Here is a 56,498-nt window from a genome sequence, read left to right as displayed (position 1 = left end):
TGTTCGGCGGCCGCGCTTCGATCCTTGGCACCATGATCGGGGCGCTGATCATGGGCGTGCTGCAGAACGGGCTGACGCTGCTTGCGGTGCAATCTTACTACCAGCAGATGGCGATCGGCGCCGTGTTGATCCTGGCGGTGTTCATCGACCAGTACCAGGTGCGCAAGGAGTCACGCGTATGACCCTTCTCACCCTGCACGGCATCCGCAAGAGCTTTGGCGCCGTCGACGTGCTGCATGGCGTCGACCTGTCGGTCGAGGCGGGCGAAGTGGTCGGCCTCGTCGGTGACAATGGCGCCGGCAAATCGACACTGATGAAGACCATCACCGGCATCTACCGGGCTGACGCCGGCTCGATCGAACTCGACGGCAAGGATATTCTGCCGCTCGATCCCGGCCAGCGGCGCGAGCTTGGCATCGAGATGATCTACCAGGACCTGTCGCTGGCCAAGCAACAGGACGTCGCCGCCAACATCTTTCTTGGCCGCGAGCCGACGAAGAAATTGTTCGGACTGATCCCGGGTATTGTCGACAAGGCCGAGATGGACCGCCAGGCGGCGAAGATGATCGAACGGCTAGGGGCGCATCTGCCGTCGATAAACCGGTCGGTCGGTTCGTTCTCCGGTGGCCAGCAGCAGACGGTGGCGATCGCGCGGGCGCTGACCTTCAACCCCAAGCTGGTGATCATGGACGAGCCGACGGCGGCGCTTGCTGTGCGCGAGGTGCAGAGCGTGCTCGATCTGATCCGGCGGCTGAAGTCGGAAGGCATTGCCGTCATCCTGATCTCGCACAGATTGAACGACGTGCTGTCGGTCACCGACCGCATTGTCGTGCTGCGCCACGGCCGGGCCGAGGCGAACCTGATCACCGCCCGGACCAACATGAACGAAGTCGTCAGCCGCATCGTCGGCGGCGGCGATATCAGTGCCGCCGCGGCGCATGAACAACGAGGCTGACCGATGAATACATTTGGACTGCACACTTTCGCTATTGCCCCGGTGTGGGATCTTGACCTGATCGAACCGCAGATGGAGCGGCTGAAGGCTCTGGGCATTGGCCTGCTCGAGATCCCGCTGCTGCGGCCCGAGGAGATCGACACCAGGCGCACGCGCGCCTTCGCCGAACGCCAGGGCGTCGAGCTGATCCCGTCGCTCGGCCTGCCGCGCGCGCTCGATGTTGTCGAGCGGCCGGACGAGGCGCTGGCCTTCCTCGAACCGGCCTTCGAGGTGTGCGAAGCGGTGGGTAGCACGGCACTCGGCGGCGTCACTTATGGCACGATCGGCAAGACGTCAGGCCGCGCGCCGACGGCCGGTGAAATCGACGGCATGTGCCGCTTCCTCGCACGCGCCGCCAAGGCGGCAAAAGTGCATGGGCTGGAGCTCGGCATTGAACCTTGCAACCGCTACGAGACGCATCTGATCAATCGCGGCATCGATGCTGCCAGGATTATCGAGCGCGTCGGCGCCGACAACATCTTCATCCATCTCGACACCTACCACATGCATATCGAGGAGGAGAGCTTTGCCGCCGGCTTCGCAGCGGCGGCGCCTTATCTCGGCTATGTCCACGTCTCGGAGGCCAATCGCGGCGTGCCGGGACGTGGCATGCTCAACTGGGCGGCTTGCATGCAGGCGATCGCCGCCATCGGCTACACCGGCGCGATTACGCTCGAAAGCATGAACCACGTCGATGTCGACATTGCCGGCGGGCTCGCCGTCTGGCGGCCGGTGGCCGACAATCCGACCGATGTCATCGAGGTCGGGCTGCCATTCCTGCGTGGGGAAGCGAGGAGGGCTGGGCTGACGCTTGGATGACGGACTATCCGTTGGAGGCTGGGGTCAGCGGCTGCCTGCTTCGCCAAGGGTCGGCCTCAGCGTATAAGCGCCATCGCCGATCAGCGCCACGCCGACCAGGCCAATGATCCAGAGTGCCGGAAATTCCCAGCCGCCATTGGCGTTGGTGAAAAAGAACCCGGCAGGACCATGCACGGTGAATATTGCACCGAGCAGAATGGGAATAAGGGTGATGGCGATGGCGCGTGGCCAGATGCCGAGGACGAGGGCCAGTCCCCCCAACACTTCCCAGGCGATGACGAGATAGGCGAGCCAGCCCGGCAAACCGAGGGATGCAAAGAAGCCGGCCGTTCCTTCGGGCGTGAAGACGAAGATCTTTAGGCCTGCATGGGCGAGGAACAGCAGGCCGAGCGTGAGCCGCAGCAGCAAGGCGGCATAAGGCGCAGTACGGGTATCAATCATTGCGATTGTCCTTTGAGAGAGGTTTGATTGCTGTGACGAGCTTCGGCCCAACAGGCCACGGCGTTCAGAACGGATAGTGCTGGTGCGGATCCTCGATGGTCATCCAGCGCAAATCGGTGAATTCTGCGATCGACGCCTTGCCACCAAACCGGCCATAGCCGGAACCCTTGACGCCGCCGAACGGCATCTGCGCCTCGTCGCCGACGGTCGGGCCGTTGATGTGGCAGATGCCGGCCTCGATGCGCGCGGCAACTGACATGGCACGCTTGATATCGCGGCTGAAGACGGCGGAGGAGAGACCGTATTCGGTGTTGTTGGCGACGCGCACCGCCTCGTCCTCGCCTTTCACCCGGATCACCGGCTTGACCGGTCCGAAGGATTCCTCGGCGTAGACCCGCATCGACGGCGTGACATGGTCGAGCAAGGTCGCCTCGACAACCGTGCCCGTGCGCTTGCCGCCGGCGACGAGCTTGGCGCCCTTGGTGACGGCATCGGCGACGAGTTCCTCCATCTTGTCGGCGGCCTGGCTGCTGATCAGCGAGCCGAGCACGACATGGCCGCGCGGGTCCCCCGCCGGCAGCTTTGATGCGCGGGCCGCGAGTTTTGTCACGAACTCGTCGGCGATTTTCTCATCGACGATGAGGCGCTCGGTCGACATGCAGATCTGGCCCTGATGCATGAAGGCGCCGAAGGTTGCGGCATTCACCGCCGCATCGATATCGGCATCGTCGAGCACCAGCAGCGGCGCCTTGCCGCCGAGTTCGAGCAGCGCCGGCTTGAGATGCCGTCCGGCGAGTTCGGCGATGATCCTGCCGACCTTGGTCGAGCCGGTGAAGTTGACGCGCTTGACGGCAGGGTGCGCGACCAGCGCCTCGACGATGCCGGCGGCGTCCTTCGGATCGTTGGTGACGACATTGATGACGCCCTTGGGCAGGCCAGCTTCGACCAGAACCTGGCCGATCAGCCGATGCGTGCCGGGGCACATTTCCGAGGCCTTCAGCACCACCGTGTTGCCGCAGGCGAGCGGCATCGCCACGGCGCGGGTGCCGAGAATGACCGGCGCGTTCCATGGCGCGATGCCGAGGCATACGCCGGCCGGCTGGCGGATCGCCATGGCCAACGTGCCCGGCTTGTCCGACGGGATGATCTCACCCGAGATCTGCGTCGTCATGGCGGCTGCCTCGCGCAGCATGTTGGCGGCCAGCATCACGTTGAAGCCGGCCCAGGGGCCGGTCGCACCGGTCTCTTCCATCATCAGTTTGGTGAATTCGCCGACCTTCGAGGCCATCACGTCCGCTGCCTTGGAGAGCAGCGCGCGGCGCTCGCCGGGCCCGGTCTTCGACCATGTTGGAAAGGCAGCCGCAGCCGCTTCGACAGCGGCGTTGGCGTCGGCCACGTTCGCCGCGGCGGCACGCGTCGCCAGTTTGCCGGTGAACGGGTCCATGCGCTCGTAGGCCGCCGAGCCGGACGCATCCCTTTTGTCGCCGTCGATCAGAAGTCCGATATCCATTATTTTTTCTCCCTCGCTCCACTGGAGCATTTTCTTAGAAGCCGAGCACTTCGGCATTGATTGAAGCTTCGAGGCCGCCATCGACCGGCACATTGGCGCCGTTCACCCAGCGCGCGCCGTCCGAGCACAGGAACAGCACCACCGGCGCGATGTCGCCGGATGTGCCGGCGCGGCCGACCCGGGCGATGTCGCTGTCGACGCGGGCGTCGCCGAGCACGGTGCGGAACTGTTTGAGGATCGGCGTTTCCACTGGACCCGGGCTGACCGCATTGACGCGAATGCCACGGCTCTTGAACAGATCCTGGTGCGCGGCGCGGAAGGTCCACAAGAGCAGCAGTTCTTTGGAAACGGGATAGCCTTCCTCGTTCTTCACGGCGTGGTCGGCGACCATCTTGGCGACATCGGGGAAGCCTTCGATGCCGACCATCGAGGCGGCGCGGTTGAGATTGGCGCGCCAGCCGAAACCGGCGATCGAGGCGACGTTGACGATGGCGCCGCCCTCGCGGATTTTTGGCGCGAGGTCTTCCGAAAGTGCCCGTAGTCCGAAGAAGTTGACGGCGAGAGTCGACACCGCGCCGGTGTTGCCGGAGAGGCCGGCGACATTGCAGAGCGCATCGATGCGCTGCGGCAGCTGCGCAACCAGATCATCGACGCCGGCCTTCGACGAAATGTCGGCCTTGACGAAAGTGCCGACCTGTCCCGTGGGCTCACGGACATCGACGCCGATCACCTCGGCGCCGAGCTGTCCCGCCAGTTCCGCGGTGCGGGCGCCGATGCCGGAGGCGACGCCGGTGATGAGGATGGTCTTGCCGAACAGCATGCTCATGCCTTCTCCCGCTGTGATGTGGTTTGCTGTGGCGAAGGCTCGGTGTCGGCTGCACCTGCGATTGCCGGAAGCCTGACGCGATAGCCGACCGGCAGCAGGCGCAGGCCGAAACGCTCCTCGATCGTCCCCCACAGGCCGCGCGGCAACAGCAGCGAAAACAGCACGGCCGTGGCGCCGAGGCCGACCAGGTACCAGACGCCGGTGCCGCCGAACCATGTCTCGATCAGGAAGAACACCAGCGCGCCCAAAATGGCGCCTTCGAACGTGCCGATGCCGCCGACCAGCACCATGAAGATCATGTAGGCTGTCCACTGGACGCTGAAATAGGTTTTTGGCTGGAAGGTGATGGAGGTTGCCAGCCACAGCGCGCCGGCAATGCCGATGCCGAAGGCGGCCAGCACGAACAGCAGCCGCTTGGTGCCGGTGACGCGCACGCCGACCGATGCGGCGGCATCCTCATTGTCGCGGATGGCGCGGATCGCGGCACCCGTGCTGCCGCGCAGCAGGCCAAACAGGATGGCGAGCAGTGCCGTCATCGACGCCAGCGCCAGCCAGTAGATCGTCGCCCGTCTGGTGCCGGAATCATAGACGTTGAGCGAGATCAGCGATGTCCCGGTTTCGCCCTGCACCAGCCGGTCGAGATTGACCAGCAGATGCGTCAGCGCCGCGATCACCCACATGCCGATGGCGAATTCGCCGTTCTTCAGCCGCAGCATGAACAGCGAGAGCGGGATGGACACCGCGCCGACGACAATCCCCGATGCAAAAAGTGCGACGAACGGATTGAGGCCGGCATCGGCCAGGCGGATGGCGAAATAGGCACCGAGCCCGAAGAACACCTGCTGCCCCACAGAGACCAGGCCGCCAAAACCGGCCAGCGCGTTCCACATCGCGGCCAGGATCACATAGATGAAAAGCGCGGTTAGCCGATCCACCGCGCCTGCCGACAGGAATTGCGGTGCGATCGCAAGCAGGGCGATGATGATGGCGACAGCAATCGCGGCGATGCGCGAGGTCGCGGTACCGCGCTCGATGACTGGCATGGTGGCAGGAGCGCTCATGCTGCGCTCCGCAAGCGCAACAGGCCACGCAGGCCAAGGCCCGAAGTAGAGAGCCGAATGAACAGGACGATCAGGAATGCGACATGGCCGCCGATCAGAAAACCTTGCGGATGCACCTGCGCACCGAGCGTCTGGGCGAGCGCGAGCACGATACCGCCGACTAGCGTTCCCCACAGCGAGCCGGCGCCACCAATGACCGCCGCTTCGAAGGCGAACAGCAATTGCGGCGCACCGGCATAGGGGTCGAAGGTGGCGCGCATGCCAAGAAAGGCGCCGGCAAGGCCGACCGTGACCATGGCGATGGCAGCCGCAATGGCGTTGGCGCGGCGTGCATCGACGCCGACCAGGCCAGCGGTATCAGGGTCTTCCGACGTCGCGCGGATCGAGCGGCCGAGCCCGGTGCGGGTCAGGAACAGCTGCAGCCCGCCAAGCAGGACCACGGCGGTGGCGAAGGTGATGACGGCGAGCTTGCCGACATAGATGCTGCCTGGCCATTCCCAGGAATCGTAGGACAGGCTGCCGATATAGGGCGCCAGCGAGCGCGTATCGGCGCCGAACTGTTCGAACAAAAGATTGTCGATGACGATGGCCAGGCCGAAAGTGGTGAGGATCGGCAACAGCGCGCCGCCGCGTGCACTGCGCTCCAACAGGAAGCGCTGCAGTGCCCAGCCGATCGCCGCCATCGCAGGCAGGACGATGAGCAGGCCGACCAGCGGTGCGATGTGGAACTGCGAGGCGAGCCACCACAGCACGTAGGCTGAAAACACGGCAAGGCTGCCATGGGCGAGGTTGATGATACGCATCACCGAAAACATGAAGGACAGGCCACAGGCGATGATCGCGTAGTAGCCCCCGAGCAGGATACCCTGGATGATCTGGTTGCTCATGCCGGCACGCTCCCGGCGCTCGCCTTGTGCAGACCGAAATAGGCCTTGGTCACCTCGTCGCGCGACATGCCTTTGCTCGGGCCTTCGAGCGCGACCCGCCCCTCGAGCATGCAGATGACCTTGTCCGATACCGAGAGCGCGCGGTTGAGGTCCTGTTCGACGAGGATGATCGTCGTGCCCGAATTGATCAGCCCCTGCAGCGAGGCGTAGACGCGATCGACGATCAGCGGCGACAGGCCGAGCGAAACCTCGTCGAGCAGCAACAAATCAGGGTTGCTCATCAGCGCCCGGCCGATTGCCGTCGCTTGCTGTTCGCCACCTGAGAGATGACCTGTTTTGGCATGGCGGCGGGCCTTCAGATTGGGAAAGGTGTCGAGCACCCTGTCGACGCTCCAGTCGCCAGGCCGGCCGGCGGTCTTGCCGAGCAGCAGATTCTCCTCGACGGTCATCTGCACGAACAGTTTTCGCCCCTCCGGCACCAGCGCGATGCCCGTGCTGACCCGCCTGTGCGACGGCACGCCGGACAGGTCTGCGCCGTCAAACAACACCCGGCCAGCCGACGCTGGATGGGCGCCGGCGATTGCCCTCAGCAGCGTCGTCTTGCCGGCGCCGTTGGCGCCGACCAGGGCCAGCGTCTGGCCACGCTCGACGCTGAAGCTGACACCGCGCACCGCTTGCAGCAGGCCGTGTCGCACGACGAGATTTTCCACCACCAGCAGGCTCATTTTGGGCCTCCGCCGAGATAGGCGCTGATCACCTGGGGATCGGCCATAACCGCTTGCGGGTTGCCGTCGGCGATGATCTTGCCGGCATCCATGCAGATCAGGCGCTCGGCCACTTGCAGAAGAATATGAACGATGTGCTCGATCCAGACGATGCCGATCTTGCGGCGGCGCAGTTCCTTGATCGTGTCGACGAGTTCGCCGGCTTCGCCATCGGTCAGTCCACCGCCGATTTCGTCCAGCAAAAGCAAGGTCGGCCTCGCTGCCAGTGCCCGCGCCAGCTCCAGCCGTTTGCGGTCGAGCAGGCCGAGCGTTTCGGCGCGCCGGTTGGCGACGCCAAGCATACCGCACAGCTCAAGTGAGCCAAGCGCTTCCGCATAGGCCTCGTCACGGCCAAGGCCGGCGCCGTGCGACGCCGCGACGAAGACATTCTCGAAGGTGGTCATGCCGCCGAACGGTTTTGGCACCTGATGCGTGCGCACCAGCCCGAGCCGGCAGCGCTGGGTCGCCGGCAGCGGCGTCACGTCGCCGCCCTTGAAGCTGACCGTGCCTGAACTTGGTGGAAAAGCGCCTGAGAGCACGCTGAGCAAAGTGGTCTTGCCGGCGCCGTTCGGGCCGACAATGCCGACCGCCTCATTGGCGGCCATGGCGAAGTCGATGTTGTCCAGCACCACAAGCGCGCCAAAGCGCTTGTGGATGCCGGCGGCATTGAGGATCGCCTGTTGTTGCGGATGGGTCACCAGGCGATCCTCGTCAGCGGTCCATCAGCCGTTGTAAGGCAGCAGCTTGGCCTCGACCGGCACTTTCGGGTCGGTGGCGTTGTCGGTCACCACATAGTCGAGCGGGAACTTGCTGCCTTCCTTGGCGGCCACCCATTGCGTGCCGATGATCGGGCCGGGCGACACATTGGCCACCGGGCCGCTGGTGAAGTCGACCTTGCCGATCATGGTCTCGGTCTTCAGCGTGCTCAGCGCCTTGGCCACCGCTGCCTTGTCCTTGGCGTCGGTGCTCGCCTTCAGCGCCTCGAAGCCGGCGTCGAGCAGCGACATCGAAGCGCCAAGCTGCTGCGTCCACTGCTTGCCGCTCGCGGCCTCATAGCCGTCGGCAAGCTCGGGTCCCGAAACGCCGGTCAGCGGCGACTTGTAGGGGAAGGCCTTGTGCCAGTAGGCGGCGCTCGAAATCTTCATGCCGAGATCGCCGAGCGCCTCGATGTCGGAGGGGAACAGTCCGGTCTTGGCAACCTGGGCGATCTTGATCTGCTTGGTCAGGCCCTGTTGTGCAGCTTGGCGCCAGAAGGCGGCGAAATCCGGCGGGATCGGGAAGGAGTTGAAGATCTCGACGCCTTCCTGCTTGAACATGGCGATCTGCGACGAATAGTCGGTGGTGCCGGTCTCGTAGGCGCCCGGATCGACGATGGTAAAACCTTCCTTGGCCAGCAGCGGCGCCAGATGGGCGCGGATGGCATTGCCGTCGGCGTCGTTCGGATACATGACGCCGACCTTCTTGTTGGTCTCGATCAGGTTCCATTGCGAGATGTAGGTCTTGAAGAACTCGCCGACGCCAAAACCGAAATGATAGGTCCATTTGAACGGTGACGGCTCGCCGGGCTTTGCGCCACGGCCGAAATACCAGGCTTCCCAGGGCATGACCGTGGACAGGCAAGGCACGCCGGCGGCTTCGCACGCGTCGGCCACCGGATTGATGACCTCCGGGGTGGAAACGGCCAGCATCAGGTCGATGGCCTGGTTGTTGATCAGGTCCTTGGCCAACTGGCCGGCGCGAGACGGATCCGATTGCGTATCCTGGTCGAGGATCTCGACGCTGTATTTCTTGCCGCCGAGTTCGATGCCGCCGGCTAGCGCCTTGCGGGCAAGGTCGAGCACGTAGCCGTCGGTCTGGCCGAAGCCGGCGAGCGGCCCGGTGCGCGGGCTGACGAAGCCGACCTTGAGCGTGTCGCCCGCCGCGAAGGCTTTGCTGCCACCGAAAGCGAGTGCCGCGCCGCCGGCAATCGATGTGGCGATGAACTGGCGTCGCGAGACGCCGCGAATGACGGATTTGCCTGGAGTCATGTGGATGGTCCTCCCTTTTTCTGGCGGCGCCGTGAGGCGAACCGCCGGTTCGCTCAAAGCTTCTGCTGCCCGTTGAATTCATCCATCGCAGCATTGCCGTTCGCCCGAATCCGGCGACGGTGCAGCGGTACCCCGCCGATGCTGACGAATGGCACGATTTCGATCCTCCGACATCACAGTGCACTAGGCGTTTGGTTCGGTAAAATGATATTTTGCGGTGTTTTACTAACTCGGGGGTTATGAATTCTTCGAGGCAAGGTCGCCCTGTTTCCGTCGACGCCCGAGTGTCTCAGGCGTTTTGGCTGGCGGCTTCGCGGATGGTCTGCAGCATGATGGAGAAGGCCGGCGAGGGGGCGGTGTCGGTGCGCATCGTCAGCCCGACCGGCCCCTTGGTTTCCTCCGTGTTGACGCGCAAGGCGACGAACGCGCCACTGCTGATTTCATTGGCCACGACGCCGGCCGAGATGATCCAGACGGCGTCGCTTTGGCGCATGAAGGCGCGGCCGAAGGAATCCGAGACGGTTTCGATCTCCGTTGCCGGCGCCGTCATGCCGTTGGTGATGAACAGGCGGTCGACGAAGGGACGGATGACCGATTCCCGTGTCGGCATCAGCACCGGGAACTCGTCGAGCCTGGCGAACACATCCGCGCCCGGCTGCAGCAGCGGATGGCCGGCGCGCACCACGAACAGCACCTGTTCGGAGTAGAGATGCTCGAAGAAGAAGCCGGTCATTTTTTCCGGCGCCGCCAGCCGCCCGACGACGAGGTCGAGCGCGCCGACACGCAACTGTTCGAGCAACACTGCGTTCTCGCCGGTGACGATCTTGATCGCAGCCCCGGTATTCTCCTTAAGGAACAGGCTCATGGCGAGCGGCATCACCCGTGCCGACACCGTCGGCAGCGCGCCGATGCGGATCGGGTGGCGGTTGATTGCCCCGTCCTGCCGCACGGAATCGACGCCGCGCTTCAGCGCGGTGATTGCTGTGCCGGCGTGGCCAAGGAAGATTTCGCCGAGCCGCGTCACCCGGATGCCGCGGCCGTCGCGTTCGACGACGGCGACACCGAGCGCCTCTTCCAGTTCCCGCAAGGTTTTGGTCACCGCCGGCGCGCTGACATGTAGAAAGTCGGCAGCCCTCGCCACGCTCCGCTGCCGCGCTACTTCGAGGAATGCCTGCAGATGGCGGAACCGGATGCGGCTTTCGACCATGGTTTTTCATAACCCCTGAGTTAGTGAAACGGCGCAAAATATCATTTTACCGAACCAAACACCTAGTGCAATGTGAAGATGGAGGATCGAAATCGTGCCATTCGTCAACATTGGCGGCATCACGCTGCACCATCGCCATAGCAAGGCGAACCGCAGCGCGCGCCCGATCGTGTTCATCAATTCGCTCGGCACCGACTTCCGCATCTGGGATGAGGTGTCCTCTGAATTGAGCGGGGAAATGCCCATGCTGGTCTACGACAAGCGTGGCCATGGGCTCTCCGATATCGGCGGCATCCGCTCGATCGACGATCATGTCGACGATCTCTCCGGCCTCATCGATCATTTCGGGCTGACGAATGTGGTGCTTTGCGGCCTGTCGGTCGGCGGTCTGGTCGCGCAAGGCTTTTGTGCCAGGCGCCCAGAGATCGTCGATGGCCTTATCCTGTGCGACACGGCCCACAAGATCGGCACAGCCGACAGCTGGAACACACGCATTGCAACAGTCGAAAGCAAAGGCATCCAGGCCATCGCCGATGCTGTTCTGAAGACGTGGTTCACTCCAGCCTTTCACTCAACGCGCGTGGCCGAACTTGACGGCTATTGGAACATGCTGACCAGGCAGGCGCTTGCCGGCTATGTCGGAACATGTGCCGCGGTTCGCGACGCGGATTTCACCGAAATTGCGCAGCGCATCAGCGTGCCGACGCTGTGCGTCGTCGGCGATCAGGATGGCTCGACGGGTCCCGATCTCGTCCGCTGGCTGGCCGACCTTATCCCCGGCGCGCGATTCGAAATCATTCGCGATGCCGGACACATTCCCTGCGTCGAGCAGCCGAAGGCGCTGACCGCCTTGATCCGCGATTTCGTCGCATCGCTTCCCGATCGAAAGCAAACTCATGGATGACATGTCCGAGACCACAACCACATACCGGACGGGACTGGCGGTCAGGCGCTCCGTGCTTGGCGACCCGCATGTCGACCGGGCCGAGGATGCCGCCACCGATTTCGACCGGCCGTTCCAGAACCTGATCACCGAAGCGGCCTGGGGAACCGTGTGGGCGCGACCTGGTCTGTCCAAACGCGAGCGCTCGATCGTGACGCTGGCGCTGCTGGCGGCCCTCGGTCATGATGAAGAGGTCGCCATGCATGTACGCGCCACCGCCAATACCGGCGCCTCGCGCGACGATATCTGCGAAGCGTTCCTGCATGTCGCGATCTATGCCGGCGTGCCGGCGGCAAACCGGGCCTTCAAGATCGCCAAGGAGGTCTTTTCGGAGATGGACGAAAGCCAGAATGTCCATGCCCGCTAAGTCCGGTTCGAACCGGACGCCGGAGACCGGCGCCTTCTTCCAGCGCGACCGCACATGGCATCCGCCGGCCCTGACTCCGGGCTACAAGAGTTCGGTGCTGCGCTCGCCGCAGAAGGCGCTGCTGTCGTTCGACAACACGCTGTCGGAGATATCAGGTCCCGTGTTCGGCCACGCCATGCTCGGCGAACTGGACGCCGATCTGATCCACAATTTTGCCAAGCCCGGCGAGAGTGCCGTCGGCGAGCGCATCATTGTCTACGGACGCGTGCTCGACGAGCGCGGGATGGGCGTTCCCGGTGTGCTGCTCGAATTCTGGCAGGCCAATGCCGGCGGCCGCTACCGCCACAAGAAGGACGGCTATCTGGCAGCGCTCGATCCGAATTTCGGCGGCTGCGGCCGCACCATCACCGGCGAAGACGGCAGCTATGCCTTTCGCACGGTCAAGCCCGGTCCCTATCCCTGGCCGAATGGCCCCAATGACTGGCGCCCCGCCCACATCCATTTTTCGGTGTTTGGACATGGCTTCGCGCAGCGGCTGATCACCCAGATGTACTTTGAGGGCGACCCTCTGATCTGGAGATGCCCGATCGTGCGCGGCATTGCCGACAGAGCGGCGATCGAAGCGCTGACCGCCATGCTCGACATGCAGGCGACGATCCCGATGGACGCGCTCGCCTACAAGTTCGACATCGTGCTGCGCGGCCGGCGCTCGTCGCTGTTCGAGAACCGGCCGGAGGGCAATTGATGGCACAGTCGCTCGGTCGGCTCAAGGAAAGTCCTTCGCAGACTGCCGGACCGTACGTGCATATCGGGCTGACGCCGAATTTCTGCGGCATCGGCGGCGTCTATGCCAGCGATCTCGGCGCTGCGATGGTCAACGAGAAGACCAAAGGCGAGCGGATCGGCCTGCGCATCCGGGTGTTCGACGGCACCGGCACGCCGCTCAAGGATGCGCTGATCGAAATCTGGCAAGCCGATGCCGACGGGCTCTACAATTCGCCGGCCGAAATGCGCGGCGCCGCCGATCCAAACTTTTTCGGCTGGGGCCGCTGCCCGACCGACATGGAAACCGGCCTGTGCGTGTTCGAAACGATCAAGCCCGGTCGTGTGCCGTACCGGGGCGGGCGCCTGATGGCGCCGCATATCAGCCTGTGGATCGTTGCCCGCGGCATCAACGTCGGCTTGCAGACGCGGCTGTATTTTTCCGACGAGGCGCAGGCCAATGCACAAGATCCGATCCTGGCGCGCATCGAGCACCGCGTTCGCGTGCCGACGCTGATCGCCGAGCGCCAGGGCAATATCTACGTCTTTGATGTCCACCTCCAGGGCGACAAGGAGACGGTCTTCTTCGACAGTTGACCTGACCACATGACCGTATCGCCTTTCGATCATCCGCTGCTCTCCAGCCTTCTCGGCGACGAGGAGACCGCCAGGCATTTTTCCGTCGAGGCGGAAATCGCCGCGATGCTAGCGTTCGAGCGCGCGCTGGCGCAAGCGGAAGCGGAAAACGGCGTTGTCGGCAGGGACGCCGCCGCAGCGATCGTCGCGGCACTTTCGTCGTTCAGGCCGGACACAGGCTTGCTGCGTGCGGGCGTGGCGAAGGATGGCGTCATGGTTCCGGAACTGGTGCGCCAGATCCGGATGGCGGTCGGCGAAGCGCATGGCGCCTCGGTTCATTTCGGCGCCACCAGCCAGGATGTCATCGATACGGCGCTGGTGTTGCGGCTGAAGTCTGTGGTCGAGCATCTCAGTCTGCTTCTGACCGAAAACATCGTACGCCTTTCGGGGCTCGATGAGCGTTTCGGGGGCAGGGCGCTGACCGGGATGACGCGCATGCAGCCGGCGATCCCTATTCGAGTGTCGGATCGCGTCAAGGCATGGCTGGCGCCGCTGCAGCGACACCAGCAAAGATTGTCAGACCAGTCCGGGATCCTGCTCGTCGTGCAGTTCGGCGGTGCCGCAGGCACGCTGGAAAAGCTTGGTGACAGGGGGCCAGCCGTGCGCGCGGCTCTCGCTGCCAGGCTCGGCCTTGGCGATGCGCCGCAATGGCAAAGCCAGCGCGACACGCTGGCAGACTTCGCCAACTGGCTGTCGCTGGTGACCGGCAGCCTCGGCAAGTTCGGGCAGGACATTGCGCTGATGGCGCAAGGCGGCGCGGAGATCGCGCTTTCCGGCGGCGGCGGCTCGTCGGCCATGCCGCACAAGCAGAACCCGGTGAAGGCCGAGGCGCTGGTGGCGCTTGCCCGCTTCAACGCTACGCAGCTGTCCGGCATGCATCAGGCGCTGGTGCATGAGCAGGAGCGGTCGGGCACGGCCTGGACGCTCGAATGGCTGCTGCTGCCGCAAATGGTCGTGGCGACGGCCGCCGCGCTGCGGCTCGCCGCTGAACTGGCCGCGCAGATCGAAAACCTGAGACACTGATGCGTACACAAGTTGTCATCGTCGGTTCGGGACCGTCCGGCCTGCTGCTCGGGCAGTTGTTGGCCGGCATCGGTGTCGAGACCATCATCCTCGAGCGTTCAAGCCGCGAGCATGTGCTTTCCCGCGTGCGCGCCGGTGTGCTCGAACAAGGCACTGTCGAGTTGCTCGAGCAGGCAGAAGCGGCCGCCAGGCTGCATGCCGAGGGGCTTCCGCATGCCGGCATCTCGCTCGCTTTCGACGGTCGCCTGCACCGCATCGACCTGACGGCGTTGACCGGCGGCAAGCACGTCACCGTCTATGGCCAGACCGAAGTAACGCATGATCTGATGGACAAGCGCGATGCGGCTGGGCTGACCACCGTCTACGAGGCGGCAAACGTCGCACTGCACGGTTTCGATGGTGATGCGCCGTTCGCAACTTACGACAAGGACGGCGTCACCCATCGCATTGACTGCGACTTCATTGCCGGCTGTGACGGCTATCACGGCGTCAGCCGCAAATCGGTACCTGAGGGCGCGCTGAAGACTTTCGAGCGGCAGTATCCATTCGGCTGGCTCGGCGTGCTGGCCGAAGTGCCGCCGGCCGATCATGAGTTGGTCTATGCCAACCACGAGCGCGGCTTTGCGCTGTGCTCGATGCGGTCGACGCACCGCAGCCGCTACTATGTGCAATGTCCGCTCGACGACCGTGTCGAGGCGTGGTCCGACGACCGCTTCTGGGATGAATTGCGCCGCCGCCTGCCGCGGCAGACGGCGGAAGCAGTCGTCACCGGGCCGTCCTTCGAGAAATCGATCGCGCCGTTGCGCTCCTTCGTCGCCGAGCCGCTGCGCTTCGGCCGGCTTTTCCTGGTCGGCGACGCCGCCCACATCGTGCCGCCGACCGGAGCCAAAGGCCTCAACCTCGCCGCCAGCGACGTACGCTATCTCTTTGCCGGGCTTCGCGAATTCTATCTGGAGAAATCACGCGCTGGTATCGAGGCCTATTCCGGCAAGGCGCTGGCGCGGGTGTGGAAGGCGGTGCGCTTTTCCTGGTGGATGACGACCATTCTGCACCGCTTCCCCGACACCGGCGACTTCGGCCAGCGCATCCAGGAAGCCGAGCTCGACTATCTCGTGCATTCGCAAGCTGCATCGACAGCACTTGCCGAGAATTATGTCGGCCTTCCTTACTGAGAAGTTCTCACACTCTTTCGAGCGCGATCGCAATGCCCTGGCCGACGCCGATGCACATGGTGGCCAGCGCGTATCTGGCGCTGCGTTCGCGCAGCTCCAACGCCGCCGTGCCTGATATGCGCGCGCCCGACATGCCGAGCGGATGGCCGAGCGCGATGGCGCCGCCATTCGGGTTGACGTGCTCGGCGTCCTCGGCGATGCCGAGCTGGCGCAGCACGGCGATGCCCTGGGAGGCAAAAGCTTCGTTGAGCTCGATGACATCGAACTGGTTTGGCGTCAGGCCGAGCCGCGCGCAGAGTTTCTGCGTCGCCGGCGCCGGGCCGATGCCCATGATGCGCGGTGCCACACCAGCGGCGGCACCACCGAGGATGCGGGCGATCGGTGTCAGGCCGTATTTCTTCACGGCTGCTTCCGAAGCGACGATCAGCGCCGCTGCGCCGTCATTGACCCCAGAGGCATTGCCGGCGGTGACGGTGCCTCCTTGCCGGAACGGCGTCGGCAGCTTGGCCAGCGACTCGACTGTCGTACCCGCGCGGGGATGCTCGTCCTTGCCGACGATCACCGGATCGCCCTTGCGCTGCGGGATCGTCACCGGCGTGATCTCTTTCGCCAGCCGGCCATTGGCTTGCGCGGCGACCGCCTTGTCCTGGCTGCGCACGGCGAAGGCATCCTGGTCGGCGCGCGACACGGAAAAATCCTCGGCGACATTCTCGCCGGTTTCCGGCATCGAATCGACGCCATACTGTTTCTTCATCAGCGGGTTGACGAAACGCCAGCCGATCGTGGTGTCGTAAATCTCGGCATTGCGCGAAAACGCCGTGTCGGCCTTCGGCATGACGAAAGGCGCGCGGCTCATCGACTCGACGCCGCCTGCTATCATCAGCTCGGCTTCGCCGGATTTGATGGCGCGCGCGGCGATGATGATGGCATCCATGCCGGAGCCGCACAGGCGGTTGACGGTCGAGCCGGAGATGTCCTGGGGCAGGCCGGCGAGCAACAGGGACATGCGCGCCACGTTGCGGTTGTCCTCGCCGGCCTGGTTGGCGCAGCCATAGACGATGTCGTCGACCGCCTGCCAGTCAATGCCTGAATTGCGCTCGACCAGTGCCCTCAGGGGTATCGCGCCGAGGTCGTCGGCGCGGACCGATGACAAGGATCCGCCGAAGCGGCCGATCGGTGTGCGGATATAGTCGCAGATATAGGCCTCGGCCATGTCATGCAGCCTTTGCTTTTCCGGTCCCCTCATGCGCCGCCTTGGTGCGGGCCTGCAGGTCGCGCAATGTCTTCAGTTCGAGTTCGCTTGGCGCCGGTGTTTCGTCAAGCGCCTCGGCGAACTTTACGACCCAGCCACAGGTCTCCTGCACCTCAAGGCGCGACACGCCGGGATGCAGCGACACCACCGTGAATTCCTTGGTCACAGGGTCCGGTTTCCAGATGGCGAGGTCGGTGATCAGCAGCGTCGGTCCAGCCGTATCGATGCCGAGACGTTTTCGATGATCGCCGCCCTCGCCATGGCCGAAGGAGGTGAAGAAGTCGATCTTCTCGACCATGCCGCGTTTGGTCTGCGCCATGGTGATGTAGACCTCCTTCGACGATGTCGCGATCTCTGGCGCGCCGCCGCCGCCGGGAAGCCGGGTCTTGGGGTGAAAGTAATCGCCGATGACCGTGGTGTTGATGTTGCCGAACTTGTCGAGCTGGGCGGCACCGAGAAAACCGATCGAGATACGGCCGCCTTGCAGCCAGTAGCGGAACATTTCCGGGACCGCGACGGTGGTGACGGCGGTCTCGCAGAGTTCGCCGTCGCCGATCGACAGCGGCAGCACGTCGGGCGCGGTGCCGATGGTGCCGCTTTCATAGATCAGCGTGATGTCGGGCGCGTGTGTCAGCCGCGCCACATTGCAGGCCGCGGACGGGGCGCCGATGCCGACGAAACAGACATCGTCATTCCCAAGCGCCCGACTGGCGGCGATCGTCATCATCTCGTTGGGGGTGAAACTCTGATTGTCGCTCATGCCGCTTTCCTCAGATGTTCGACGCGGGCCGCGAAATCGTCGGCGCTCTTCTCGATGACGTTCGCCTGCATCCACGCCTGGAATTTTTCACGGTCGGCGGCGATCTCGTCCCATTCCAGATACGCGGCATTGTCGCGCGCATAATAGCCATGGGCGTAGGATGGGTGCGAGCCGCCGGGCACGACGGAAATCGCAGCGATCGTCCAGCGCGGCAGCACAGTCAGGTTGGGGTGCAGATCGTCGAAATTGTCGACCACTTCCTCCACCGTGACCACCGCGCGCCTGGCCGCCAGCACGGCTTCCTTCTGGATGCCGATGATACCCTCGACCAGCACATTGCCTTTCTTGTCGGCCTTCTGGGCGTGGATGAAGGTGACATCGGGACGGATCGAAGGGACAGCCGCCAGCACCTCGCCGGTGAACGGGCAAGTGACCGACTTGATGTTCGGATTGACCGCCGCCAGGCCGGCGCCACGATAGCCGCGGAACATGGCGCAGGGCAGGCCGGCCGCACCCGCCTCATAGGCATTGGCCATGCCGGCATGGCTGTGCTCCTCGATCTCGATGGTGCGCGGAAAACCGTTCTCGATGGCGTCGCGGGCGCGCCGCAACAGGCCGACGCCGGGATTGCCGACATAGGAGAAGATGATCTTCTTCGCCATGCCCATGCCGATCATCTGGTCGTAGATCAGGTCCGGGGTCATGCGGATCAATGTCAGGTCGCGAAAACCCTGGCGGATGGCTTCATGCGCGGCTGCCGTCGGGATCAGATGGGTAAAGCCCTCGAAGGCAACCGCATCGCCATCATGCAGGTTTTCGGCCACGGCCTGGCTGAGCGGCAGGAATTTGACCATCGCAGGAACTCCAACGTCCCAAAAGTTCGTATTGCGAACAAATGTTTTGTATGAGATACTTTTACGACGAGCATTGATGTCGAGTCAATCCTGGGATTTCGGAGGCTGCATGGACGATGAGGGCGCTTCGCGTGATCATGTCGGTTCACTCGAGCGCGGGCTTGCGGTCATGGAGATACTGGCCAGGCATCCCGCCGGCATGACGCTGACCGAAATGGCGGAGGAGGCGGGACTGACCCGCGCCGGGGCGCGCCGGTTCCTGCTGACGCTGGTGGCCACCGGCTATGCGACACAGTCCGGCCGGCTGTTTTCGCTGTCGCCGCGCCTGCTGACTGTCGCGCGCACCTGGCTCGGCGGTGCTTCGCTGTGGACATTCGCGGCACCCATCCTGCGCGCGGTGGCTGGGCAATTCGACGAGGCCTGCAACGCCGCGGTGCTGTCGGGTGAAGACGTCGTCTATGTCGCGCGTGTTCCGGGCCGGCGCATCCTCAGCGTATCGCTTGATGTCGGCACCAGGCTGCCGGCGCATTGCACCTCGATGGGGCGGATCCTGCTTGCCGGTCTCGCGCCCAACGAACTGCAAACATTCGTCGCCCAGGCAAAGATCGACAGACGCACACCGAAGACGATCACCGACAGGCGGTCGCTCGCCGAAGCCATTGCCAAGGCGAGGGCGGATGGTTTCGCCATCGTCGATGAAGAGCTGGAACTCGGCCTGCGCTCGATCGCCGTGCCGATCACCGACCGCACCGGGCGAACCGTGGCAGCGATCAATGTTTCGACCCAGTCGGCGCGGTTTTCCGTGAAGGAGATGGAGAAAGAGATCCTGCCGGCACTGCTCGTTGCAAAACAGCGCATCGAGGAGTTTTTCTTCGTGTGACGAAGCGAGATCAGTTGGCCATCAATCCCGCTGCACCACGTCGCCAATAGGCGGCAGCCAGTGTTTCGTCGCGACTGAGCGCCAGCGTGCCGCGCCAATGTTCGCGAACGATTTTTGCTGCTGCCGCTTCCGCCGCAAACCAGCCGAAGGCCGAACCGGTGTGCGGCCATGCCACCGACTGAACAGCGCGCGCCAGTCTCTCATCGGTGCCGGCCGGCACGCCGTTTCTCGCCAGCCAGTGCAATTCGATGCCGGTGGCGTTTTCGATCTCCTGTCGTTCGCCATCATCGGCGACCTCGACGAAGGCAACGCCTTTGGTCTCGGCGGGCAGCGTCTCCAGCAGTCGCGCCAGCGCCGGCAGGCCGGTTTCGTCGGCGCCCATCAGATACCATGAGGCCTGCCGCACCGGACGGCCGACCGGACCCATAATGCCGATTTTCATGCCGGGTGCTGCTTGTGCGGCCCAGGCCGAGCCGACGCAGTCGCCGGGATAGATGAGGAAGTCGACATCGACAACGCCCTTGTCCACGTCCAGCCTGCGGATGGTGTAGACGCGCGCCACCGGGCGCCTGTCGTCTGATGGCCAGACCGGCAAGCCATTGCCGCCGAGCACCGGCCAGAGCGGATCGGGCACCTGCCTGGTCGGGAACAGCATACGGATGTGCATGCCGCCGAACTTGGCGAAACGGGAGAGATCCTCGCCGGCAAGGCGGATGCGGCGCATATGCAGGGTGAGGTCGGTGACATCGGTCACCACCATCTCGCGAAACTGGGCGAGGCGGGTCTCGCCGGCGAGATCGCCAGTCCAGACGATCTCCGGATTTTCGTCTTTGGCATAGACCTCGACGGCGGTGGCGAGCAGATCCTTGATGCGGGCGAGGCCATCGCGGTCGGCGGCACTGGCTCGCATCACCAGCCGGTCCATGTCGAAGGAGGCGTCGCCGAAGGCGAAGCGGAAATCGAGCCGCTGGCCGTCCTGCGTCGCATCGGCCTCGAAGCTTTGCAGCCTGTCGCTGATGCGGTCGATGTAATGCGGCAGGTGACGCAGGTTCAGGCGCGCCTCGCAGGTCAGTCCGCTTGCCGATGCTTCCGTCACGCTCTGCCTCCGAGCCTGTCTGCCAGTGCCAAATCGAGCCTGATGCGCCAGCTGGCGAACCAGTTCGAAGCCGTCACATATTAAAACATGATGGTTATAGTCAACTTTAATGTATGAGCCACGCCCAGATCGAAGAAGCATCTCGCACGGATGCGATCCGCGACCTCACCCATGCGCTCGATCCGGAGTGGAAAGCGGCCGACGCCAACCAAAAAGGACCACCTATCTTTTCGCGGCGACACGCAATTGACGTCGCCGTTCACATCAGCTATTGAACAGGACTGAACAGGTATATTGAACAGGTATCAATATGAAACGTCGCGCGGCTCTGTTGTCTCCCGGAACGGGCAAGCCCGAACAGATCGCGACCGTTCTCGAGCAGGAGATACGCTCCGGCGTGCTCGGCTTCGGCGACCGCCTGCAGAGCGAGAACGAACTCGTCCAGCGCTTTTCCGTCAGCCGCAACACCGTCCGCAAAGGCCTTGAGGAACTGTCGAGCCGCGGGCTGATCACCACCAAGGTCGGCATCGGCTCCTTCGTCACTTTCGACGGCATGCCGGTCGATGACAGCATCGGCTGGTCGCGCGCACTGGCCAATGCCGGCGCCAATGCCCAGACCCGCACCTTGCGGCTCGAGGTCATCGAGGATGTCGATCTCGCCGCGCGGCTCGGCATCGAAAACCCGTTCTTCATCGCCGTCGATCGTGTCCGCACCAACGCCGATGACGGCCATGCCATCTCCATCGAGCGCAGCCGTCTGCCGCTGTCATCCGAACTGGAAGATGTGCCGCTGCGCGGTCTGCGCGAAGGGTCTCTGCACCAGACGCTGCGCGACGCCGGTCTGGTGCCCGATCATGGCGAGGAATGGGTCGATATCGAAATGCTGAATGCCGAGGACGCCGCCATCCTGTCCTGCCCGCTGGGCACGCCTTTCCTGCGCGGCCGCCGGCTGACGCGCGCCGCCGACGGGCGGCCGATCGAATATGTCACCAGCCTGCTCAACCCGGCGCATTTCGCGCTGCATATGGAATTTTGAGGCGATGCCGGACACCGCTTCCGCCACGATGATCGACCGGGCGATGGGCGCGCTCATCGGCGGCGCGATCGGCGATGCGCTCGGCATGCCGACGCAGCTTCTGTCGCCGGCCCGCATCGCCGAACTCTATGGCCATGTCGAGGATTTCGTAGCACCCGTCGCCGACCATCCGGTGTCGAAGGGCATGGCATCGGGAACCATCACCGACGATACCGAACAGGCGCTGCTGCTCGGCCGCATACTTGTCGATTCTGGCGATCAATTCGACCACAGGCGCTGGGTCAACGCGCTGCTCGACTGGGAGCGCGATGTCAAGGCGCGCGGCAGCTACGACCTTTTGGGACCCTCGACCAAGCGCGCCATCGACGCCATCAATGATGGTGTGCTGCCCGAGGAGGCGGGGCGCAGCGGCGACACCAATGGTGCGGCCATGCGCATCGCGCCGGTCGGCATCATGATGCCACTGGCGCCGCTCGACGAGCTGGTCGCCAAGGCGGCGGAAACCTGCCGTGCCACGCACAACACTTCGATCGCCATTGCTTCGGCGGCTGCGGTTGCGGCCGTCGTCAGCTGCGGCGTTGCCGGCGGCGACTGGCACTCGGCTTCGGATCAGGCCGTTCTGGCGGCGACGCGCGGCGCGGCGCTCGGCCACTGGACCACCGGCGGCGATATCGCCGCGCGCATTGCGTGGGCCAGAGACCTGGTCCGCGGCAAATCCGTTTCTGATGGCATCCGGCTGATCGTCGATCTCGTCGGCACCGGCGTCGCCAGTCAGGAATCGGTCCCCGCCGCCTTTGCGGTGCTGGAGATATCGGGTGGCGATCCGTGGCAAGCGGCGGTCATCAGCGCCAATCTCGGCGGCGACACAGACACGATCGGCGCCATCGCAGCCGGCATGGCCGGCGCCTGCACAGGCTTCTCCAAGCTGCCGCAACAGCACATCGCCAAGCTCAGGGGCATCGACCTCTCGGAGGTCCGCGTGCTTGCCGGCGACCTGATAGCGGCGCGGCTGGCGAAAACCGGCAAGGATGCGGCGGCATGAGCGGGCGTCTGGTCCATATCGGCAGTGCGGTGGTCGACTATGTCTACCGCATCGACGCTCTGCCGGCGCCGGGCATGGAGAAGACGGCATCGAGCTTTGCCCAGGTCGCCGGCGGCGGCTTCAACATGATGGTTGCGGCCAGCCGCACCGGCATGACGGTCGTCTTCGGCGGCCAGTTGGGCAGCGGGCCGAACGGCGACTTTTTGCGCGCCGCCTTTGCTGCTGAAGGCATCGAGACACTGACGCCGCCATCGCCGCTGATGGACAGCGGCAATTGCGTGGCCATGATCTCGAGCGATGCCGAGCGCACCTTCGTGTCGTGGCCAGGTGCGGAGAGCGTGCTCAGCCTCGACATGATGGAACCGGTGTCGGCCGCGCCAGGGGACTGGGTGTTCACCTCCGGCTATACGCTGAGCTATTCCGGAAGCCGCGAGGCGCTGACCGACTGGATCGAGGCGCTGCCGGGAAACATTCCTTTCGTCTTCGATCCGACGCCGGTCATTTCAGATATTCCGCGTCCGATCCTGTCGCGGGTGCTTGGCCGCACGACATGGCTGAGCTGCAACACCGCGGAAGCGGCCGAGATCGCCGGTGCGGGCGATGTCGAGATGCTGGCGGCAAGGCTGCTGGCCGACCACTGCCCCAGGGCAGCGGGCGTCGTCATCCGCGCCGGCGCCAAGGGCTGCTTCGTGCGGCTGGCTGATGGCGGCACACAAATCATTCCCGGCTTCAAGGTCGCCGCCGTCGACACCAATGGTGCCGGCGACACCCATATCGGCGCTTTCGTCAGCGCGCTGTCGCGCGGCATGCCGCCCTTCGAGGCGGCGCGCTACGCCAATGCGGCGGCGGCCCTTTCGGTCACCCGCCATGGCGGCTCGTCAGCGCCGAGCGACCAAGAGATCCAGACATTCCTGAGCCAGGCCGCGGAGCATGGCCAGAACCAGAAGGCCAATGCCTAAAAAGCCCGGAACCGGGCAAACAAAGAGAGGAACAAAACCATGCGCATGCCTGAACTGACTGCTCTCTTGACGGCGACCGCCGTCTTCACCTCGGCACTGGCGTTTGCCGCCAGGGCCGACGAAGTGCACGTGCTCAACTGGAAGGGTTACGGCACCGACGAGCCGTGGGCCGTCGCGGCTTTCGAAAAGGCGACCGGCAACAAGGTCGTCAACGACTTCTTCAATTCCGAACAGGAAATGTTGACCAAGATACGGACCAATCCGGGCCTCTACGACGTCGTCATGATCAACGCCGCCTTCAACGACCAGGCGATGGCGGAAAAGCTGATCCAGCCGATCGACGTGTCGAAGCTGCCGAACTATGCCGATATCAGCTCGGACAAATCCGGTTCGCCGATGCTCGACCATGACGGCAAGGTCTATGGCGTGCCGTGGGTCTGGGGTCTGACTGCGCTTGCCATCAACGAAAAGTCCTTCGACAAGCCGCCGACCTCGATTGCCGAGATGTGGGATCCCGCCCACAAGGGCCGTGTCGTCATCCGTGACGACGCCGTCGAGGCGGTGCAGTTCGGGGCGATCGCCACCGGCCAGAACATCAACGACATCAAGGATATGGATGCGGTCAAGACCAAGCTGACCTCGCTGATGCCGCAGATCAAGACGTTCTGGAGCTCGGAGAACGACTGGAACCAGATGGTCGCCTCCAACCAGATCGACATCGGCACCTATTGGAGCGGCTCGGCCGACCGCGCCAAGACGCATTTCAAACTGCCGGTCTCGCTGGTCGTGCCGCAGGAAGGCGCCGTCGCCTGGCTCGATGCCTTTTCCATCCCGGCCGGCTCCAAGAACGTCGCAGGCGCCGAAGCCTTCATCAACTGGATGATCGACCCGAAATTCTATGTCGAATGGGTCACTAAGGTCGGCGCCCCGGTCTCGGCCAACACCAAGGCTGTCGCGGCGCTTCCGGAAGATGCCTTCAATCGCAAGGTGATGGGCGATCCAGAGGTCGCCAAGCGCATCCAGTTCCAGGCGCCGGTCACCGACGCCCAGCGCGAAGCCTATCTGGCGCTCTGGCAGCAGCTCAAGGTCGACGTGAAGTAAAGCGCGCGTCCGGATCAGCCGGCGGTTCGCGCCGGCTGGTCCTTCAATCCTTGGGAGGAGGGTATCATGGCAGTACAGGGCGCGGTCGCGTCGCGCAGCGGGCTGAGATCGGCTCTGCCGCTGCTTGCGCCGGCCTATCTCTGGCTGACGGTGGCGATCTTTCTGCCGCTCTCGGCCATGGTCTTCTTCTCGTTCATGACCGAGCTGCCGCTGTCGGGCAAGCCATGGGCTTTCACGCTTGGCAACTACGCCGCCTTTTTCTCGCAAAGCCTTTATCTGACGCTGCTGTTCGCTTCGCTGCGGCTTGGCCTCGAAGTGACGCTATGGTGCGTCATCATCGGCTACCCCGCCGCCTATGTCTTGGCCAAGGTGCTGAAAGGCCGCAGCCGCGAGGCGATCTTCCTGCTGGTCATCCTGCCGTTCTGGTCGAACGGGCTGGTGCGCATCTTCTCCTGGGCGATGGTTTTGCGCGAAGGCGGCATTCTCGACACCGCGCTCAATGCCGTGCTGCCATTCAAGATCAACATCGATCTGATGTATTCCTATCCGGCCGTCATCATCGGGCTGGTGCACTCCTACGTGCCCTACATGGTGCTGACCTGTTATCTCACGCTGCAGGCCATCGACGACTCGCTGATCGAGGCCGGCCGCTCGCTCGGCGCCTCGCGGTTGCAGGTGCTGAGGCGGGTGATCATCCCACTCTCGATGCCCGGCCTGGTGGCGGGCTCGGCACTGATCTTCGTACCCGTCGTCGGCTCGTTCATGGAGCCGCGCATCCTCGGCGGCCGCACCGGCACCTTCTACGGCACGGTGATCGAGGACCAGTTCGTCGCCGTGTTCAACTGGCCGCTGGGCGCTGCCCTGTCCTTCATCCTGCTGGCCGTCGTGCTGGTCATCCTGGCGGTGGCCTCGCCGGTGCTGAAGAGGGCCGCGTGATGAAGACGACCCGCATCCTCGAAGGGCTTGGCCGCTTCTACATCGGACTGCTGCTCTCCTTCCTCTATCTGCCGATCATCATCATGGCGCTGATGTCGTTCAACGTCTCGCCCTTCTACCAATTGCCGTTTGAATGGACGACGGAATGGTACGCCTCGCTGTGGCAGAACGACCAGATCATCGCCGCGACCTGGAACAGTGTCGAGATCGCCATCATCACCACAATCATCTGCACGGTGCTCGGCTCGGCGGCGTCGCTGGCGCTGTTTCGCTATGAATTTCGCGGCAAGAAAATCCTGCAGGCGCTGCTGTTTCCACCGATCGCCATTCCGTGGCTGATCACCGGCACGGCGATGCTGATCTTCTTCTTCGGCGTCGGCATCGGCCGCGGCCTGCATGCGATCCTGCTCGGCCATGTCGCGCTGGCGCTGCCCTACGTCATCGTCGTCGTTTCGGCCCGGCTGCAGACCTTTGCGCCGGAACTGGAAGAGGCGGCGCGCTCGCTTGGCGCCAACCAGTGGCAAGTGACGCGGCGTGTGACCTTGCCGTGGATCATGCCCGGCGTCATCGCCGGCGGGCTGTTCGCTTTCGCCGTGTCGTTCGACCAGTTCGTGGTGTCCTATTTCCTGTCGACACCGGGCGAGACGACGCTTCCGGTCGAAATCTATGCCGCGATCCGCAAAGGTTTCACGCCCGAGATCAACGCGGTCTCGACCATCATCATTGTCGTGTCGATGGCACTCATGCTGCTCACGGCACGGTTCTTCAAATTCGGCGGAGAGAAATAATGGCCGGCGTGCAGGTATCGAATGTCTCTCGCAGCTTTGGCGCCCACAAGGCGTTGGACGATGTGTCCATCGATTTCGCCGATGGCGGTTTTTATGCACTGCTTGGCCCTTCCGGCAGCGGCAAGACCACGCTGCTCAGGCAGATCGCCGGCTTCGACTTTCCCGATACCGGCCGCATCGCCATCGGCGGTGAGAGCGTCGAACGGGTGCCTGTGGAGAAACGGCGCATCGGCATGGTGTTTCAGAACTATGCGCTGTTCCCCAATATGAGCGTTGCCGACAACGTCGCCTTCGGCCTGTCGGTGCGCGGCGAGGCAAAAGCGACGATCGCGACGGAGGTGCAGCGCGCGCTCGATCTGGTCCAACTCGGCAAGCTCGGCGTCCGCCGCCCGCACCAGCTCTCCGGTGGCCAGCGCCAGCGCGTCGCACTGGCCCGCGCCATCGTCACCAAGCCGCGCGTGCTGCTGCTGGACGAGCCGCTCGGCGCGCTCGACAAGGCGCTGCGTGTCGACATGCAGATCGAACTGAAACGCATCCAGCGCGAAATCGGCATCACCACCATCTTCGTCACCCACGACCAGGAAGAAGCGCTGACGATGAGTGACCGCATCGGCATCTTGCGCGACGGCCGGCTGGTGCAGGAGGGGCCGCCGGAAGACATCTACGACAGCCCGAAGAGCGAGTTCGCCGCCACCTTCCTCGGCGACGCCAACATCTTTCGCGGCGACGCCACCGGCAATGGCATCCGCTTGCCTGACGGCACGGCGATCGCGGCGGGGGCGGGCGCGAGGCTTGCCGCCGGGGCCAAGGCCAGCTGCGCCGTGCGGCCTGAACGCATCCGCATCGCCGCCGATGCGGGTGCGCCGGATGCGGTCAACGCCAACATGCTCAAGGGGCAAGTGTCCAAGCGCATCTTTGCCGGCAACAACAGCACCTACTTCGTCGAACGGGCCGGACAGATGCTCAAGGTCATCGTCCAGAACACCGGCATCGAACGATTGGCCGAGGGGCAGGACGTGGTGTTGCGCTGGTCGCCGGAGAGCACGGTGCTGATCGCAGGATAGACTGCGTCAGGCCGAGCCTTCCAAACTCAAATCTCCGGGATGTTTTCCCGGAAGATCACCTGCAGCCGGGGCTGGTGTAGTTCATAGGGCAGGCCTTTCACCGCATGAGTCAGCGTGTTGAGCGCCTCGCGCGCCTCGACGCGCGGGTTCTGGTCGATGACCGCGTCGAGGGTGCCGTCGAGCAGCAGGTCCTTGGTGCCGTCCGTCACCTCATGGCCGAGAAAGACGGTCGAGTGCTCGCGGCCGCGCTCCTTCAGCGCGCGGGCAATGCCGGTGTTGCCGGCGCCGACATTGTAGATCGCGGCGAGATCCGGATGCCGCTCCAAAAGGGCGGAGGCCTCCGAATAGGCTTTCTCGCGGTCGTCGAGCATTTCACGCATTTCGACGATCTGCAGGTTGGGCGATTCCTCCGTCAATATGTGGCGAAAGCCCATCTCGCGTTCCTCATGGCCGCGATAGGACAGAGAGCCGGCAAACAGCGCCACCTTGCCCGGTCGCCCTGAGCCCATGAAGCGGTTGAGCAGATAGCCGGCCAGCCGCCCGGCGGCGCGGTTGTCGATGCCGATATAGGCGACCCTGGGCACATGCTGGATGTCGGAAGCGATGGTGACGACCTTGATGTCGTTCGCCGACAGCGAGCGGATCGCCTCGCGAACCGTCGGATGGTCGAGCGCGATGACGCCGACGCCTTGCGTCTGGCCGCGCAACTCCTGCAGCAGCCGGGCAAGCCGGTCTGGATTGAAGCCCTCGATGGTGGAGACATGGACGTCGAGATCGGGCCGCGCCTGCGCCTGCGCCTCGATGTGGCGATGCAGCATCTTGATGAAGGAGTTGGTGCCGGCCGGCAGCGCGAAGTCGAGCCGGATGACGTCGCCGGAGAAGACGCTGCGCGGGGCCGGGCTGTTCGAATTCTCCGCGATGTAGCCAAGCCGCTGTGCCGTTTCGAGCACGACCTCGCGGGTGCGCGCCCGCACGCCGGCACGGTTGTTGAGCACACGATCGACCGTGGCCGGGGAAACACCGGCTTCCCGGGCTATGTCTGTCAGCGTGGACCGCACGGTCGATCACCTCACCAAAAGCATCAAAATTGCGCAACCGGACTAGGACAAGGATTCATGTCGATCCGCGATTCTGATGGGAAATGATGTAACCGGCCTTGGCCGATGCGCAAGCCATTGCGCTAAACCAAATCACGCGGCCCCGTTGCAAATGTGGATCGCACTGTGTTTTCCCATCAAATACAGGCATCGGGAGCGGCGGATGGTGGTCGGTGTAAGGCATTTTCTCTCCCTATCTGCGATGTTATGATGTTCTTTGATTATTTATGATGTTGACAGCCTTTGCATAGTGCCGTCAATATCAATCATCGAGGCCATGGAGGAACAAGGCCTTGAGGGAGGAGTTTTCAATGTCTGATTTGATCCGCATGTCGCGGCGCCGTTTGCTGGCGTCCGGTGGAAAGGCGGCCGTATTCGTGGCTGCGGCAGGTATCGCACCGCAATTCATTCGTCCCGGCCGCGCCTTTGCGGCCGACGCGCTGGCGCCGGGCATGATCGGCGGCCCGACCGGCTTCGATGGCGCCGAGCGCTATCAGTATGGCGCAGACACGCCGGAAGGCCGCGCCATCGAGGCGGCCAAGGCGCTGAAGGGCGCCGGCAAGGCACCGGCCAAGATCGTGCTTGGCCTGTCGGATGGCTCGATCGGCCAGTTGACGCAGCCTTTCCCGGCCGGCGCGCCGTCGATCAAGGATTTGTGGGAAAAGGAAACCGGCATTCCGATCGAAATCGTCGGGCTGCCGAACGGTCAGGAATTCACCAAGACGATGCAGGACATCTCCACCAAGGGTGGGGCCTACGACATCTACTCGACGGAGTGGAACCGCCTCGGCGACCTCGCCGAAACCGGCGGCATCGCCAAGCTCGACGACTTCGTCGCGCAGTACAAGCCGGAGTGGGACGATCCCAAGACCGGCTATGTCGATGGCGCCAAGGGCGTGTCGCTGCTCAACAAATATCGCGGCGCGACCTATGGCGTGTCGCTGGATGGTGATTTCCAGACCTGGGTCTACCGCACCGATCTGTTCGGCGACGAAGCCGAGAAGAAGGCGTTCAAGGACAAAAACGGCTACGATCTGGCGCCGCCGAAAACCTGGAAACAGCACGGCGACATCGCCGCCTTCTTCCAGCGCCCGGACAAGGGCCTGTTCGGCTCGACCGACCTGCGCAACCAGGGCTGGGGGTACACCAACTGGTACCAGCGCTATGTCTCGATGGCGTCGCCCAACCAGTTCCTGTTCGGCGATGACGGCAAGCCGCTGATCAACTCGGAACAGGGCATCGCCGCCACCAATGAATACATCGCCTCGCTGGCGCATCATTCGCCGGACGCGATCTCGTGGGGTTGGCCCGAACAGTACGGCAACTTCGCCAAGGGCGGAGCGGCGATGACCTGCGCCTTCTCCAACCTGCCGAAATTCCTCGACAATGCCGGCAACAAGGACTCGCAGGTCACCGGCAAGATCGGTTCTATGCTGCCGCCCGGCCGCGAGATCGGCGGCAAGCTGATCAGCCGCTCGGTGCTCTGGTTCTCGCTGACCGGCATGGTCTCGTCGCAGTCGAAAAACCAGGAGGTCGCGTATCTCCTGCTGCAATGGTTGGGCTCCGCCCGTATCTACGCCTGGATGACGGCCAATCCGGGCGGCTATTTCGATCCGTTCCGGCTGTCGGACTTCTCCGACCCGCTGGTTCGCCAGACCTATCACGCCTACCACATGGACGTCGTGCGCGAGACGGTCGCCCGCACTGTGCCGACCATCAACTATCCCGGCGCCACCGCCTTCCACAATGCGCTGGACGAAAACCTGATGGCATCGCTGACCAAGGCCAAGACCGCAGAGCAGGCAATGGCCGACACCGAGAGCGAGTGGAAGAAGATTGCCCGCCGCATCGGCGAGGACAAGCTGCTTGAAGCCATCAAGACCAACAAGGAGGCCTGGCCGACCGTTCTCGATCCGATCAGCTGATCCTCCTCCCGGGATCGCGATGGAGGGGAGGGGCTTGCCGCTCCTCCCCTCCGCTAAACGACGCCACCAGCAAAGCAGCCAGATGAAGCGTTCCATTCCCTTCGAGATATTCCGCTATGCCGCGATCGTCGCGGCGATGGCGGTGACGTTGATCCCGATCCTGTGGATGGTGTCGATGGCGTTCAAGCCGATCGCCGAATGGTCGGCCACCGGCGCCGAGCTGACATGGTGGCCGAAAAACCCGACGCTCAGCAATTTCCGTTTCGTCTTTGGCGAGTCCACCAACAATCTCATCGTCGCGCTCGACCGCAACGCGCTGAAGCCGATCCTGTCGTCGCTGCTGTCGGCCACGTTCGGAACAGCGATCGCCATGTCGGCCGGCACTGCCGCCGCCTACGGGCTGTCACGCTTCGGCTCGGGCCAGAACCTGCCGCTGGCGCTGATCCAGCTCAGGCTGTTTCCGCCGATGGCTGTGATGACACCTGTCATGATCATGTGGGCCTTCCTCAATTTCACCGACAGCTGGTGGGGGCTGTCGCTGATCTATGGCATCGTCACGCTGCCTTTCGCCTTCTGGCTGATGAAGACCTTCTTTGACGATATGCCGCGCGAGATCGAGGAGGCGGCACTGGTCGAGGGTTGTTCGCGGTGGCGCGTCTTCACACGCATCACGCTGCCGATGATGCGCGCGCCGCTGGCGAGTGCCGCGCTCTTCGTCTTCATCCTCAACTGGTCGGATTATCTGATCGCGCTGCTTCTGACGACGCGCGAATGGGTGACGATCCCGGTCTATATGGCTTCGTTGTCGTCCTCGATGACCGGACAGCTCTACGGCGCCAAGGCAGCGCTCGGCCTGATCGCCGCCGTGCCGCCCGTCATCATGGGCATCGCCATCCAGCGCCATCTGGTGCGCGGCCTGACTTTCGGGGCGCTCAAGCAATGAGCGCTGTGGCTGCGACAATTTCGGAGGACGACATGAACGCCGTCCAGGCAAAGCCGGCCCAGCGGGACGATGGTGCAAAACTCGGCTTCCGGCTGACGCTGCCGGCGCAGATCCTGGTGCTGTTCATCTCCGTCTTCCCGCTGCTGATGCAGCTCTACATCAGTGTCACCGACTGGTCGCCGCTGTCCGGCCTCGGCTGGTGGAACGCCTGGTCGATGTGGAACAGTTTTGCCAATTACACCGACCTTGCCGCCGATACACGCTTCTGGAGCGCACTGAAGCGCACGGCCATCGTCATGGTCGTCTGCGTGCCGGTCGAATTCCTGCTTGGACTGGCGCTGGCGACGCTGTTTGCCGACGAGTTTCCGGGCAAGCGCGTGTTCTATTCGATCCTGCTGATGCCGATGATGGTGGTGCCGGCGGTGGCCGGCTACATGTTCTTCATGCTGTTCCAGTCGGGAGGTCCGGTGAACGACATTTTGTCGTCGCTCACCGGTTCTCCCGTGACCATCGCCTGGCTGTCGGACCCGACACTGGCGCTGTTTGCCGTCATGGTCGCTGACATCTGGCAATGGACGCCGCTGATGTTCCTCATCTTGCTGGCCGGCCTCGTCGGCGTGCCTGAGGACCAGATCAAGGCGGCGACGCTGCTCGGCGCCAATCCGTGGCAGCGCTTCGTCACCATAGTACTGCCAAAGATGAAGACGATCATCATCATCGCGCTGGCGATCAGGGTGATCGAGAACTTCAAGATCTTCGACACGCTCTACATCATGACCGGCGGCGGCCCCGGCGTCGCCACCGAAACCATCTCCGTCTACATCTACAAGCTCACCACGCAGGACCTGATCTGGGGCTACGTCGCGGCAATCGCGCTGGCCATCCTGATCGTGCTGTCGATCGCCGCGGTGTTTGCCATGAAGCGCATGGCGCGGACAGGAGAGGTGCCGGCATGAGCGCCATCCATTTGCAGAACCTGGTCAAGAAGTTCGGCGACTTCACCGCGCTGAAGACGATGGACTTGGCCATCGCCGATGGCGAGTTCATGGCGCTGCTCGGCCCTTCCGGCTGCGGCAAGTCGACGACTATGAACATGATCGCCGGCATGGAAGAGCCGACCGGCGGCAAGATCCTGTTTGGCGAACGCGACATGGCCGGCGTGCCGATGGGCCGGCGCGGCGTCGGCTTCGTCTTCCAGAACTACGCCATCTTCACCCATATGACGGTGCGCCAGAACCTTAGCTACGGACCGAAGATGCGCGGCGTTGCGCGGGCGGAGATCGACCGTCGCGTCGGCGCGATTGCCGAGATGCTGCAACTGACGCCGCTGCTCGACCGCAAGGCCGACCGGCTGTCGGTCAACATCCTGCAGCGGGTGGCGATCGGCCGCTCGGCGATCATGGAGCCGGCGATCTTCCTGCTCGACGAGCCGCTGTCCAATGTCGACGCCGCCTTCCGGGCTGTCATGCGCACCGAACTGAAGCAGCTGCAGCGCCAGTTCAAGCAGACCATGGTCTATGTCACCCACGACCAGCTCGAAGCCATGACAATGGCCGACCGCATCGCCGTCATGGACCACGGCGTGCTGCAGCAGGTCGGCACGCCGCTCGAGGTCTACAACAATCCGGCCAATCTGTTCGTTGCCCGCTTCATCGGCGCGCCGGGCATGAACCTGCTCAAGGGCTGGCTGGCGGAAAGCGATCGCGGACTGGTCGTCGACCTCGGTCCGCTCGGCGCCACGCCGCCGCTGCCGGACGATATTGCCGCTTCCGTGCGCCGTGCGCGCGGCGAAGTGTTTTACGGCTTTCGCCCGGAGCAGGTGACACTGATGCCGCACGGCCCGGGCCTGTCGATGCCGGTGACCTTCGTTGAGCGGATCGGTGCGCGCACCATCGTCCATCTCGGCGAGGGTGAGAACGCGGTGAAGGCGGTGTTCGACAATGATGTCGGTCTGGCGATCGGGCAGACCGCCATCCTCGCGCCGGTCGCGCAGTCGGTGCGCATCTTCGACGCCGCCACCGGCCTTGCCATGAAAGCGGATTGATATCATGGCCGATATCGTCTTCCGCAATGTGACCAAACGCTACCGCAAAACACTGGCCGTCGACGACGCCTCGTTCACGGTCAACGACAACGAGTTTTTTTGCTTCTTCGGCCCGCCGCTGTCGGGCAAGTCGACGATATTGCGGCTGGTGCTTGGTCTCGAAACGCCGGATGTGGGCGAGATCCTGATCGGCGGCAAGCCGGTCAATGCGGTGTCGCCGGCCGAGCGCAACGTCGCCATGGTGTTCCAGAACCTGGCTCTGTTCCCGCATATGAGTGCGCTCGACAATGTGCGCTTCCCGCTGGTCGAGCGCGGGGTCGCCGAGCTCCAGATCAAAAAGCGCGTCGCCGACGTCGCCGCGAAACTGCATATCGGCCATATCCTGCACAAGCCGCCGGCGCAGCTTTCAGGCGGTGAGCGGCAGCGCGTGGCGATCGCCCGCGCCCTGGTGCGCGATCCCTCCGCCTACCTGATGGACGACCCGATATCGGCGCTTGATGCCCGGCTGCGCGAGGAGACGCGCGTCGAGCTGAAGCGCATCCAGCGCGAGCTCGGCAAGACGCTGATCTATGTCACGCACGACCAGGAGGAGGCGATGTCGGTCGCCGACCGCATCGCCATTCTTGAGAACGGCAAGATCCGGCAGATCGGCGCGCCTGCCGAGATCTACGACCGCCCGGCGAGCACCTATGTGGCGCGACTGCTCGGCTCGCCGATGATGAACATCCTGAAATCGGTGCGCGGCGCCGGTGGCGTCGAGGCGGCGGAAGGCACGATCCGCATCGCCGATAGAATGGCCCCGGGCGATGCAGTCGAGATCGGCCTCAGGCCGGAAGACATCAAGGTGGGGCCATGGTCGGATGGCGGGGAAGGCCGCCCGGCACGGGTGTTCGAGGTCGAGCCGCTCGGCGGCTACACGGTGGTGACGCTGGCCGCCGGGCAGGCACGCCTGCGGGCATTGCTGCGCGGCCAGCCCGACATCCGGCCGGACGCGATGGTGGCGATATCCTGCGAGCCGGCCCGCGTGCATTATTTCGGACAGGGCGGGGGAGCGCTGGCACGATGACGGCGACGCTCAGAGAAGAATTTCGGGAGGACCAGATGGCAAGCAATGGCTTCGAGCCGGACGTGAAGGTCCGCACGAAGGAATACAGGATCGGCTGCGTCGGCGCCGGCATGATCATGGCCGAATGCCATCTGGCCGCCTACAAGGAGGCCGGCTTTCCCGTGGTGGCGATCGCCTCGCGCACCAAGGCCAGCGCCGAGAAGGTGGCAAAGCGCTGGAGCATTCCGACCGTCCACGACACGCCGGAACAGCTGATCGAGGATACAAATGTCGAGATCATCGATCTTGCCTTTCCGCCGGACCAGCAGCCGGCGCTGATCCGCCATGCGCTGAAGCAGAAGCACATCAAGGCGATCCTGGCGCAGAAGCCGCTGGCGCTGTCGCTCAAGGATGCGATCGAGCTGCGCGACGAAGCGGCCAAGGCCGGCAAGATCCTCTCGGTCAACCAGAACATGCGCTACGACCAGTCGATGCGCGTCTTGAAGCAGATCATGGACAGCGGCGCGCTGGGCGACATCGTCTTCGCGCAGATCGACATGCACGCCATCCCGCACTGGCAGACTTTTCTCGAGCACTACGACCGGCTGACGCTGGCCAATATGAGCGTGCACCATCTCGACGTGCTGCGCTTCCTGTTCGGCGATCCCGACGAGATCACCACGCTGACCCGCAAGGACCCGCGCACGCGCTTCGACCATTCGGACGGCATAACCGTGTCGACGTTGCGCTTTCCCTCCGGCGTCCTCGCTGTCTCGCTGGAGGATGTCTGGTCCGGTCCGCGTGGGGATGGCTACAAGGACGACCAGCACATCAACTGGCGCGTCGACGGCACCAAAGGCGTCGCCAAGGGCACGATCGGCTGGCCGACGGGCGCCGCCTCGACGCTGACCTACGCCTCGACCGAGACCACCCACGGCAGATGGGTGACGCCCAGCTGGGACACGATGTGGTTCCCGCATGCCTTCATCGGCGTCATGGAGCAGCTCCAGCACGCGGTGAAGACTGGTACGCCGCCGGCGCTGTCGGTCGCCGACAACGTCAAGACCATGGCGCTGGTCGAAGCCGGCTACCGCTCGATCGACAAGGGCCGCACGGTCAAGCTTTCCGAAATCTCGACAACTTCAATCAACTGAATCGCCTACAGGGAGGACTTCACGCCATGATGCAATCCGGGATTTTTACGGGGTACTTCCCCTACGGGCTCGAAGAGACGGCGAAGAAAATTCGCGGCCACGGCTTCAACACCGTGCAGCTCGACCTGCACTTCAAGGATATCGACCTGTCGGCCGGGCAGATCACCAAGGACAAGGCGAAAAAAGTCCGCGATACGTTTCGTGGCTACGACCTGCCGATCTGCTGCATCTCGGGCTACACCAATGTCATTCATCCCGACCTCGCGCACCGCAAGGCGAATGTCGAACGGCTGAAGGAAATCATCCGCAATGCCCGCCAGCTGGGCAGCGCCTACGTGATCTCGGAGACCGGCACCTACAACACCGAGAGCGAGTGGATGAGCGACCCCAAGAACAAGTCCGAAGAGGGCTTCGAGATGTGCCGCAAGGTGATCGCCGAGCTGGCGCAGGAAGCCTACGACCACGGCTCGATGTTCCTGCTCGAAACCTATGTCAACAACGTTGTCGGCTCGGTCGAGGAAACGGTGCGCATGTTCGCGCAGGTCGACCATCCCGGTCTCGGCCTGCTGATGGATCCGACCAACTATTTCGAGAGCCACAACATCGACCAGATGGACAAGGTGCTGAACCAGGTGTTCGACACGCTGGCCGACAAGGTCAAGATTGCGCATGCCAAGGATGTCGCGCGCGCCGGCGACGACAAGAGCGAGAAGCACGCCGATATCGGCGATGATGACGCGCTCGCCTCGCACACCTTCCGCGGTGTCGGCGAAATGGTGCTCAACGCACCGGGCACAGGCTCGCTCAACTACGATCTCTATCTGCAGCGCCTGGCGCAGAAGAACCCGAACATTCCCGTGATCATCGAGCATCTCTCGGAAGACGACGTGCCGCGCGCCAAGAAATTCCTCGACGACAAGTTCCGCGCCAACGGCCTTTGACACCAACACACCTTGCGTCGCCGCTTTGCGGCGGCGCATCGCCACAGCCAAGTGAGAGAAGCGGCCGGCAGATGGTAGAGCTTTACGGCAAGACGCTTTCGCGCCGGCAGGTCAGCGAACGTTCCGGCATGCTGTCGCAGTTTGCCGGTGTGCGGCTGATGACGCTCGGCGACGGCGTCGAGCGCGGCATCCGCATGCTCGAATTCCGCACCGGGTCCGGCTTGCGCTTCACGGCGCTGGTCGACCGGGCGCTCGATATCGCCGATTGCGACTACAGGGGCCAGGCGATCGGCTGGCATTCGCCGAGCGGCTTTCGTCATCCCGGTTTGCATGATTATGAAGGTGAACAAGGCCTTGCCTGGGCGCGGTCGTTTTCCGGCCTGCTTTTGACCTGCGGGCTCGACCACATTCTCGGCCGCGATGAAGTGCCGGCCGACACCTATAACTACCCCGGCAAAAAGAGCGTGGTGCATTCGCTGCATGGCCGCGTCGGCACCATCCCGGCGCGGCTGACCGGTCATGGTGAGGCCTGGGACGGCGACCGCTGCGTGCTGTGGGCGGAGGCGATCGTCCAGCAGTCGACGGTGTTCGGCGAGGATCTGCATCTGCTACGCCGCATCGAGGCCGATGTCGGCGGCAACGAAATCCGGCTTTCAGACCGCGTCGTCAATCACGGCTTCAACCGCACGCCGCATATGTATTTCTATCACATCAATGTCAGCCATCCCTTGCTCGACGAGGGGTCGCGCTATCTGGCGCCGATCAAGGACGTGGTGTGGGCCGGACATGCCGGGGAGCGCTATGAGGCACAGAAGGTCGGCTACCGCACGATGCCGGCGCCGCAACTTGGGTTCAGCGAGCAGGTCTGGCAGCATGAAATGGCGGCCAATGCCGCCAGCGAGGTGCCGGTGGCGGTGGTCAACGACCGGCTCGGCCTCGGCTTCGAAGTGGTGACGCGCAAGGACCAGTTGCCTTGCGCCTATCAGTGGCAGAATTTCCAGGCCGGCCAGTATGCGCTGGGCATCGAGCCCTCGACGCATCATGTGCTCGGCAATCTCGCGGCCCGGGAACGCGGCGAGATGATCTGGCTGGAGCATGGCGAAAGCCGCTCCTACGATGCGGTGTTCCGCGTGCTCGACGGCGCCGACGAGATCACCGCTGCCGAGCGCCGGATCGCTGCCATCGCGCAGCAGCCGCGCGAGGATTACCCGAAGCCGTCGGGCAATTTCCCAAAATTGGCGGGCAGGGCATGACCCGGATGCAAAACTTCGGCTGGCGGGCCGGAAATCGGAGGTCGATGTGACGGAGAAAAAGCGCGACTACAGCCTGGTCGGCGAGAGCACGCGCCGGGCGATCGAAACCGGGCTGGCCTCGGCCGAATGGTATCACACCGATGTCTCGCGCAAGGCGATGAAGGAGTTGATGCAGCGCTCGGACGGCCCGGCGATCCGCGACACCATCATCTGGATATCAGCCATACTGGGTTCCGCCGCCGGCGGCATCTGGTTCTGGGGCACATGGTGGTGCGTGCCGTTCTTCTTCGTCTATGGTTTGCTCTACGGCTCCTCCAGCGACTCGCGCTGGCACGAATGCGGCCATGGCACAGCCTTCCGGACGCGCTGGATGAACGATTTGATCTATCAGATCGCCAGCTTCATGGTGGTGCGCAATCCGGTGACCTGGCGCTGGAGCCACGCCCGCCACCACACCGACACGATCATCGTCGGCCGCGACGCCGAGATTGCGGTGATGCGCCCGCCGGACCTGCTGCGCGCCGCGCTTGCCTTCACGGGTGTCCTGGATTTCCGCTATTCGCTGCCGGCGCTGATGCGCCAGGCGTTCGGCAAGCTGTCAGATGACGAGAAGAGCTATGTTCCCGAGATGGAGCAGGCGAAAGCTGTCACCGCCGCGCGCTGGCATGTCGCCATCTATTTCACGACGATCGCGCTGGCGCTCACTATGTGGTCGTTCCTACCTTTGATGATCATCGGCCTGCCGCGCCTCTATGGCAGCTGGCACATGGTGCTGACCGGCCTGCTGCAGCATATCGGCCTGGCCGACAATGTCGTCGACCACCGGCTCAACACCCGCACCGTCTACATGAACCCGATCAGCCGGTTCATCTACTGGAACATGAACTACCATGTGGAGCATCACATGTTCCCGATGGTGCCCTATCATGCGCTGCCCCGGCTGCATGAATTGATCAAGCACGATTTGCCGGAGCCGAACCCGTCGATGTGGCATGCCTATCGCGAGGTCTGGCCGGTGATGCTTAAGCAGCTCAAATACCAGGACTATTTCCTCAAGCGCGAACTGCCGGCGACGGCGCGGCCCTATCGGGGCGAATTCCACGAATTGAACATGTCGGCGGCGGCGGAATAGGCTACCGGCCTCAGCAGGAGACAAGAATGGCCGAGTGGGTTCAAGCGTGCGCCGTGGGCGATGTCGACGAAGAGGATGTCATCCGCTTCGACCATAGCGGCCGCAGCTTCGCGATCTATCGCTCGCCGGACGACGAGTTCTTTGCCACTGACGGGTTCTGCACGCATGAGAAGACGCATCTGGCCGATGGGCTGGTGATGGACGACATCATCGAATGCCCCAAGCACAATGGCCGCTTCAACTACAAGACAGGTGCGGCCAAGGGCGCGCCTGTCTGCGTCAATCTCAGGACCTATGAAGTCAAGGTCGAGGCTGGCAAAGTGATGGTAGAGATCAGCTGACGGGCCTGCAGTAGCCGCAACACAAGGAAGCACGATCGATGAGCCGGAAAAGACCGACGGTGGCGGATTTGCGCGCCATGAAGGGCAAGCGTCAGCTGACCATGCTGCGCGTGCTGACGATGGACGAGGCCGAGGCTGCCGAGCGGGCAGGGGTCGACATTGTTTCGGTGCCGCCGGAGCTGATGCTCAACCCCGCGTATCGTGATGCGGCGCCCAGCCTGTTCACCATGCCGGGCGAGAATTTTTATGAGATCGGCACCGCCGACGATTTTATCCGTTGGGCGTTTCGGCTCTACAAGGCGAGCGCCGACGCGGTCTATTGCAGCGCCGGTTTTGCCACCGTCAAGCGGCTGGCCGACGACGCTATCCCGGTGATCGGCCATGTCGGCCTCATCCCGTCGCGCGCGACCTGGACCGGCGGCTTCAAGGCGGTCGGCAAGACCGCCGACACCGCGATGCAGATCTTCGAGGCGGTGAAGCAGTATGAGGCCGCCGGCGCCGTCGGCACCGAGATCGAGGTGGTGCCGGTCGAGGTGGCCAAGGCAATCTCCGAGCGGACGTCGCTGATCATGCTGTCGATGGGCGCCGGCACAGGCTGCGATGCGCAGTACCTGTTCGCCGACGACATTCTTGGCCAGAACCGGGGCCACATGCCCCGCCACTCCAAGGTCTATCGCAATTTCGCCGCCGAATATGATCGTTTGCAAGCGGAGCGCATCGCCGCGTTCTCCGAATATGTCGCCGACGTCAACAGCCTGGCCTATCCCGAAGACCGGCATGTCGTGCACATGGACCCACAGCAGCTTCGCCTGTTTCTGAACAAGGTCGATGGGGTGGCTTGAAGGAAGCGCGGCCGACCGGCTACGCCTGCCAGCTGCCGTTGGCGAGGGTGGCGTAGAGCGTCTCGGCGTCGATGCCGAGCGGCCGGTCTTCCCTGAGCGGCTGGACGAGCACGCGTACCGCCGCATGGATCACGCCGGTAGCCGGCGCCAGCGTCAGTCCTTCACGCAGGTCGACCGCTTGTGCCGCGGCCATCAATTCCAGGGCAATCAGCCGCCGCCACAGTCCTATCATCTCGGCGCACTTCGAAATGGCGAAAAGGGTTTGTGTCGCGTGGTCCTCGACGCCTTCGGAGACGGCCAAGAAATCGAGCATCACCGGATTGGCCTTGTGGCGAATGGCGGCCAGGATCGCCGTCACCGTCTTTTGCAGCGGCACGAAACCGGCCGAGGCGCCGCCGGCCGGGGAGAGATATTTGGGCAGGCCGTTGCGGCCCGAGCCGGTGAGCTGGATGAAGCGGGCGGCACAGGCGGCAGCCGTTTGAGCGATGGCCAGGCCAAGCGTCTCGAAGGCCAGCGCCAGCGACGCGGTGTGGAAATTGCCGGTCGACAGCACCAGTTCGTCGTCGCCCAGCACCAGCGGGTTGTCGGCGGCGGCGTTGAGTTCGATCTCGACGGCTTGCCTCGCCTGATCGATCGCATGGATCAGCGCGCCATGGATCGAGGGCATGCAGCGGATCGACAGCGGGTCCTGCAGCGTTGTCGGTGCCGGCACCTCGTTTCGCGCCAGCAATTCGCGCAACTCCTTGGCCGCGACCTGCTGGCAGGCGGCCGGCCGCGCCGCGTGAAGGCGGGGATCGAGGATCGTCTGGTTGGCGCCGATGGCTTCCATGGTCAGCGCGCCGGCCTGCTGCTGTTGCATCAAGGCAGACAATGCGTCGGCGACCGCCAGCGCGCCGCTGCCGGTGGACACGGCGGAAGCGTTGATCAGCGATAGTCCGTCCTTGGACGCCAGGCTGATCGGGGTCAGGCGGGCCAGCATCAGCGCCTTGGCCGACGGCATGCGCCGGCCCTGAAAATCGGCTTCACCGTCGCCGGTCAGCATGCGGCCTAGCGTTGCCATCAACACCAGATCGCCGGCGCCGATCGAACCCAGCGATGGCATCACCGGATAGACGCCGGCATTGAGCGCTTCGACGAGCGCGGCGAAGACCCCTACCGAAATGCCCGAACCGCCAGCCGAAAGCATAGCCGCGCGGGCCAGCATCGTCGCGCGCACGATTTCCTGCGGCAGCGAGTCGCCAACCGCTCCGCTGCGTCCTTCCAGAAGCTGGCGCTGGAAGGCGCTGGCGTCGCCGTTGACCGACGTGCCGAGATTGGCGCCGAGCCCGGTGTTCAGCCCATAGATTGGCTCGCCGGCAGCAGCGGCCTGGTCGAGCACTTTGCGCGCCTTGTCGAGTCGCTCGATAGCAGCGGGCGCTACCTCGACCTTACGGCCGCCGCGAGCAACGCTGGCGACATCCTCGATGCTGATGCCGGCTCCGGTGAGGACGAGCGCGTTCATGCGAAACGCAGCCGCTGGCCGATGCCTTGCGCCTGCGCCTTGGCCAACATTGCCTTGCCCAGCGCAATGTCGGAGAGCGACAGGCCGCGATGCCAGAACAGGATCGTTTCGCCGTCGCTCTGTCGTCCCGGTTTCAGCCCGGCGGCGATCTGGCCGAGTTCGGCATGCAGCGTCTTTTCGCTCAGCCGTCCGGTCTCGACATGCGCGCGCAGCGAGCCGAACTTGCCGCCCTTGCACTGACCCCAATCGTCGACGACCATTTTCTGCATGATGTCGGTCAAGGATAGCTCCACCGCGCTCATCGTACCATAGGGCACGACCAGCGCGCCCGGCTTGATCCATTCGGTCTTCAGCAATGGCTGCGGTTCCGGCAGCCGCGAGGCCTCGACGACGATGTCGGCGCCTTCGACGCAGCTCTTCCAGTCAGCCACCGCCGTGACCTTCTTGCCGAAATCGGCGGTCAGTTTGGTGGCAAACTCGTCGCGGCTTTCCGGCCGGCGCGAATGCACGCGGATTTCGTCGAAATCGAAGAGATGGTCGAGCAGCCGCACATTCCAGTAGGCGGTGCCGCGCGCGCCGATATGGCCAAGAACCTTGGATTTCTTTCTGGCCAGGTGTTTGGCGCCGATGGCGGTGACGGCGCCGGTGCGCATATCGGTGATGACGGTGGCGTCGAGAATGGCGCGCGGCGTGCCGGTGCGCGGATCGAACAGATTGAGGATGCCGAACTCGGAGGGCAGGCCGTGCAGGTAATTGTCGACATAGTCGCCGACGATCTTGACACCGGCCGTGTCGAGCGGCGCGACGTAGCCGCGCAGGACGTTGAAATGGCCGTGGAAGGACGGGTCCGGCTCAAGATGAACGCGGGGCTCGATCACCGTCTGGCCGTTGCCCTGGGCGACGAGGCCAGCCTCGACCGCGTCGATGATCTCGGCATCGGTCATATCGAGGGCTTCGATATCGAGGGCATTGAGATAATCGATATAGACAGGCTTCATGCGTGCGCGGTTCCCAGGCAGCCCATTCATTCCATAACAGGCCGCGACGTGACACGAAAGTTTGTTGGCGCAGTGTCTGGACGACATTGCCCAAATACTGTTCAAACCGACGCGTCATGACGGCCATCCCCGAAAACCAAGCCTCGCCCCCGGCAACAATGCCGGCACGCCAGGCGCGGCGCGTGGCGCTGATCGTCGCCGTTGCCTTCTTCATGCAGCTGCTGGATTCGACGATCATCTCGACCTCGCTGCCGCAGATGGGCCAGTCCTTTGGCGTGCCGGCGGTGGCGATGAGCATCGGCATCACCGTCTACATGCTGACCATGGCGGTGTTCGTGCCGCTGTCCGGCTGGCTCGCCGACCGGTTTGGCGCGCGCAACATTTTCCTCATCGCCATCGCGCTGTTCACGCTGGCCTCGGTCGTCTGCGGCGTCTCGCAGAATCTGACCCAGTTCGTCGCGGCGCGCGCCGTGCAAGGCCTGGGCAGCGCGCTGATGACGCCGGTGGGTCGCATTCTGGTGCTGCGCAACGCGTCGAAATCCGAGCTGATCAATGCCACCGCGCTGATCACCTGGCCGGCTTTGTTTGCGCCGGTGGTCGGGCCGGTGCTTGGCGGCTTCATCACCACCTATCTGTCCTGGCACTGGAATTTCTTCATCAACATCCCGCTCGGGGTGGCAGGACTGGCGCTGGTCGCCCGGTTCATTCCCGGCGACCGCGAAGCCGAAACCAGGCCGCTCGACTGGCCAGGGTTTGTGCTGACGTCGGTAGGGCTCGCCGCACTGCTCTACGGCCTCGAGCGCATTGCCCATCCCGAAGACGGCATCTTGCCGACGGTAGCGCTGCTTGCTGCCGGCATCCTCGTCGGCTGGCTGGCGGTGCGGCATCTGCGTCGCGCGCCGCATCCGCTGCTCGACCTCTCGGCCTTCAAGGTGCTGACCTTCGCCATCTCGACGCTTGCCGCCGGCACGATCTTCCGGGTGGCGATCAACGCCACGCCGTTCCTGCTGCCGCTGCTGTTCCAGCTCGGCTTTGGCTTGAGCCCGGTCGATGCCGGCATGATGATCCTCGCCTATTTCCTCGGCAATCTCGGCATGAAGGCGGTGACGACGCCGACGCTGCGGCGCTTCGGATTCCGTTCGGTGCTGGTCATCAACGGGGTGATCGCCTCATTGGCGATCATGGCCTGCGCGGCGATCTCGCCGCAGACGCCGCAAGTGCTGGTGGTGGTGCTGATGCTGATCGCCGGCCTGTCGCGCTCGATGCAGTTCACCGCGCTCAACACGCTGGCCTTTGCCGATATCGGGGCGCAACAACGCAGTTCGGCGGCGACGCTGTCCTCGATGCTGCAACAGATGGCGATGCTGTTCGGCGTCGCGGTGGCCGCGGCCATCCTCAACCTGTCGCAGATCGCCAGAAGCGGAGCCGCACTCGACCTCGTCGATTTCCGAATCGCCTTCCTGATCATCGGTGCGATCGGGCTCGTCGCCTCGTTTCGTTTTCTGGCGCTGCCGCCGAGCGCCGGCGGCGAGGTTTCAGGGCATTCGCCGGAGAATTGACCGCGTCTTTGCTGCCTGTCGCAGACAGAAATTCCGCCTCCTGCATTGCTCTTGGAGCAGAGCTTTCGCCGGTAACTTACCCGGCGCAATGAATTGCCAAAAACGCTTGAGTTTCCGCGCATTGCGCCAGTTTCGGCAATCAATGCGTCCACTCGACAATTATCGCTGCCAGCCGCGGTTCTGAACGCGGATTCATTTGACGAGTTGGTGTTGAGCCGATTAGCTTTCGGTTTTTCGGGATGGCAGCGCTGTCATCGGGGCGAGACAATGAACGCGATCGGCTGGCCGAACTTCAGGCGCCTGAATCAGGAAGGCATTGTCTTTGCGATCGCGGTCGTGCTGTTCGCTGCCGCAGCGATCGGCCTGCCGGGGTTCATCGACCCGAACAATCTCGTCGCCATCGTGCGCTCGGTGTCGGTGCTGGGCATTTTGGCGCTCGGCATGGCGGTCGTCATCATCGGCCGCGGCATCGACCTGTCGGCGGTGGCGATCATGGCGATGTCGGTCGCCTGGTATCTGCAACTGCTGAATTCGGGAACGCCCGACGGGCTGGCCTTCGCCTATGTGCTGGCAGGCGTTCTCGCCATCGGATTGCTGAACGGCTTTCTCGTCGCCTATGCCGACGTGCCGGCGATCTTCGTGACGCTGGCTACCGGCTCCTTCGTCTTCGGCTATGTGCGCTCGCAATTGATCACACAGGATGCCGTGCCGGTCCCTGGGGGACATTGGGTCGAACTGCTGGGTGGCGTGCGCTTCCTCGACATTCCGGTCGAGGTCTTCGTCTTCGCCGGTCTGGCTTTCCTGTTCTTTCTGTTCCTGCGCTACGCCAAATGGGGCCGCTACATCTATTTCGCCGGCGACAATCCGGTGGCGGCGCGCAACATCGGCATTCCGGTGCGGCCGATGCTGGTTCTGCGCTATGTCGTCTCGGCGCTCGTCGCCCTGGTCGCCGGTCTGCTGACCGCGGCCAGCCTGCATTCGATCAACACCCGCGTCGTCAACTCGACGCTGCTCTACGACATCGTGCTGGTGGCGGTGATCGGCGGCATCGGCCTTTCGGGCGGGCGCGGCGGCGTGCGCAACGTGCTGGTCGGTGCAGCGCTGATCGGCATCCTGTCGAACGCCATGACTATCATCGACATTCCGCTGCTCTACCAGAACCTGATCAAGGCGGCGATCCTGCTCGGCGCCATCATCGTCGACGGCATCATCAATCCGCGCGACGAACAGACCGCGCAGCAGGGCGATATTTAGAGCAGATGGGCTAGCCCATCTTGCTCGGGGTACCCGGCCGGGTCATGCCGACCGGCCGGCAACAAGTGAAAACAGAGGATGTGACATGAAACTGATCAAGACCCTCATGGCCGCCGCGACGGCGCTGGCCGTCTCCGCCTTCGTGGCACCGACTTTCGCCGCCGACGATCCGGGCCCTGCTGCCTACGCGCAGGCGCTCAAGGGTAAGCGCGTCATGCTAGTGCCGCTGGCGATGGGCTTCGACCTGGCGCAGGGCTGGGCACATTATCTGAAGACGGAAGTCGACGCCTGGGGTGGCGTGTTCGAGACCCGCGATCCGAACTGGGTCGTCGACGCCGGCGCGCAGGCGATCACCGACGCCATTTCGTCGGACACCAGGCCGGATGTGCTGATCATCCATGCGCCGGACCTCAACTCCTATTCCAAGTTGATGAAGAAGGCGCAGGCTGCCGGCACCTATGTCATACTGGTCGACAATCCGGCCAACTTCCCGGCCGACGCCTTTGTCGGCAGCGACTGGGATCGGCTTGGCCAGCTCGAGGCCGAAGCGGCGATCAAGGGCTGCGGCGAAAACTCCTCCAAGAAGATCGGTCTGGTGCAGGGCGACCAGGCGAACTCTTCGAGCCTTTATCAGTATGCCGGCATCATGAAGGTGCTGGAGAAGCACCCCGACTTCAAGGTCGTCGCCAAGCCCGACTCCAACTGGGATCCGACGACCTCGCGCAACGTGACGACGACAATGCTGCAGCAGACCCCCGACGTCTGCTCGATCATCGACTTCTGGGATGGCGACGCGACCGGCGCTTCGGCCGCGATCCGCGATGCCAAGCTGGACGGCAAGGTGTTCCTGGTCACCACCGGCGGTGGTGAAAAGGCGGCCGACTGCGACAAGCTGCAGGACGGCACCTATGGCGCGGTTGTGATGACCGACCTTGCCCGCCAGTCGGGCGACATGAACGCCCTCATCAAGTTCCTGCTGCAGAGCGGTCAGCCGGCGGGCACCTCGCACACTTACATCTACACGCTGGAAAAGGCGACGACCAAGGCCGACCTCAAGCCAGACAGCTGCTGGGACCTGAAGGCGCTGCAGGCCGAAGCGGCGGCGAAGTAAGCCGCGCTTTCTCGACTGAAACAAACGAGGTGGCCGGATTGCTCCGGCCACCTCGTTCCCTCATGGAATAGCAGCAACCGATGTCCTTTCGCGAACGCCTCCAGTCCTGGCGCTACAATCTCGTGCCCGACCATGTCGTCGGCGAGATCCTGACCAAGCGCTGGACCGACAACGCCATACCGTTCCTGGCGCTGGTGGCGACGCTGGCAACTTTCGGCTCGATCATTCCCGGCTTCTTCAAGCTGACGGCGCTGCAGGAATCGACACGCCAGCTCGGCGAGTTCTCGATGCTGGTCACCGGCATGACGGTGGTGATGCTGGGCGGCGGCATCGACCTGTCGGTCGGCTCGATCTTCGCGCTGTCGTGCTTTTCCGCCGTCTACGTGTTCTTCATTCTCGAACAGTCGATCTGGCTGGCGATGGCCGCTTCGCTCGCCACCGGCCTCGTCTTCGGCGCCATCAACGGCTATCTCGTCGGCTATCTCAGGCTGCGCGCCTTCCTCACCACGCTGGTCACCTTCATTTTCGGGCGGGCGCTGTTCGACATCCTCGTCACCACCTATGCGGCCGACGTGCAGCTTTCCCCGGCGACATCGGATGTGCTGGATTTCATCGGCGACAGCACTTTCTGGGGCCTGTCCGTTTCGGTCTGGCTGGCGATCATCCTCGCCATCATCACCCATATTGCGCTGACGCGTTCGCGACCGGGCTGGCATGTGCTGGCGGTCGGCGGCTCCAGGCGCTCGGCGCACAATGCCGGCATCCGCGTGCGCCGCACCGTGTTCATGACCTATGTCTTCTCAGGCTTCTGCGCCTCGATCGGCGGCTTTCTCATTGCCTGCCGGTTGAGCGGGGCAGGGCCGGGCACCGGCCTCAACCTCGAGATCATGGCGCTGACGGCGGCGGTGGTCGGCGGCGTCAGCCTCGGCGGCGGCCGCGGCTCGGTGATCAAGGGGCTGATGGGCGCGATCATCGTCTTGACCATGACCAACGGGTTGATCCGGCTGGGCTACGGCACCGGCACCAACCAGATGGTGCTCGGCATCATGCTGGCCGTGGCGGTGACGATCGACATTCGCTGGCTGAAGAACCGCCACAAGGTGCTGAACGAGGTCTATGTCGCGCCGGTCTATCTCAGGATGGGCGAAACGCAGTCTGCGGCCCCTGGTTCGGGCACGCCCTACGAACTCGACAACCGGCTTTCGGCCGCCGACCATATCGGGCTTGGTGAACTGGAGGGACCGGAAGACGTCATCCTCGACCGCGACGACCATCTCTACTGCGGCACCCGCCATGGCGAGATCGTCCGCTTCTTCGCCCCGGACTATGTCAAATCGGAAGTGTTTGCCCATATTGGCGGCTTTCCGCTTGGCCTCGCCTTCGACAAAGCAGGCAATCTGATCAGCTGCGTCGGCGCCATGGGGCTGTATTCCGTCTCGCCGCAGCGCGAGGTGAAACGCCTGTCGGCGGAGACGTCGCGCTCCTGGACCTCGATCGTCGACGATGCGCGGCTGCGCGATCCCAATGATTGCGACATCGCACCTGACGGGCGCATCTACTTCACGGACTCGACCAAGCGCTACGACGCCCACGATTGGGCGCTGGACTCGATCGAAAACCGTGCCACCGGGCGGCTGCTGGTCTACGACCCGAAGGACGGTTCGACCAGGACGTTGCTCGACGGCTACCGCTACACCAATGGTGTGTGCATGGCGCATGACGGCAAGTCGCTGTTCTTGGCCGAAAGCTGGGCCTGCCGCGTGCACCGCTACTGGCTGGAAGGGCCGAAGGCCGGCACCGCCGAATGCGTCATCCGCGACATGCCGGGCTATCCCGACAACATCAACCGTGCCTCCGACGGCAATTACTGGATGGCCTGGCTCGGCATGCGCACGCCGAGCTTCGACCTGTCGTTGCGCCACCCCGATATGCGCAAGCGCATGACGCGGCGGCTGCCGCAGGATGAGTGGCTGTTTCCCAACATCAACACCGGTGGCGTGGTGAAGTTCAACGAGACTGGCGGCATCGTCGAGGCGATGGGCGACCTCTCGGGTGATGCGCACCCGATGGTCACCTCGATGCGCGAGCACAAGGGTTTTCTGTTCGTTGGCGGCATCCTCAACAACCGCATCGGCCGCTACAAGATATCAGGCGCCGACCCGAACTGGACCAGCCCGGCTTCCTATTGGGGAGCAAAACCATGATCCTCGATCCCGTGCTCGACCTGTTTCGCGGCAAGGCGGTGACCATCCCGCCGCTCGACGGCGCCTTTCGCCCGAACACGCGGCTGGACGACGCGCTGGCGTTTGCCGAGCTGACCGAACCGGACAATCTGCTGGTCTCCGGCGACAGGCTGCTGGCCTCCAGCGGCAACGCAATCTATTCGATTGCTGCCGGCGCCGAGCCCAAGGTTGTCGAAACTGTTCCGTCTCCGATCACAGCGCTGGCGCTGTCCCCGTCAGGCGAACTGACGGTGGGGCTGGAGAGCGGCAAGCTGTTGATATCAGGCAAGGAGGTCTCGCTGCCGGCTGATCTCAGCTGCATCACCGCACTTGCCTATGCCGATGATGGCACGCTGTGGCTGGCCAATGGTTCAGCTGAACATTCGCCGTCGCAATGGGCCGCCGACCTGATGAAGAAGGGCGCGTCCGGATCGCTTTGGAGGCGGGATGCTGCGGGCGGTGACTTCCGCAAGGTGGCTTCCAACATTGCTTTCCCCTACGGGCTTTATCCCATCGGTCGGGATATGCTGGTCAGCGAAAGCTGGCGTCACCAACTGGTGCGGTTTGACGGCGCGACGGGCGACCGCTCGACGGTGCTGACGCATCTGCCCGGTTATCCCTCGCGGCTGTCGCCTTCAGCCGATGGTGGCGCCTGGCTCAGCCTGTTTGCGCCGCGCAACCGGCTGATCGAATTCGTGCTGCAGGAGACGCACTACCGGCAGGACATGATCGCGCAGGTGCCGCCGGCCTACTGGATCGCGCCGGCGCTGGCGTCCAACCGCAGTTTTCTCGAACCGCTGCAATGCGGCGGCATCCGCACCATGGGCATCCACAAGCCATGGTCGCCGAGCCGCTCCTATGGGCTGGTGGTCAAACTCGACCAAAAACTGCAGCCGCAATTCAGCCTGCACAGCCGCGCCAACGGCACGCGGCATGGCATATGCAGCGTGGTGGAAAAAGGCGGCCAGCTGTTCATTGCCTCCAGAGGCGGCGACTGCGTGCTCGCTATCGACCTCGCGTCGGGAGGTTTTTGATGGAACCGATCGTCCGTCTGGAGAACGTCACTAAGACCTATCGCGGCGTGCCTGCGGTGAAGAACGTCAGCTTCGACTTGCGCAAGGGCGAGATCCACGCGCTGCTTGGCGAGAATGGTGCCGGAAAATCGACGCTGACCAAGATCATCGCCGGGGTCGTCGACGCCAGTTCGGGCAAGATGTTCCACAAGGGCCAGGAGATCGCCTACGCGTCGCCGCACGCGGCGCTTGAAGCCGGCATTGCCATGGTGTTCCAGGAGACCAGCCTGGTGCCGTCGATGACGGTGGCGCAGAACCTCTATCTCGGCACTGAAAAGTTCCTCAACCGGCTGCGCGGCACGTACATCTCGGCGCAGCAGTTTTTGCAGTCGCTGAACTTTCCCGTCGACCCCAACGCTATGGTGGCTACGCTGGGAGCGGCCAAGCGGCAGATGGTCGAGATCGCGCGCGCCGTCCACCACAATGCCGAGATCATCATATTCGACGAGCCGACGGCGACGCTGACGCCGGAGGAGAAGCGGCATTTCTTTGCGCTGATCCGGCGGCTGAAGGCGAATGGCGTGTCGATCGTCTTCATCAGCCACGCGCTGGAAGAGGCGCTGCTGATTGCCGATCGCATCACCATTTTGCGCGACGGCGAGCTGGTTATCACCGACGACACGTCTGCCTTCGACCGCGACAGGATCGTCGCTGCCATGGTCGGGCGCACGCTGTCTGGGCAGATCTACCGCCAGCGCGACGAGGCCAAGCTGCGCAAGGCGGGCAAGAAGGTGCTGTCGGTGCAGGACATCTCGATGAGCAATGTCGTGCGCAACACGTCCTTCTCGATCTTCGAGGGGCAGATCACCGGTGTGTTCGGGCTGATCGGCTCCGGCCGCACCGAAACGTTCAAGATCGTCTCCGGCATCTACAAGCGCGATTTCCTGCGCGGCGGCGCCATCGAACTGGACGACCGGCCTGTGCGCTATCTCGTGCCGAGCGAAGCGGTGGCTGACGGCATCGTCTACGTCACCGAGGACCGCAAAAGCGAAGGCATTTTCGAGACGATGGGCATCGCCGAAAATCTGTTCGGCGGGCTGCTGGCGGCGGGGCGCGAAAAGGCCTGGGTGATCAACCAGCAGGAGATGCGGCAGCTCTCGGCCGAATGGACCAAGACGCTGAACATCAAGGCGATCAACGACAATGCGCGCGTCGTCGAACTCTCCGGCGGCAACCAGCAGAAGGTGGTGATCGGCAAAGGGCTGGTGCAGCAGCCGCGCATCGTCATCCTCGACGAGCCGACGCGCGGCGTCGATGTCGGCGCCATCGCCGAGATCCACCAGATCATCAACCGGCTGGCTGATGAGGGCCTGGCCGTCGTCGTCATCTCGTCTTACCTGCCGGAGATCATGAACTTGTCGGACCGGATTCTGGTGTGCCGGCAGGGGCGTATTGTGGAGGAGTTTTCGCCGGCGGAGGCTACGGAGGAGAAGATCATGTATGCGGCTGTGCATTAGGTTGTGGGGCAGGAAGCGAATGGGTGCGCCGCTGGGTCGAACACTGTGGAGATTAGCCGGGGCGCCCGTCATTTCGTCATCCACGGGCGGAGCAAGGAGCGTAGCGACGCAGCGCAGACCCGAGGATCCATGCCGGGACTCGGGAGCGCTGCCACGGTGCAGAATTCTGTGCCGCTGCGCACTCCGATAGACGTCACGGAATGGATCCTAGGGTCTCCGCGACGGCGCTTCGCGCCTGCTCCGCCCTAGGATGACGAAGCTGAGGTGCTTCGGCTAATCGTCGAGGGTGCGCTCCGATACGCACGAAAACTGAATCAGAAAAGCCGGTTAGCCGCCTCTGCTCGAGACTTGATTCAACGACCTGATCCACCGATTCAACCAAGGGAAAAATGCCATGGCCACCACAAGACTTCTCAGCGATGCCGAGGTGGAAAAGATCCCGGCGGTGAAGGCCGTGTTCGACGACATCCGCGCGACGCGCAAATCCGATTTCGTCAACAATTTCTGGCGCGGGCTGGCCAATGATCCCCCGGCGCTGAAGCGGATCTGGGAACAGCTGAAGGTGGTGATGGTTGCCGACAGCGCCATCGATCCGCTGACCAAAGAGATGATCTATATCGCGGTGTCGACCGCCAATGGCTGCTCCTACTGCGTCCACTCGCACACGGCGGCGGCGCGGGCCAAGGGCATGACCGATGCGCAGCATGGGGAACTGGTGTCGATCATCGGCCTGGCAGGCCAGACCAATCATTTGGTCACGGCAATGCAGATTCCGGTCGATCCAGAGTTTGAGGTGAAGTGACGGTTCACGCCGGCCGGTATACTTTCTCCGCCGTGTTCGAGAAGATATCCGCTTCCGCCGCCGCGCCATGCCTGGCCACCGCAGCGCGGTGCGCCTTGATCAGTTCGGCGTGGCTGGTCCAGAGTTTCTCGACCGGGAAGTTCGAGCCGAACATCAGATGGTCGGCGCCCAGAATGTCGATCATATTGTCGACAATGTAGGCGATCAGCGCCGGGTCGTTGCGGTGGACGAAGGTGCCGAGGCCGGACAGCTTGGCGTAAAAATTGGGTGCGGCGGACAGCGTGCGCAGGCCGTCTTTCCAGGCCTCGGTGGTCTCTGGCTCCATGCCGGTCAGCATGCCGGCATGGGTGAGGATGAAGTCGGTTTCGAGGTTTTCGCCGACCAGCGCCAGCCCGTCCTTCATCTGGGCGGGGAAAAGCTGCAGGTCGAAGGACAGGCCATAGTCTTTCAGCCGGGCGACATTGGCGCGTACCTTGGAGTCGATGACCTGATCGGCCGAGGCGGCGAAGCGGAAGGCCGGCGTCTCGTGCCAGTGCAACTGCATGCGCACGCCGCGCAGCAGTCTGTATTTCATCAGCCGGTCGATCTGGGGCCTGATATCGTCGACGGTCATGTCGGTATAGCCGACGATGGCGTTCGGCCAGCCGGTCTCGTCAGCCGTCCTCTGCAGGAAGGCGACTTCCTTCTCGAAATCCTCCTTCGCCCAGTTGGTCTGGACATAGACGGCCTTCTCGACGCCGGCGCCCTTCTGGTCGGCCAAAAATTCCTCGATCGGATAATCGCGGCGGATCGGCTCGTAGGGACCAAAAATGCGCGGCACCATCGGCCCGACTAGCCAGGGCTGGTCCTTCTGGCGCCAGATGTGGAAATGCGCGTCGATGGCTTTGTGCATCACGAAACCCTCTTCCAGGTTGTCGCCGCCGCCGGGGCAGGGCGGGCGAGCGACAGGATGAAATCGGTGAGACCCTTGAGCGACGAGCCGTCGACTAGATCGTCAAGCAGCGGCAGGATGGCGCGAAGGGCTGCCGTCGCAGGCCGGAAGCGCGGATCGCTGGCAAGTGGCGTCGCCAGCGACAGCCGGAAGGCGCGGGCGCTCAGCCGGCGTATCGCTGTTTCCAGTTCGGCATGGTCGCCGCGCTCCAGCGCATCGGACAGGATTACGACCGTTGCCCCACGCGCGAAAGCCGAGAAGCGTGGCACCGAAAGGAAAGCGAGCAGCGTCGGTCCCATGCGGGTGCCGCCGTCCCAGTCATCGACCTGTGCTGCCGCGCGCGCCAGTGCCTGATCGCGGTCGCGAATGCGCAGGGCGCCGGTGATGCGGGTCAGGCGCGTGCCGATGGTGAAGATCTCGGCGCGGTCGGCGCCTTGCACGGCGGCATGCGCGAGCTTCAGGTAATCTGACGTGTGCAGCTTCATCGAACCGGATACGTCGATCAGGATAAGCAGCTTGCGCGGCACGGTCTGCCGCTGGCGCAGCAGCGGCGAGGGCACGTCGCCGTCGGCGCTGACGATTTCGCGCAGCGACCGGCGCAGGTCGAGCTTGCCGCGCCAATGGGTGCGCACGGTGCGGAAGGAGCGGCGGGCGGGCAAGGCGGAAGCGAGCTTGCGGCGAAAGGCCGCCAAGCCGTCGTCATGGCGCTGGAAGTCGCGGGTGCTCAGCTGTTCGGCGCTGGAGGACAGTTCTCCGCCCTCATGCCGGCTGATCACCTCGATCTCTTCCTGCCTCGCGCCGCCATCATCCTTGATGCGGGTTTCCTCGTCGGAATCGCCTTCGACCACGGCGGCTGTGTCGCCATAGAAATGGCTCCGGAAATGCGCCTCGAATTCGTCGCGGCGGTCGGGTGGCGGCGCCAGCGTGGCGAGGGCGGCCTCGCGGATATCGGCCATCGAGCGCGGCCCGAGCAACGTCACCGCCTGCATGAAGCTGGAGACTTGCTCGGGTGCGATGGCGAACGCGTGGCGGCGCAATAGGCGGGCGAAGCTCAGCAGAGGCGCGGCCGCGCGGGGCAAGCTCTCCTCGCCCCGTTTACGGGGAGAGGATGCCGGCAGGCAGGTGAGGGGCGGCGCTAACTTTCGCGGTTCGCGCCGCCCCTCATCCGCCCCTTCGGGGCACCTTCTCCCCGTGAACGGGGAGAAGGGATTGTCGAAGTCGCGGCTCACGCCAGCGCCTCCTCGACGATGTGGCCGAGTTCGGGCGCGATGTAGGACAGGTCCTCCTCGTCCTTGATCAGCACACCGATGGCGCGGCGGAAGGCTTCAGGCCATGGGCTGCCGCCTTTTTCGAGAATGGTGGCGGCATTGGCCCACTCGACCGCCTCGGCGATGCCGGGCGGCTTGGCCAGCGGGCGGGCGCGGATGGTCTGCACGGCTGACGCCACGGCGCGTGCCGTGGCTTTTGCCACATCGCCGGCGCGCAGCATGATGATGGCGGCCTCGCGCTCGGCGTCGGGATAGCCGATCCAGTGGTAGACGCAGCGCCGCCGCAGCGCTTCCGCCAATTCGCGGGTGCGGTTCGAGGTCAGGATGACGATCGGCTGTGCCTCGGCGCGGATCGTGCCGCGTTCCGGGATGGTGATCTGGAAGTCGGACAGGAATTCCAGAAGCAGTGCCTCGAACTCATGGTCCGAACGGTCGATCTCGTCGACCAGCAGCACACGCTCCTCCGGGGCGTTGAGCACCTGCAGCAGCGGCCGGGCGATGAGGAAGCGATCGTCATAGATGTCGACCTCATGCTCGCCGGCATGGCGGATGGCGAGCAGCTGGCGCTGGTAGTTCCATTCGTAGAGCGCATGCGCTGCGTCGATGCCTTCGTAGCATTGCAGCCGCACCAGATCGCGGCCAAGCACCTCGGCGATAGCCTTGGCGGCTTCGGTCTTGCCGACGCCCGGCGCACCCTCGAGCAGCAATGGCTTGCCCAGCCTGATCGCCAGGAAGATGGCGGTCGCCAGGCTTTCATCGGCCAGATAGCGCGAAGCGGCGAGGCGCTGCGCCACCGCCTCCGGCGAGGTCGCGACAGTCTCGGCGCTTGTTGCGGGCATTTCGGTCCTCAGTTTGACGCTTGCGCCTTCAGCGCGCGCAAAATGCGCTCCGGTGTGATCGGCAGCGTGTCGATGCGCACGCCGACGGCGTCGAAGACGGCATTGGCGACCGCGGGGATTTGCGGGTTGGCACACATCTCGCCCGGTCCCTTGGCGCCGTAAGGTCCGTCGGCGGAGGGTCGCTCCAGCACGATGATCTCGGTTTGCGCGAGGTCGCCCGGCCCCGGCATCAGATACTGGTTGAAGTCGGTGCCGCCATGGTCGCGGTTGGGGTAGTAGGGTTCGGTGGTCTCGTAGAGCGCGTGGCTGATGCCCATCCACGAACCGCCGACGAGCTGCTGTTCGACCATTTTCGGGTTTAGCGCCCGGCCGATCTCAAAGATGTTCTTCACCGTCAGCACTGTCACTTCGCCGGTCTCGTCGTCGACCTCGACCTCCGCCACCGTGCAGGCATGGGCATAGCAGGTCGACGGCTTCATCGCGCCGGTTTCTTTCTCGGGGTAGGAGCGCGGGATCAGGAACATGCCGCGGCCGGAAATCGAGCGGCCGCGCTTGAAATGCGCCGACAGAGCGACGTCGAAGATCGAGATCGACTTTTGCGGTGCGCCTTTGACCAGGATGTTGCCCTGGCCGTCGGTCTCAAGGTCGGAAGCGTTGACCTCCAGCTCCTCGGCCGCGACTTCCAGCATCACCTGGCGCGCTTCCTTCGCCGCCTGGATGACGGCGTTGCCGGCACGGTGTGTGCCGCGCGAGGCAAACGTGCCCATGCAGTGCGGGCCGGTGTCGGTGTCGGCGGTGTCGACGACGACGCGGTCGGTCGGCACGCCGATCGTTTCGGCGCAGATCTGCGCCATGATCTGCTTCATGCCCTGGCCGAGATCGACCGATGACAGTGTCACTATGAAATTGCCCGTCGGCGTCGAATGCACCAGCGCCTGAGTCGGGTCGCCGCCGAGATTCATGCCTGTGGGATAATTGATCGCGGCGACGCCGCGTCCGCGCCTGATCGCCATCTCAAGCTCCCTTCATGTAGGAGGACATCGCCAGGTATTTTTCAGCCACGGGCCAGTTGGCGGCACGCGAAGCCTCCTGCATGCATTCGATGAGTGCAGCCCCCTCGGTCGGCTGGCGATGCGCCTTCATGTCACCGTCGCGATAGGCGTTGATGAAGCGGAATTCGAGCGGGTCCATGCCGATCAGCCGCGCCAGCTTGTCCATCTGCACCTCCAGCGCGAAGTCGCCGATGGTGACGCCAAAGCCGCGCATGGCCGACGACGGCGTGCGGTTGGTGTAGACGCAATAGGTGTCGATCCACACATTGGGGATGGTGTAGGGACCTGGATAGTGTCCGGCGCCTTTCTGCGCGCCATAGGGCGAGTGGCGCGAATAGGCGCCAGCATCGGTGTAGCCGGTGACTTTTCGCGCGACGATGCGGCCGTCCTGCATGACGCCATCCTTGATGACGACCTTTTCGGCCGCGCGTGGTGACGAAATCTGCATCTCCTCTTCGCGGCTGTAGACGAAACAGACCGGTCGTCCGGTTAGTTTAGCGCCGAGAA

Annotated in this window: 56 protein-coding genes (2 of these 56 only partly in view); 35 read left to right on the top strand and 21 right to left on the bottom strand. The window is 63.9% G+C overall.

The annotated features are described in order from the left end of the window. The 3 genes in view from AC1DX6_RS08550 to AC1DX6_RS08540 are tightly spaced (at most 3 nt apart) and all read left to right on the top strand, a layout consistent with a single transcriptional unit that may run on beyond the window. Positions 1-182, top strand: partial view of an ABC transporter permease gene (locus AC1DX6_RS08550; protein ID WP_477312303.1) — the 3' portion only. 811 nt of this gene lie to the left of the window's left edge; the window shows 182 of its 993 coding nt (coding positions 812-993); its start codon lies off the left edge, out of view; its stop codon occupies positions 180-182. Next, positions 179-955, top strand: coding sequence for an ATP-binding cassette domain-containing protein (locus AC1DX6_RS08545; protein WP_477312302.1), 777 nt, complete (start codon positions 179-181; stop codon positions 953-955). The genes AC1DX6_RS08550 and AC1DX6_RS08545 overlap by 4 nt, the downstream gene beginning before the upstream one ends. Before the next feature lie 3 nt (positions 956-958). Next, entirely contained in the window at positions 959-1,813 is an 855-nt protein-coding gene (locus AC1DX6_RS08540; RefSeq protein ID WP_477312301.1) for a sugar phosphate isomerase/epimerase family protein, read from the top strand. Between the two features lie 24 nt (positions 1,814-1,837). Here AC1DX6_RS08540 and AC1DX6_RS08535 read toward each other — a convergent pair whose 3' ends face one another. The 9 genes from AC1DX6_RS08535 to pcaQ form a co-directional block, all read right to left on the bottom strand. Beyond that, a complete protein-coding gene (locus tag AC1DX6_RS08535; protein ID WP_477312300.1) occupies positions 1,838-2,254 on the bottom strand; it encodes a DoxX family protein in 417 nt (138 codons plus the stop codon). Between the two features lie 64 nt (positions 2,255-2,318). After that, positions 2,319-3,764: an aldehyde dehydrogenase gene (locus AC1DX6_RS08530; protein WP_477312299.1), complete on the bottom strand. Its 1,446-nt coding sequence runs from the start codon at positions 3,762-3,764 to the stop codon at positions 2,319-2,321. A 34-nt stretch (positions 3,765-3,798) separates the two neighbouring features. Beyond that, the gene (locus tag AC1DX6_RS08525) at positions 3,799-4,584 is read right to left on the bottom strand and encodes a coniferyl-alcohol dehydrogenase (protein WP_477313645.1); all 786 of its coding nucleotides are present in this window, start codon (positions 4,582-4,584) and stop codon (positions 3,799-3,801) included. A gap of 2 nt (positions 4,585-4,586) precedes the next feature. Next, positions 4,587-5,651, bottom strand: coding sequence for a branched-chain amino acid ABC transporter permease (locus AC1DX6_RS08520; RefSeq protein ID WP_477312298.1), 1,065 nt, complete (start codon positions 5,649-5,651; stop codon positions 4,587-4,589). Next, complete coding sequence (locus tag AC1DX6_RS08515) at positions 5,648-6,538, bottom strand: branched-chain amino acid ABC transporter permease (RefSeq protein ID WP_477312297.1); 891 nt, start codon at positions 6,536-6,538, stop codon at positions 5,648-5,650. Before AC1DX6_RS08515 ends, AC1DX6_RS08520 begins: the two co-directional genes overlap by 4 nt. After that, positions 6,535-7,263, bottom strand: a complete 729-nt coding sequence (locus AC1DX6_RS08510) for an ABC transporter ATP-binding protein (protein WP_477312296.1) — start codon at positions 7,261-7,263, stop codon at positions 6,535-6,537. Before AC1DX6_RS08510 ends, AC1DX6_RS08515 begins: the two co-directional genes overlap by 4 nt. Next, positions 7,260-8,003 (bottom strand): ABC transporter ATP-binding protein, encoded by a 744-nt coding sequence (locus tag AC1DX6_RS08505; RefSeq protein WP_477313643.1) that lies wholly within the window; start codon positions 8,001-8,003, stop codon positions 7,260-7,262. Before AC1DX6_RS08505 ends, AC1DX6_RS08510 begins: the two co-directional genes overlap by 4 nt. 21 nt (positions 8,004-8,024) lie before the next feature. Next, positions 8,025-9,329, bottom strand: coding sequence for an ABC transporter substrate-binding protein (locus AC1DX6_RS08500; protein ID WP_477312295.1), 1,305 nt, complete (start codon positions 9,327-9,329; stop codon positions 8,025-8,027). A 289-nt stretch (positions 9,330-9,618) separates the two neighbouring features. Then, a complete protein-coding gene (pcaQ, locus tag AC1DX6_RS08495) occupies positions 9,619-10,536 on the bottom strand; it encodes a pca operon transcription factor PcaQ (protein ID WP_477312294.1) in 918 nt (305 codons plus the stop codon). A gap of 94 nt (positions 10,537-10,630) precedes the next feature. On the opposite strand from pcaQ, the gene pcaD reads away from it, so the two are divergent. Genes pcaD through pobA form a run of 6 tightly spaced genes read left to right on the top strand, consistent with a single transcriptional unit; the run spans position 10,631 to position 15,439 of the window. After that, a complete protein-coding gene (pcaD, locus tag AC1DX6_RS08490; protein WP_477312293.1) occupies positions 10,631-11,440 on the top strand; it encodes a 3-oxoadipate enol-lactonase in 810 nt (269 codons plus the stop codon). A gap of 1 nt (position 11,441) precedes the next feature. After that, positions 11,442-11,846, top strand: coding sequence for a 4-carboxymuconolactone decarboxylase (gene pcaC, locus AC1DX6_RS08485; protein WP_477312292.1), 405 nt, complete (start codon positions 11,442-11,444; stop codon positions 11,844-11,846). Next, positions 11,836-12,591: a protocatechuate 3,4-dioxygenase subunit beta gene (pcaH, locus tag AC1DX6_RS08480; protein WP_477313641.1), complete on the top strand. Its 756-nt coding sequence runs from the start codon at positions 11,836-11,838 to the stop codon at positions 12,589-12,591. The genes pcaC and pcaH overlap by 11 nt, the downstream gene beginning before the upstream one ends. Continuing rightward, positions 12,591-13,205, top strand: a complete 615-nt coding sequence (pcaG, locus tag AC1DX6_RS08475) for a protocatechuate 3,4-dioxygenase subunit alpha (RefSeq protein ID WP_477312291.1) — start codon at positions 12,591-12,593, stop codon at positions 13,203-13,205. Before pcaH ends, pcaG begins: the two co-directional genes overlap by 1 nt. Positions 13,206-13,214: 9 nt before the next feature. Beyond that, positions 13,215-14,267, top strand: a complete 1,053-nt coding sequence (locus AC1DX6_RS08470) for a 3-carboxy-cis,cis-muconate cycloisomerase (protein WP_477312290.1) — start codon at positions 13,215-13,217, stop codon at positions 14,265-14,267. Further along, positions 14,267-15,439 carry a 4-hydroxybenzoate 3-monooxygenase gene (pobA, locus tag AC1DX6_RS08465; protein WP_477312289.1) on the top strand — a complete coding sequence of 391 codons (1,173 nt, stop codon included), beginning with the start codon at positions 14,267-14,269 and terminating at the stop codon, positions 15,437-15,439. The genes AC1DX6_RS08470 and pobA overlap by 1 nt, the downstream gene beginning before the upstream one ends. A 7-nt stretch (positions 15,440-15,446) precedes the next feature. Here pobA and pcaF read toward each other — a convergent pair whose 3' ends face one another. The 3 genes from pcaF to AC1DX6_RS08450 are packed head-to-tail and all read right to left on the bottom strand — an operon-like array spanning position 15,447 to position 18,305. Next, positions 15,447-16,652, bottom strand: coding sequence for a 3-oxoadipyl-CoA thiolase (gene pcaF, locus AC1DX6_RS08460; protein ID WP_477312288.1), 1,206 nt, complete (start codon positions 16,650-16,652; stop codon positions 15,447-15,449). Between the two features lies 1 nt (position 16,653). Further along, complete coding sequence (locus AC1DX6_RS08455) at positions 16,654-17,451, bottom strand: CoA-transferase subunit beta (protein ID WP_477312287.1); 798 nt, start codon at positions 17,449-17,451, stop codon at positions 16,654-16,656. After that, positions 17,448-18,305 (bottom strand): CoA transferase subunit A, encoded by an 858-nt coding sequence (locus AC1DX6_RS08450; RefSeq protein ID WP_477312286.1) that lies wholly within the window; start codon positions 18,303-18,305, stop codon positions 17,448-17,450. The genes AC1DX6_RS08455 and AC1DX6_RS08450 overlap by 4 nt, the downstream gene beginning before the upstream one ends. Positions 18,306-18,414: 109 nt before the next feature. Here AC1DX6_RS08450 and AC1DX6_RS08445 point away from each other — a divergent pair, with 109 nt between their 5' ends. Further along, a complete protein-coding gene (locus tag AC1DX6_RS08445) occupies positions 18,415-19,185 on the top strand; it encodes an IclR family transcriptional regulator domain-containing protein (protein WP_477312285.1) in 771 nt (256 codons plus the stop codon). 10 nt (positions 19,186-19,195) lie between these two features. On the opposite strand, the gene AC1DX6_RS08440 is transcribed toward AC1DX6_RS08445, so the two are convergent. After that, a complete protein-coding gene (locus AC1DX6_RS08440) occupies positions 19,196-20,281 on the bottom strand; it encodes an SIP domain-containing protein (RefSeq protein ID WP_477312284.1) in 1,086 nt (361 codons plus the stop codon). A gap of 310 nt (positions 20,282-20,591) precedes the next feature. On the opposite strand from AC1DX6_RS08440, the gene AC1DX6_RS08435 reads away from it, so the two are divergent. The 7 genes from AC1DX6_RS08435 to AC1DX6_RS08405 all read left to right on the top strand — a co-directional run bounded on the left by AC1DX6_RS08435 (position 20,592) and on the right by AC1DX6_RS08405 (position 27,207). After that, entirely contained in the window at positions 20,592-21,317 is a 726-nt protein-coding gene (locus AC1DX6_RS08435) for a GntR family transcriptional regulator (protein WP_477312283.1), read from the top strand. 4 nt (positions 21,318-21,321) lie between these two features. Continuing rightward, on the top strand, positions 21,322-22,359 hold the full coding sequence (locus AC1DX6_RS08430; RefSeq protein WP_477312282.1) for an ADP-ribosylglycohydrolase family protein: 1,038 nt from the start codon (positions 21,322-21,324) through the stop codon (positions 22,357-22,359). Next, positions 22,356-23,318 (top strand): PfkB family carbohydrate kinase, encoded by a 963-nt coding sequence (locus AC1DX6_RS08425; protein WP_477312281.1) that lies wholly within the window; start codon positions 22,356-22,358, stop codon positions 23,316-23,318. Before AC1DX6_RS08430 ends, AC1DX6_RS08425 begins: the two co-directional genes overlap by 4 nt. A gap of 39 nt (positions 23,319-23,357) precedes the next feature. Next, on the top strand, positions 23,358-24,419 hold the full coding sequence (locus AC1DX6_RS08420) for an ABC transporter substrate-binding protein (RefSeq protein WP_477312280.1): 1,062 nt from the start codon (positions 23,358-23,360) through the stop codon (positions 24,417-24,419). 66 nt (positions 24,420-24,485) lie between these two features. After that, complete coding sequence (locus AC1DX6_RS08415) at positions 24,486-25,355, top strand: ABC transporter permease (RefSeq protein ID WP_477312279.1); 870 nt, start codon at positions 24,486-24,488, stop codon at positions 25,353-25,355. After that, positions 25,355-26,143, top strand: a complete 789-nt coding sequence (locus tag AC1DX6_RS08410; protein ID WP_477313639.1) for an ABC transporter permease — start codon at positions 25,355-25,357, stop codon at positions 26,141-26,143. Before AC1DX6_RS08415 ends, AC1DX6_RS08410 begins: the two co-directional genes overlap by 1 nt. Beyond that, positions 26,143-27,207: an ABC transporter ATP-binding protein gene (locus tag AC1DX6_RS08405; protein WP_477312278.1), complete on the top strand. Its 1,065-nt coding sequence runs from the start codon at positions 26,143-26,145 to the stop codon at positions 27,205-27,207. Before AC1DX6_RS08410 ends, AC1DX6_RS08405 begins: the two co-directional genes overlap by 1 nt. Before the next feature lie 26 nt (positions 27,208-27,233). Here AC1DX6_RS08405 and AC1DX6_RS08400 read toward each other — a convergent pair whose 3' ends face one another. Then, complete coding sequence (locus AC1DX6_RS08400) at positions 27,234-28,265, bottom strand: LacI family DNA-binding transcriptional regulator (RefSeq protein ID WP_477312277.1); 1,032 nt, start codon at positions 28,263-28,265, stop codon at positions 27,234-27,236. Positions 28,266-28,615: 350 nt separating this feature from the next. On the opposite strand from AC1DX6_RS08400, the gene AC1DX6_RS08395 reads away from it, so the two are divergent. From AC1DX6_RS08395 to AC1DX6_RS08345, 11 genes are all read left to right on the top strand, one after another. Beyond that, positions 28,616-30,229 (top strand): extracellular solute-binding protein, encoded by a 1,614-nt coding sequence (locus AC1DX6_RS08395; RefSeq protein WP_477312276.1) that lies wholly within the window; start codon positions 28,616-28,618, stop codon positions 30,227-30,229. Positions 30,230-30,311: 82 nt separating this feature from the next. Continuing rightward, positions 30,312-31,172, top strand: coding sequence for a carbohydrate ABC transporter permease (locus AC1DX6_RS08390; protein WP_477312275.1), 861 nt, complete (start codon positions 30,312-30,314; stop codon positions 31,170-31,172). After that, positions 31,169-32,128 carry a carbohydrate ABC transporter permease gene (locus tag AC1DX6_RS08385; RefSeq protein WP_477312274.1) on the top strand — a complete coding sequence of 320 codons (960 nt, stop codon included), beginning with the start codon at positions 31,169-31,171 and terminating at the stop codon, positions 32,126-32,128. The genes AC1DX6_RS08390 and AC1DX6_RS08385 overlap by 4 nt, the downstream gene beginning before the upstream one ends. After that, positions 32,125-33,216 carry an ABC transporter ATP-binding protein gene (locus tag AC1DX6_RS08380; protein ID WP_477312273.1) on the top strand — a complete coding sequence of 364 codons (1,092 nt, stop codon included), beginning with the start codon at positions 32,125-32,127 and terminating at the stop codon, positions 33,214-33,216. The genes AC1DX6_RS08385 and AC1DX6_RS08380 overlap by 4 nt, the downstream gene beginning before the upstream one ends. Positions 33,217-33,220: 4 nt before the next feature. Further along, the gene (locus AC1DX6_RS08375; RefSeq protein ID WP_477312272.1) at positions 33,221-34,282 is read left to right on the top strand and encodes an ABC transporter ATP-binding protein; all 1,062 of its coding nucleotides are present in this window, start codon (positions 33,221-33,223) and stop codon (positions 34,280-34,282) included. Positions 34,283-34,317: 35 nt separating this feature from the next. Further along, on the top strand, positions 34,318-35,415 hold the full coding sequence (locus AC1DX6_RS08370; RefSeq protein ID WP_477312271.1) for a Gfo/Idh/MocA family protein: 1,098 nt from the start codon (positions 34,318-34,320) through the stop codon (positions 35,413-35,415). Positions 35,416-35,441: 26 nt separating this feature from the next. Then, positions 35,442-36,356: a sugar phosphate isomerase/epimerase family protein gene (locus AC1DX6_RS08365; RefSeq protein ID WP_477312270.1), complete on the top strand. Its 915-nt coding sequence runs from the start codon at positions 35,442-35,444 to the stop codon at positions 36,354-36,356. Positions 36,357-36,427: 71 nt separating this feature from the next. Further along, complete coding sequence (locus tag AC1DX6_RS08360; protein ID WP_477312269.1) at positions 36,428-37,609, top strand: aldose 1-epimerase family protein; 1,182 nt, start codon at positions 36,428-36,430, stop codon at positions 37,607-37,609. A 46-nt stretch (positions 37,610-37,655) separates the two neighbouring features. Further along, complete coding sequence (locus tag AC1DX6_RS08355; RefSeq protein ID WP_477312268.1) at positions 37,656-38,741, top strand: fatty acid desaturase family protein; 1,086 nt, start codon at positions 37,656-37,658, stop codon at positions 38,739-38,741. A 26-nt stretch (positions 38,742-38,767) separates the two neighbouring features. Next, entirely contained in the window at positions 38,768-39,082 is a 315-nt protein-coding gene (locus AC1DX6_RS08350; protein ID WP_477312267.1) for a MocE family 2Fe-2S type ferredoxin, read from the top strand. Between the two features lie 38 nt (positions 39,083-39,120). Then, entirely contained in the window at positions 39,121-39,924 is an 804-nt protein-coding gene (locus AC1DX6_RS08345; protein ID WP_477312266.1) for a 3-methyl-2-oxobutanoate hydroxymethyltransferase, read from the top strand. Between the two features lie 19 nt (positions 39,925-39,943). Here the strand turns inward: AC1DX6_RS08345 and AC1DX6_RS08340 are convergent, their stop codons facing one another. Continuing rightward, entirely contained in the window at positions 39,944-41,425 is a 1,482-nt protein-coding gene (locus AC1DX6_RS08340) for an HAL/PAL/TAL family ammonia-lyase (protein ID WP_477312265.1), read from the bottom strand. Further along, positions 41,422-42,423, bottom strand: coding sequence for an ornithine cyclodeaminase family protein (locus tag AC1DX6_RS08335; protein ID WP_477312264.1), 1,002 nt, complete (start codon positions 42,421-42,423; stop codon positions 41,422-41,424). The genes AC1DX6_RS08340 and AC1DX6_RS08335 overlap by 4 nt, the downstream gene beginning before the upstream one ends. 116 nt (positions 42,424-42,539) lie before the next feature. Between AC1DX6_RS08335 and AC1DX6_RS08330 the strand changes: the two genes are divergently transcribed. The 7 genes from AC1DX6_RS08330 to AC1DX6_RS08300 all read left to right on the top strand — a co-directional run bounded on the left by AC1DX6_RS08330 (position 42,540) and on the right by AC1DX6_RS08300 (position 51,901). Next, a complete protein-coding gene (locus AC1DX6_RS08330) occupies positions 42,540-43,982 on the top strand; it encodes a DHA2 family efflux MFS transporter permease subunit (RefSeq protein WP_477312263.1) in 1,443 nt (480 codons plus the stop codon). Positions 43,983-44,249: 267 nt separating this feature from the next. Next, entirely contained in the window at positions 44,250-45,236 is a 987-nt protein-coding gene (locus tag AC1DX6_RS08325) for an ABC transporter permease (RefSeq protein WP_477312262.1), read from the top strand. An 85-nt stretch (positions 45,237-45,321) separates the two neighbouring features. Beyond that, positions 45,322-46,347 (top strand): sugar ABC transporter substrate-binding protein, encoded by a 1,026-nt coding sequence (locus tag AC1DX6_RS08320; RefSeq protein WP_477312261.1) that lies wholly within the window; start codon positions 45,322-45,324, stop codon positions 46,345-46,347. Between the two features lie 80 nt (positions 46,348-46,427). Then, entirely contained in the window at positions 46,428-48,551 is a 2,124-nt protein-coding gene (locus tag AC1DX6_RS08315; RefSeq protein ID WP_477312260.1) for an ABC transporter permease, read from the top strand. Next, positions 48,548-49,603: an SMP-30/gluconolactonase/LRE family protein gene (locus tag AC1DX6_RS08310; RefSeq protein WP_477312259.1), complete on the top strand. Its 1,056-nt coding sequence runs from the start codon at positions 48,548-48,550 to the stop codon at positions 49,601-49,603. The genes AC1DX6_RS08315 and AC1DX6_RS08310 overlap by 4 nt, the downstream gene beginning before the upstream one ends. Continuing rightward, complete coding sequence (locus AC1DX6_RS08305; RefSeq protein ID WP_477312258.1) at positions 49,603-51,099, top strand: sugar ABC transporter ATP-binding protein; 1,497 nt, start codon at positions 49,603-49,605, stop codon at positions 51,097-51,099. The genes AC1DX6_RS08310 and AC1DX6_RS08305 overlap by 1 nt, the downstream gene beginning before the upstream one ends. A gap of 394 nt (positions 51,100-51,493) precedes the next feature. Next, positions 51,494-51,901 carry a carboxymuconolactone decarboxylase family protein gene (locus AC1DX6_RS08300; RefSeq protein WP_477312257.1) on the top strand — a complete coding sequence of 136 codons (408 nt, stop codon included), beginning with the start codon at positions 51,494-51,496 and terminating at the stop codon, positions 51,899-51,901. Between the two features lie 4 nt (positions 51,902-51,905). Here the strand turns inward: AC1DX6_RS08300 and AC1DX6_RS08295 are convergent, their stop codons facing one another. From AC1DX6_RS08295 to AC1DX6_RS08275, 5 genes are all read right to left on the bottom strand, one after another. Further along, positions 51,906-52,793: an amidohydrolase family protein gene (locus AC1DX6_RS08295; RefSeq protein WP_477313637.1), complete on the bottom strand. Its 888-nt coding sequence runs from the start codon at positions 52,791-52,793 to the stop codon at positions 51,906-51,908. Beyond that, positions 52,793-53,911: a vWA domain-containing protein gene (locus AC1DX6_RS08290; protein WP_477312256.1), complete on the bottom strand. Its 1,119-nt coding sequence runs from the start codon at positions 53,909-53,911 to the stop codon at positions 52,793-52,795. The genes AC1DX6_RS08295 and AC1DX6_RS08290 overlap by 1 nt, the downstream gene beginning before the upstream one ends. A gap of 146 nt (positions 53,912-54,057) precedes the next feature. Beyond that, positions 54,058-54,939, bottom strand: coding sequence for an AAA family ATPase (locus AC1DX6_RS08285; protein WP_477312255.1), 882 nt, complete (start codon positions 54,937-54,939; stop codon positions 54,058-54,060). Positions 54,940-54,947: 8 nt separating this feature from the next. After that, positions 54,948-55,952: a xanthine dehydrogenase family protein molybdopterin-binding subunit gene (locus AC1DX6_RS08280; RefSeq protein ID WP_477312254.1), complete on the bottom strand. Its 1,005-nt coding sequence runs from the start codon at positions 55,950-55,952 to the stop codon at positions 54,948-54,950. A 1-nt stretch (position 55,953) separates the two neighbouring features. Next, positions 55,954-56,498 carry the final stretch of a xanthine dehydrogenase family protein molybdopterin-binding subunit gene (locus AC1DX6_RS08275; RefSeq protein WP_477312253.1) on the bottom strand. It continues 823 nt past the right edge of the window, so the window shows 545 of its 1,368 coding nt (coding positions 824-1,368); its start codon lies beyond the right edge, outside the window; it ends in the stop codon at positions 55,954-55,956.

Source organism: Mesorhizobium sp. P2_C4, assembly GCF_056404575.1.
This window is presented reverse-complemented; position numbering and strand designations above follow the sequence as displayed.

Bases quoted from the DNA above. Each gene is read 5' to 3' on its own strand.
- AC1DX6_RS08545 (WP_477312302.1), top strand. From the start codon at position 179: ATGACCCTTCTCACCCTGCACGGCATCCGCAAGAGCTTTGGCGCCGTC.
- AC1DX6_RS08540 (WP_477312301.1), top strand. From the start codon at position 959: ATGAATACATTTGGACTGCACACTTTCGCTATTGCCCCGGTGTGGGAT.
- AC1DX6_RS08535 (WP_477312300.1), bottom strand. From the start codon at position 2,254: ATGATTGATACCCGTACTGCGCCTTATGCCGCCTTGCTGCTGCGGCTC.
- AC1DX6_RS08530 (WP_477312299.1), bottom strand. From the start codon at position 3,764: ATGGATATCGGACTTCTGATCGACGGCGACAAAAGGGATGCGTCCGGC.
- AC1DX6_RS08525 (WP_477313645.1), bottom strand. From the start codon at position 4,584: ATGCTGTTCGGCAAGACCATCCTCATCACCGGCGTCGCCTCCGGCATC.
- AC1DX6_RS08520 (WP_477312298.1), bottom strand. From the start codon at position 5,651: ATGAGCGCTCCTGCCACCATGCCAGTCATCGAGCGCGGTACCGCGACC.
- AC1DX6_RS08515 (WP_477312297.1), bottom strand. From the start codon at position 6,538: ATGAGCAACCAGATCATCCAGGGTATCCTGCTCGGGGGCTACTACGCG.
- AC1DX6_RS08510 (WP_477312296.1), bottom strand. From the start codon at position 7,263: ATGAGCCTGCTGGTGGTGGAAAATCTCGTCGTGCGACACGGCCTGCTG.
- AC1DX6_RS08500 (WP_477312295.1), bottom strand. From the start codon at position 9,329: ATGACTCCAGGCAAATCCGTCATTCGCGGCGTCTCGCGACGCCAGTTC.
- pcaQ (WP_477312294.1), bottom strand. From the start codon at position 10,536: ATGGTCGAAAGCCGCATCCGGTTCCGCCATCTGCAGGCATTCCTCGAA.
- pcaC (WP_477312292.1), top strand. From the start codon at position 11,442: ATGTCCGAGACCACAACCACATACCGGACGGGACTGGCGGTCAGGCGC.
- pcaH (WP_477313641.1), top strand. From the start codon at position 11,836: ATGCCCGCTAAGTCCGGTTCGAACCGGACGCCGGAGACCGGCGCCTTC.
- pcaG (WP_477312291.1), top strand. From the start codon at position 12,591: ATGGCACAGTCGCTCGGTCGGCTCAAGGAAAGTCCTTCGCAGACTGCC.
- AC1DX6_RS08470 (WP_477312290.1), top strand. From the start codon at position 13,215: ATGACCGTATCGCCTTTCGATCATCCGCTGCTCTCCAGCCTTCTCGGC.
- pobA (WP_477312289.1), top strand. From the start codon at position 14,267: ATGCGTACACAAGTTGTCATCGTCGGTTCGGGACCGTCCGGCCTGCTG.
- pcaF (WP_477312288.1), bottom strand. From the start codon at position 16,652: ATGGCCGAGGCCTATATCTGCGACTATATCCGCACACCGATCGGCCGC.
- AC1DX6_RS08455 (WP_477312287.1), bottom strand. From the start codon at position 17,451: ATGAGCGACAATCAGAGTTTCACCCCCAACGAGATGATGACGATCGCC.
- AC1DX6_RS08450 (WP_477312286.1), bottom strand. From the start codon at position 18,305: ATGGTCAAATTCCTGCCGCTCAGCCAGGCCGTGGCCGAAAACCTGCAT.
- AC1DX6_RS08445 (WP_477312285.1), top strand. From the start codon at position 18,415: ATGGACGATGAGGGCGCTTCGCGTGATCATGTCGGTTCACTCGAGCGC.
- AC1DX6_RS08435 (WP_477312283.1), top strand. From the start codon at position 20,592: ATGAAACGTCGCGCGGCTCTGTTGTCTCCCGGAACGGGCAAGCCCGAA.
- AC1DX6_RS08430 (WP_477312282.1), top strand. From the start codon at position 21,322: ATGCCGGACACCGCTTCCGCCACGATGATCGACCGGGCGATGGGCGCG.
- AC1DX6_RS08425 (WP_477312281.1), top strand. From the start codon at position 22,356: ATGAGCGGGCGTCTGGTCCATATCGGCAGTGCGGTGGTCGACTATGTC.
- AC1DX6_RS08420 (WP_477312280.1), top strand. From the start codon at position 23,358: ATGCGCATGCCTGAACTGACTGCTCTCTTGACGGCGACCGCCGTCTTC.
- AC1DX6_RS08415 (WP_477312279.1), top strand. From the start codon at position 24,486: ATGGCAGTACAGGGCGCGGTCGCGTCGCGCAGCGGGCTGAGATCGGCT.
- AC1DX6_RS08410 (WP_477313639.1), top strand. From the start codon at position 25,355: ATGAAGACGACCCGCATCCTCGAAGGGCTTGGCCGCTTCTACATCGGA.
- AC1DX6_RS08405 (WP_477312278.1), top strand. From the start codon at position 26,143: ATGGCCGGCGTGCAGGTATCGAATGTCTCTCGCAGCTTTGGCGCCCAC.
- AC1DX6_RS08395 (WP_477312276.1), top strand. From the start codon at position 28,616: ATGTCTGATTTGATCCGCATGTCGCGGCGCCGTTTGCTGGCGTCCGGT.
- AC1DX6_RS08390 (WP_477312275.1), top strand. From the start codon at position 30,312: ATGAAGCGTTCCATTCCCTTCGAGATATTCCGCTATGCCGCGATCGTC.
- AC1DX6_RS08385 (WP_477312274.1), top strand. From the start codon at position 31,169: ATGAGCGCTGTGGCTGCGACAATTTCGGAGGACGACATGAACGCCGTC.
- AC1DX6_RS08380 (WP_477312273.1), top strand. From the start codon at position 32,125: ATGAGCGCCATCCATTTGCAGAACCTGGTCAAGAAGTTCGGCGACTTC.
- AC1DX6_RS08375 (WP_477312272.1), top strand. From the start codon at position 33,221: ATGGCCGATATCGTCTTCCGCAATGTGACCAAACGCTACCGCAAAACA.
- AC1DX6_RS08370 (WP_477312271.1), top strand. From the start codon at position 34,318: ATGGCAAGCAATGGCTTCGAGCCGGACGTGAAGGTCCGCACGAAGGAA.
- AC1DX6_RS08365 (WP_477312270.1), top strand. From the start codon at position 35,442: ATGATGCAATCCGGGATTTTTACGGGGTACTTCCCCTACGGGCTCGAA.
- AC1DX6_RS08360 (WP_477312269.1), top strand. From the start codon at position 36,428: ATGGTAGAGCTTTACGGCAAGACGCTTTCGCGCCGGCAGGTCAGCGAA.
- AC1DX6_RS08350 (WP_477312267.1), top strand. From the start codon at position 38,768: ATGGCCGAGTGGGTTCAAGCGTGCGCCGTGGGCGATGTCGACGAAGAG.
- AC1DX6_RS08345 (WP_477312266.1), top strand. From the start codon at position 39,121: ATGAGCCGGAAAAGACCGACGGTGGCGGATTTGCGCGCCATGAAGGGC.
- AC1DX6_RS08340 (WP_477312265.1), bottom strand. From the start codon at position 41,425: ATGAACGCGCTCGTCCTCACCGGAGCCGGCATCAGCATCGAGGATGTC.
- AC1DX6_RS08335 (WP_477312264.1), bottom strand. From the start codon at position 42,423: ATGAAGCCTGTCTATATCGATTATCTCAATGCCCTCGATATCGAAGCC.
- AC1DX6_RS08330 (WP_477312263.1), top strand. From the start codon at position 42,540: ATGACGGCCATCCCCGAAAACCAAGCCTCGCCCCCGGCAACAATGCCG.
- AC1DX6_RS08325 (WP_477312262.1), top strand. From the start codon at position 44,250: ATGAACGCGATCGGCTGGCCGAACTTCAGGCGCCTGAATCAGGAAGGC.
- AC1DX6_RS08320 (WP_477312261.1), top strand. From the start codon at position 45,322: ATGAAACTGATCAAGACCCTCATGGCCGCCGCGACGGCGCTGGCCGTC.
- AC1DX6_RS08315 (WP_477312260.1), top strand. From the start codon at position 46,428: ATGTCCTTTCGCGAACGCCTCCAGTCCTGGCGCTACAATCTCGTGCCC.
- AC1DX6_RS08310 (WP_477312259.1), top strand. From the start codon at position 48,548: ATGATCCTCGATCCCGTGCTCGACCTGTTTCGCGGCAAGGCGGTGACC.
- AC1DX6_RS08305 (WP_477312258.1), top strand. From the start codon at position 49,603: ATGGAACCGATCGTCCGTCTGGAGAACGTCACTAAGACCTATCGCGGC.
- AC1DX6_RS08300 (WP_477312257.1), top strand. From the start codon at position 51,494: ATGGCCACCACAAGACTTCTCAGCGATGCCGAGGTGGAAAAGATCCCG.
- AC1DX6_RS08295 (WP_477313637.1), bottom strand. From the start codon at position 52,793: ATGCACAAAGCCATCGACGCGCATTTCCACATCTGGCGCCAGAAGGAC.
- AC1DX6_RS08285 (WP_477312255.1), bottom strand. From the start codon at position 54,939: ATGCCCGCAACAAGCGCCGAGACTGTCGCGACCTCGCCGGAGGCGGTG.
- AC1DX6_RS08280 (WP_477312254.1), bottom strand. From the start codon at position 55,952: ATGGCGATCAGGCGCGGACGCGGCGTCGCCGCGATCAATTATCCCACA.